Raw genomic sequence first — 57,671 nt, 5'->3', positions numbered from 1 at the left:
TCTCCGGCTTCACGATCGAGGAAATCGAGCCACGGCTGTTCTCCTTCAACGCCCCAATGGGCGCCTGCCCGGTCTGTGACGGTATCGGCACCGAGACGCATTTCGACGCGAACCTGATTGTCCCGGATGACAGCCTGACACTGGCCGAAGGCGCCATCGCCCCGTGGAAGGGTGCGAGCACGGACTGGTACGACCAGACGCTCGCCGCCCTCGCCCGCCATTGCGGCGACAACATGAACACGCCCTGGAGCGAGCTTCAGCCCGCAACGCAGGATCTCATCATCAACGGTTCGAAAGAGCCGATCGACATTCCCTATAGCGATGGCGGGAAAGTCCATATCATCACCAAGCCGTTCGAGGGCGTGCTGAAGAATCTGCGCCGCCGCATGGCCCAGACGGACAGCATGTGGGTGCGCGAAGAACTCTCCCGCTACCAGTCAGAAAAGCCGTGCCATGCCTGCCACGGCGCACGCCTCAAGCCCGAAGCCCTGTGCGTGAAGGTCAAGGACCTCAACATCGCCGAAGCCTCGGACATGCCCATCCGCAAGGCGCTCGACTGGTTTTCCACCGTGGAAGCGACCCTCACGCCCCAGCGCGCCGAGATCGCCCGCCGCATCCTGCGTGAAATCACGGACCGGCTGCACTTCCTCGATGATGTCGGGCTGGACTACCTCACCCTGTCACGCGGTTCCGCGACCCTGTCCGGCGGCGAAAGCCAGCGTATCCGTCTGGCGTCGCAGATCGGTTCGGGCCTGACGGGCGTGCTGTATGTACTGGATGAGCCCTCCATCGGCCTGCACCAGCGCGACAACGAACGCCTGCTCGGCACGCTCGAACGCCTCAAGCGCCTCGGCAACACCGTCATCGTCGTCGAACATGACGAGGACGCCATCCGCGCCGCCGATTACCTGATCGATATGGGACCGGGTGCAGGCAAACTCGGCGGCGAAGTCATCGCCGTTGGCACCCCGGCCGAAGTCGCCAAAAATCCCAACAGCATCACCGGTGCCTATCTGTCAGGCCGCAAGGTCATTCCCGTCCCGACCGAACGTCGCAAGCCCAGCGGGATGCTCACCCTGCACGGCGCACGCGGGAACAACCTCAAGGATCTGACGGTCGATTTCCCGCTCGGCACCTTCATCGCCGTCACGGGTGTTTCGGGTGGTGGTAAATCCACGCTGGTCATCGATACGCTCTACAAGGCGCTGTCCCGCCAGCTCATGAAATCGAGCCAGACGCCGCTTCCCTATGACCGTCTGGAAGGCGTGGACAATCTCGACAAAATCATCGAGATCGACCAGTCCCCGATCGGCCGCACGCCGCGCTCGAACCCTGCGACTTATACGGACCTGTTCGCCCCGATCCGGGACTGGTTTGCCGAGCTGCCCGAGTCCAAAGCGCGCGGCTATAAGCCAGGCCGCTTCTCCTTCAACGTGAAGGGCGGTCGCTGCGAAGCCTGTCAGGGCGACGGCGTTCTCAAGATCGAGATGCACTTCCTGCCGGACGTGTACGTGACCTGCGACACCTGCAAGGGCGCGCGCTACAACCGCGAAACGCTGGACGTGAAGTTCCGCGGCAAGTCCATCGCGGACGTGCTGTCCATGACCGTGGACGAAGCCCTGCCGTTCTTTCAGGCCGCCCCCAAGATCCGCGACCGTCTCGCCATCCTGCAACAGGTCGGACTGGGCTATGTCGCCCTTGGCCAGCAGGCCACCACGCTCTCGGGCGGTGAGGCCCAGCGCGTCAAACTGTCGAAGGAACTGGCCAAACGCGCCACCGGCCGCACGGTTTATATTCTCGACGAGCCCACAACCGGCCTGCACACGGAAGACGTCCGCAAGCTGCTCGAAGTGCTGCACACCCTTGTCGATCAGGGCAACACGGTTCTGGTGATCGAGCACAATCTCGAAGTCATCAAGACGGCCGACTGGCTGATCGATATCGGCCCCGAAGGCGGGGATGGCGGCGGTCAGGTCGTCGCAGCCGGAACACCAGAAGATATCGCCGCCTGCAAAGCCAGCCATACCGGCCGCTTCCTCGCCCCGCTGCTGGACGCACCGGGCGCAAGACAGCCGCGCAAGGTCACGGCCACCAAAATCACACAGGCCATGCTCGCCGCCAGCCTGCCGCCACCAAAAGCCGAACGCACTGCCGCGAAAAAGGCAAAAGCCGACAAAGAAAAAGCAGCGGAAAAGGCCACTGAAAAGAAGCCCAGAGGCCGCCCCGCCGGCTCCCGCAATAAGACCAAAGCCTGAACCCGACCTGGTCCTGAAGTGTCAAATCCTCTTCAGGACCAGAGCCCCAGAACATAAGCCAGCCCGAACACCGCCAGAACCGTAGCGTTGAACAGGGCATGGCACAGCGTCGTCGTCCAGAACGGGCTGACCCCCGCATCTTTCCCGGCGGTCAGAAAACAGAAATAGAAACAGCTTCCGCTCACCAGCCCGGTACAGAGGGCCGTCAGGGCACTCCGTCCCAGATCACCGCTATAATGCTCGTAGCAAATGGCCCCACGCAGGCGAGCCACGCCACAAACGGCGTCCCGGACCGCTGCCCCAGCACCTTCCGCACCACCACGATTGGCAACCAGAAGTGCAGAAACGTTTCCATGATGGGTGCGAACACAACGCCCGCCACGGCCAGCACGACAACACCATGCTTCCACGTTGCGGTGGTTCCCCTGAACCCCTCTGCATCAATCAGAAGATGCAGAGGGATGGCGATCAGGGCATTGATCAGCGCATAGCGCCCCGCAATCCGGAACATCCGCTGGGCCACATCCGGCCGCTGCACAACGTCCTCAGCGACCGGCGAGACCGCCGTTATTTTTGGCGGACGCCCAGATGCCCGGCCCGCCGCGCCTGGGCCAGCGCTTCCTGACGCTCACGCTCGGCATAGCGATGGCGCTGCTCTTCCGTGCGTTCGTTATGGCAATGCGGGCACGACACACCCTGCACGAACAGCGGCGAGGCCTTGTCCTTTTCATTCAGCGGACGACGGCAGGCATGGCAGACATCATGCGTGCCGATCTCCAGCCCATGCTTCACCGACACACGCTGGTCGAACACGAAGCACTCGCCTTCCCACAGGCTTTCTTCTTCCGGCACGGTCTCCAGATATTTCAGAATACCGCCCTTGAGGTGATAGACCTCGTCCACACCTTCCGCCCGCGCAAAGGACGTCGACTTCTCGCAGCGAATGCCACCCGTGCAGAACATGGCAATTTTCGGCAGGCGCCCTTTCGCTTCGAGTTCCTGCCGACGCTTGCGGAACCATTCGGGAAATTCGCGGAATGATTTCGTCTTGGGATCTTCCGCGCCTTTGAACGTCCCGATCGCCACTTCGTAATCATTGCGCGTATCAATCAGGATCGTGTCCGGATCGGAAATCAGCGCGTTCCAGTCCTCCGGCGCCACATACCGCCCCACGCCCTGACGCGGGTCGATATCCGGCTCGCCCATCGTGACGATTTCCTTTTTCAGCCGCACTTTCATGCGACGGAACGGCAACTCCGGAGCCCGGGAGTCCTTGCTCTCCAGATCCGCACAGCCCGGCAGCGCACGGATATGCGCCATCACGCGCTTCATGCCCTCCTCCGTCCCGGCAATCGTGCCGTTGATCCCCTCACGGGCCAGAAGCAGGATCCCCTTGATGCCTTCCTTTTCACACAGCTCCAGCAACGGTTCGCGCAACGCGGCCGGGTCTTCGAACGGCGTGAAATGATACAGCGCGACAATGCGGATCGGTTCTAGGGCATCAGGCGCATCAGACATGGGGCAACCATCCGGGACATGGAGACCGCAGACAGAACCGCGATCAGGTGGAACACTCTGGGCCCTGCAAATATCAGGGCCACGCCTGCCATGCCAGCACAGACGACGTTTCCAGAGGCTTTATCCCACCGCAGGACGCTGGCTGTCTGCCCCTGCAAGTGCTCGATCCGTCATCAGCCGCCTGATGGTATGAATCACCTGCGCCCCGGTAATCAGGCGGGAGCATTCGAACTGCCGGTCCGTGCCCTTATGGCGCGGGCACCAGAAGAAGTCCTTGTGATCGAACTGGAAAGCCGGATCGTTCCAGCAGGAATTGCAGGTATGCCAGTTAATGACCCGATAGGGCGTGGCGAACTCATTATCCGGATGCGTGAACCCTGAAATCATCACCACCGGCGTACCCGCCGCGTGCGCCAGCCAGGCCAGCCCGCTCGACAGGCCAATGAAAAAGCTCGCATGTTTCAGCCAGCGAGCGCGCTCTGTCAGCGGCCGGCTGCCGGTCTGGTCCTCGGCGCCATGCGGGATATGGTTATAGACGTAGCTCGTGCCGTGATACGGCTTCTGGTCAATGCAGATGACGCGATAACCCGCTTTTTTCAGAAACGCGATCACGTCATGCCAGCCGCCGGGATTATTCCAGTATTTGCACTGCGTACTGGCCTGCGTGGCAATCACGACATATGGCTCGGCAACGGGCGGCGTCTCGCCATCGGGAATGGTGATGCCCGGCGGCGTATCATTCCAGGGATCAACGCCCAGAATATAGGCCGCCGTCCTGTGCAGACCGACATGCCGGAAGTCCGTCGGCTGGCGGGTATTGTCCTTATCCGTGAAAAACAGTCCGATATTGTAGGTCGCATAGAACCGAGCCGTGAAATCCGGGTCTGCCTTCATGCGGTCATGCCCGACAAGCGTCAGTTCCGGATTGGCACTGACCACAAGCGGCAGGATCGCTTCGGACACCGAACACGTCACTTTTGCACCGCTATCCTGTGCCAGACGCCGGGCCGCCGGCAGCCAGGCCAGCGTATCGCCGAGCGTTCCCACCGGAAGCTGCACAAGAACCGGCTGCCCCGACAGTGCCAGATCGTGATGAACGACCAGTTCCGGCTCTGATCCCGGCTGCTCCAGCCAGACATCCACCGTGAACGGGACGAAGAATTTCTTGGTAGAGGAGACCATGCCGCCCTTCAGGCGTGCATCAAACAGCACATTCCCGGTCACATGATCCGAAAGCCGCACATGCCACTGCGCTCCGGCGGGAACTTTTTCCCCTTCCAGTGACGGCAACATGACACGCGCGCCATCATTGAAGTCGAACCGGACACCCCGCGTACCCTTGATGACCGGCTGAAGCGACGGCGCGTGATACGGCCCCTCGATGGCTTTGGCCGATGAAGACGCTGAACCGTCATTGCCGCCAATGCCGGAATCCGTCACATCCGCCGTCTCCGGCACAGGCACGGCAACCGTACCACTTGTTGTACCATCCAGGGGAACAGCAAGTCCTTCCGGAACATCCAGTGCAACCGGGGGCGTAACAGAATCACTCGACATCATCGGCGGATACTCCGTGGCTCATACGGAAGAACGCCTGCACGCCGGCTCCCCCTGCAAAGGTTGTAAGACACCCACCCTAGACTGCCAATCCGCAGGCTTCCTCACAAACCCGCTCCCCCCGCCAGAATGCCTGCGATAAGGTGGCTCCATGACCCAGACCAGAGCCATTCGCGGCCCCTACCTGACCTTCCATGCCGATCCGTTCACCGTCGATCCCATGGAGGCCCTCCATCACGAGCCCGACGGCCTAATCCTGATCCAGGACGGTCTCATCACTGCTGCCGGCGCATGGGACAGTCTTCGGGATCAAATTCCCGACGGAACAAGCGTAGACCATTACCCCGACATGCTGATTTCCGCCGGCATGATCGACACGCATGTCCACTACCCACAGCTCCCGGTCATCGCGTCTTACGGCGAACAGCTTCTGGAATGGCTGGAAAACTACGTCTTCCCCGCCGAAGCCCGCTACGCTGACATCACCTATGCTCGCGCTGTCGCCCGGCAGTTCCTGAGCGAACTCCTGCGCGTCGGCACCACAACGGCCGCCGTGTACTGCACCGTCCATCCCCAGTCCGTGGACGCGTTCTTCGAGGAATCCGAGCGCCTCAACACCTGCTTGATCGCCGGCAAGGTCCTGATGGACCGCAACGCCCCCGAGAACCTGCGCGACACCCCCCAAAGCGGCTATGACCAGTCCGCCGAACTCATCGCCCGCTGGCACAACCGCGGGCGGCAGCTCTATGCCGTCACCCCGCGCTTCGCCCCCACCAGCACACCCGAACAGCTTGATCTCGCAGGCGCCCTGCTCGCCACGAAACCCGGCCTGTTCATGCAGACCCATCTGCTCGAAAACCGTTCGGAAATTGCCTGGGTGCGCGAACTCTTCCCCGATCGCGCCTCCTATCTGGACGTGTACGACAAGGCCGGTCTTCTGCGTCCGCGCGCCATTCTCGCCCATGCCGTTCACGCCGAGGAAGCAGACTTCCAGCGCTGCCACGACACCGGCTGTTCCATCGCGCACTGCCCCGGCTCGAACCAGTTCCTCGGCAGCGGCTCGTTCCCGCTCTTCAAGGCTCTCAATCCTGAACGCCGCGTCCATGTCGGGATCGGCAGCGATATCGGCGCCGGGCCTGCCCTGTCGCTGCTTCAGGTTCTGTCAGACGCCTATAAGGTCGCCCAGGGCCTGCAAACCAGACTCCATCCGGCGCAGGGTCTCTGGCTCGCCACGGCTGGCGGCGCACAATCCCTCGGCCTCGAAGACCGGATCGGCAGTATCAGGCCCGGCCTCTATGCCGATCTCTGTATTTTCGATCCTGCCGCCACCCCGCTGGGGCGGATCCGCACCCAGACCGCCGAGACCCTTGCCGACCGTCTCTTCGCCCTCACCATGCTCGGCGACGACCGCAGCATCGTGGCTACTTATGTTGCTGGTCAGTTGCTTCACCAGCGGAAGACGGCATGAAGCCGCTGGAACACACCTCATTCCAAAAATAGGCACTCGGTGTCATTTTTACTTTGACTCTGAAAAAGTTTTGAACTCTAGGGTTGTCTTAACTATTTTTCAGAGTCGCAGCGGTAATACTGGGAGCAGTATTTAATCTGCGAGAATACTCCGGCTCATCCTCGGGCTCGCGACTTAAAAGCAGGCACCATGTACCGTTTTCCGTATTCCGTGCAGTCTTTCCGTTCCCTGATGTCCCTGACAGTGGTTCTGTCCCTCGGTGCCTTCACTGCAAGCCAGACCGCATATGCCGCCGACAGCGCACCGCAGGTCACGCTTGGCAATGATGGGAACAGCAACGGGCAGTCCATGTTCCGCACTCTCTTTGACGGACAGCGCGCTCTTGGAACCAGCGGCCTGTCCTCGCTCGAAGGGGCCAGCGGCGGCGGTATCGCAAGCTGGGCCACCATCGGCGGCTATGGCTCCAACAAGAGCGCTGGCATGGCCTTGCACTACAGCTATGTGAACCTCACCAGCTACTGGGACCAGAATGTCGGCGCCTCGATGGGCTTCTTCGACCGTGTCGAAATCTCCTACACCCACAACTTCTTCCAGACCCGCGGCACCGGCGCAAAACTCGGCATCGGCAACGGCTATCAGTTCGATCTCGACGTCGCAGGTGCTAAGGTTCGCCTCTTCGGTCACGTCGCGGACAACACCCTGATCCCGCAGGTCGCCATCGGCGGCATGTACAAGCATGACAGTGACGGCAAGGTCATCCACGAAGTCGGCTCAATGCATACCGACGGCGGAGACGCCTACCTTGCCGTGACCAAGCTGTTTCCAAAAATCGGCATCCTGATCGACACCACCGTCCGCTTCACCAAGGGCAACCAGTGGGGCATCCTCGGTTTCGGCGGTGACAAGGACAACAACTATCACGCCCAGTTCGAAGGCTCGCTCGGCTATCTGCCGTCCTTCATTCCAGGGCTGGTCGTCGGCGTCGAATACCGCACCAAACCCCGCAACCAGCGCTTCACCGACGAAAGCAACTGGTTCGACGTCTACACCAGCTATTTCGTCAACAAGCACCTGAACGTGACGCTCGCCTATGTGTCACTAGGGACGATTGCGACTTACAGGAACCAAACGGGTTTCTATTTTTCCGCCCAGACCGGCTTCTGAAGGGGCGATCCGGGCTCTGCCCGGACCCGGCAGGGATCTTGATCCCTGCACCCTGATTTCATGAATTGGTTTCCAAAGGCCCCCGGCTTTTGGCGGGTTTCAGGGCAGAGCCCTGAGCCTCACCCCTCCCGGATCCGCTCATCAATCAGCGCCTCGCGCGGCACGTCCATCGCATATGCTGCCTCATGAATTGTCCGCTTCACGTTGAAAATCAGATGCAGCAAAATCGCTGATAGGGACCCAAGCGTAATCCCGCTGCCGAACACGATCTTCGCCCACATCGGAAACGTATCGGAGATATGCGGCTGAGCCGTCGCCAGCATGCTCAATCCAATGCTGGTGCCCACAATAATGACGTTGCTCTGCCGGTTGAAATCCACCCGTGACAGCGTCTGCACACCCACGACCGCCACAGTCGCGAACATTGCCAGCGCCGCCCCACCCAGAACCGGCAGCGGCACCGCAGCGACCAGCGCGCCCAGACGCGGCAGGCAGCCAAGCATCATCATGATGACCGCCGCAGCCGCGACGACCCACCGGCTCTTCACCCCCGTCATGCGCACCAGCCCGACATTTTCGGCAAAGCACGTATAGGGAAAGGAATTGAGCACGCCACCGAGCATGGTCGCGATACCATCGGCGCGCAGGGTGCGGGCAATGTCTTCGGACGTGATCGGCTTGTCGACGATTTCGCCCGTCGCATAGACGTTCCCGATCGTCTCGATCATGGAAATCGTCATGACGATCACCATCGACAGGATCGAGACCGGATGGAATGTCGGCATCCCGAAATAGAACGGATGCGTGATGGACAGGAGCGGCGCGGACGCCACATCCCCGAAATTCGCATCCCCCAGCATCCACGCCACCAGCGTCCCCAGAACCAGTCCGATCAGCACGGCGATCGTGGCAATAAACCCACGGAAGAGCCGCTGGATCACCAGAATGGAGGCCAGTGTCCCCAGCCCGTACCAGATGCTCCGCAGCGGAACATGGTCCTGCATCACCGACGGACTGGCGCCCGAAACAATGTCATTCGCCGCGACCGGCAAAAGCGCCAGACCGATAATGAGAATGATGGAACCCGTCACAACCGGCGGGAAAAACCGCACCAGCCCCGCGAAATGCCGCGCCATCAACAACGTGACGAACCCCGCCACGATGACGGACCCGTAAATGGACAACAGCCCCGGCGTCCCGCCTCCGACGGCAGAGCCAATGGCAATCATCGGCCCCACAGCCGTGAACGTCACGCCCTGCAACAGCGGTAGCCGCACCCCAACCGGACCGAACCCCACCGCCTGAAGCAGCGACGCGATCCCGCAGGTGAACAGATCCGCATCAATTAGATGGATCAGCGTCTCGCGCGGCAGATGCAGCGCACCCGCCACGAGGATCGGAACAATGACCGCCGCCGAATAGAACGCCAGCACATGCTGCAACCCATAGGCCCCAAGCCGCCAGACCGGCAGTTTCTCGTCAACGGGATGCAGACCGGTCGTCGCGGCGTTCTCGGCAGTCATGAAAAGCCCTCAGCTTCCGCGATAGGTGGAATATCCGAACGGCGCCGCCAGCAGCGGCACATGCGCATGAGACTCTGCCGCCAGCCCGAACACGAGCGGCACCACATCCAGGAACGGTGGATCGGACAGAACCTGCCCGCCTTTGCGGAAATAATCGCCAATCCGGAATTCCAGACAATACGTCCCTTTCGAAACAGCAACATCCCGCAACTCCGGGCAACGTCCGTCCGCATTCGTCTGCCCTTCGAACAGAACCCGCTCTCCTTGCAGAAGGCGCAGACTCACCCCCGCGGCAGGCTTGCCGGAAACCGTATCAAGAACATGCGTGGACAGAGAACTCATGACGCAACCAGATCCTTCAGACGGAGCGCTGCAATCGCATCGATCTGCGTCAGCGCCTCGGTCAGTTCCTTTTCGGGAGTGCCAGCCAGACGGCGCTCCATTTCATCCATAATGACGGTCTTCGCAGCTTTTCCCGGTGCGGCCACTTTGCGCACGCAGATCACGAACGGCATGGAAAACCGCGCGCGATACGCGTCATTCAGCCCCCGGAAACGCTCATATTCCGCAGGCGTCAGACGATCCAGCCCGGCGGACGCCTGTTCCGAAGCGGAATGTTCCGTCAGATCCGGATCGATCCCGGCCCGGTGCCCAAGCTCCGGATGCGCCCGCACCAGCGCAAGCTGCGCCTCTGCTCCCGCAGACCGTACAGTCTGCGCAAACGCGGACAGCATCGCGTCCACATCCGCAAAAGGCCGCGTCTTCAGCGCCCCTTCCGCCACCCAGGGCGAATGTTCGTAAAGCCCACCGAACTGCGCGACAAACGCCTTGGCCGACAGTGCATTAACGTCAGAAATCTTCATGCCGGATGCACAGACAGCCAGTGCCGCGCGATATCCAGCCGCGTCGCCACCCAGACATCTTCATGCTTGCGGATATGCTCCAGAAACTTCAGCAGCCCCATCGCCCGTGCCGGTTTGCCTGCCAGACGGCAATGCAGCCCGACCGACATCATCCGCCCGCCCTCGCGATACAGCATGTCGAACGCATCGCGCAGATAGGTGAAAAACTGCTCGCCTTCCGTAAAGCCGTTCAGCGCTGCGAACTTCATGTCATTGGCATCAAGCGTATAGGGCACGATCAGCTGCGGACGGCCATTGGTACGGTCGTAATATGGCAGATCATCCGCATAGGAATCCGCGTCGTAAACAAACCCACCTTCTTCCGCGACCAGACGCGCCGTATTCGGGCTCGTGCGTCCCTGGTACCAACCGAGCGGCCGCTCTCCCGTGACTTCGGTATGCAGCGCAATCGCCTCGCGGATATGCGCCCGCTCCACGTCTTCGGGGAAATCCTGATAATCGATCCAGCGCAGCCCGTGGGACGCAATCTCCCAGCCGCTCTCCTTCATGGCCGCCACAGCATCCGGATTGCGGGCCAGCGCCTTCGCCACACCAAACACCGTTACTGGCATCCCCGCCTCGTCGAACAGACGCCGCAGCCGCCAGAACCCAGCCCGGCTGCCATATTCGTACAGACTCTCCATCTGCGCACAGCGCGCCCCGATGATGGATTTCGTGCCGATCATTTCGGACAGGAACGCTTCGGATCCCGCATCACCATGCAGGACCGAGTTCTCCGCCCCTTCCTCATAATTGATGACGAACTGCACGGCGATGCGCGCGCCATTCGGCCATTTCGGATCAGGCGGCGTGCGGCCATAGCCGATCATGTCCCGCGGATAGCTGTCCTGCGTCATGGGCGTCTTCCTTCTCAAAGCACCGGCGGATCGAGACTGACGAGTTCTTCCGTGTCATAGGCCAGAAGGCTCGCCAGATGCCTGTCGCCATCCTCGACAAACAGATCCCGCGCGATACCCCGCGCCAGCTTTTCCACACCAAAACGCATCCCGCTGATGGAGGCGCCGGAAAGACCCATGCTCGGCATGGCGCCGAACGTGAAATTGTAGATTGCCGCCAGCATCGGCGACTTCGGATCGGCCGCATTCTTCGGCAGGAACTGGAACCGCGCGCCCAGATACGGATGGCTGCCAAGAAGCTCGCTTTCCTCACCGGCAGGCGGCGTGAAGTGATCGCGCCACAGCATGACCGAAGACGCAAAATCCTGCGTCTCCGGCCGCTGGGACAGGTCGATCGAGAACCCCGTCCCGATGATCAGGAAATCGAACCGCATCTCGCCCTGCGGCGTCGTCACCACGACTTCATCCCCGTCCATCCGCGTCGCCGTCCAGGGCGTTCCGGGATGGAAGGCAAAATTCTCATGACGGCGGCAGCGCCAGAACGTGTCCTGCGGCGGCGGCTGGTTCAGGCTGTAGATCTGCCGCATGAAACGCCAGCGCGTCAGATCCGGCAGCTCCGAAAAATGCGCGAGGAAGCCCGCATTTTCCATCCAGCGATACGGATTAATGGCCGGAATCTTCGTCCGGCGCAGGCACAGATCCACACGCCCCGCCCCTTTTTCCAGAGCCGTTGCCGCATTGTCGAACGCCGAAGCGCCCGCGCCCAGAACACCGATCCGCTTGCCCTTGAGAGCGTCGAAATCAATATCCTCATGCGTGTGCGCATAAACGGATTTCGGCAGCGTATCGGAAATGAAGGACGGCACATGCCACGTCCCGCCACCTTCGATGCCCGTCGCCAGCACCATCCGCCGCGCCAGACGTACCGTTTCCTGACCGGCCGCATTACAGAACGTCAGTCGCAGTAGCCCGTTGTCCCAGCCGACATGCACCAGTTCCTGATCGTTGACGACCGGGATGTCGAGCGTCTCCCGCACCCAGTCCAGATAGGCCTGCCAGTCATGGCGGGAAATCTTGTCCAGATCCTCCCAGGCCTTCGCCCCATAACGCGCCTCGAACCAGGACTGCGGCGTGAGATTCGGAATCCCGAGGTCCGGCCCCGTCACATGCTTGGGCGTGCGCAGCGTGATCATGCGCGCAAACGTTACCCACGGGCCTTCGCCGCCTTTGGACGCCTTTTCAAACACTTCCACATTGGTCACACCCTGTCGGCGCAGACCGAAGCACGACGTGATACCGCCCTGCCCCGCACCGATAATGGCCACATCCAGAACCGCCTTCCCGTCCCGCTCCTGCGTCAGGCTCCAGTTGCCGGTCGCATAGCGGATTTTCGCCAGATCCTCCCGCACACGCTCCGAAAGCGCAGCCAGAGCATCGACGGGAGAAACGGTGGATGTCATGTGGTCAAATCCCAAAAAACCGGTACGGACAAAGCAGCATCCGGACGCCGCCAGACCGTCTTTCCGCAACAAAATGACAGGTCACCTGTCGGTCGGGATAGTTTCATACCGTTGTAAGGGCGTATACTCCATAAAAACGCATCTCCCGTTCGCAAAAAGAGAGCAGTTATTTCATGCCTGTCTTCTCACGCTTCCTGCGTTACTTTCTTGCCGTTGCCCAGCACGGATCGATCCGCCGGGCCTCCGAACATCTGCGCATCGCCGCTTCGGCCATCGACCGGCAGATCCTCCAGGGCGAGGAATCCCTCGGCACCCCCTTGTTCGAGCGTCTCCCCACCGGTCTGCGCCTGACGGCGACGGGCGAACTCCTCTACGCCCATGGCAAGCAGTGGTCGCGGGATCTGACCAATATGTGCGTCCAGATCGAGGACATGCGCGGCCTGCGCCGGGGACAGGTGGACATCGCTGTCCCAGACGCCCTGACCCGCGGCTTCCTGCCCCGCCTGCTCCGCGCCATGCGCACGACCCATCCCGGCATCACCATCTGCACCCATGTCCTCGATAACAGCCGCATCCAGAATGCCCTGATCGACGGCTCGGTCGATGTCGCCCTGCTGCTCAATCCGACCCATGCGCGCGGCCTTCTGGTCCGGGCCCACAAGGATTTCCCGCTCGGATTCGTCTGCCTGCCGAACCATCCCGTTGCCGAACGCAAAAGCGCCCGCTTCAGCCTGGCCATGAACTATCCCATGATCATGCCCGAAGCCCCGCTCGCCCTTCAACGCCAGATCGAGATTCTGGAAATTGACAGCAATCTCGATATTCAGGCCGCTGCGACGTCCGACAATATCCAGATGATCAAGTCCCTGGTGCGTGAAGGTATCGGCCTTGGAATCCTGAGTGCGCTCGACGTCATGGACGAAGTTACCCGCGGCGAACTGGCCTTTATTCCCATTTCCAACCACGATCTCTCACCCCTGACACTAGCTTTGTGCGTCGATCACTCCCGCCAACTCTCGGGTGCCGCACGACTGGTGATTTCCGAGCTTGAGAAAGAGTTCCTGTCCCCCGCCGCGCAGTAACCTTGCAGCCCCTCGCATAACGCGGCCAATGGGAGACATAGACTGTCACATTTTTGCACCACCCTAAAAACGGCAATGCCCTGCCCTGCATTTTATCTTTGATGCAGATAGGCCATCCGTTTTACATCCACGTTTCGAATAAATACCGTTCCCAAAGTGAACCTTTCGTTTCGACAGGACAGGAGCCCGGCAGCATGAAAGACAACCGTTGGTCACCGGGCTACCGACGTCAGCTCCTTGCAGTCACCTGCCTTGCCGGCAGCGTCCTCGTCGCTTTCGGCACGAGCGCTCGCGCCGCGCAGGCAACGAAACATTCCGCTCCGCGCCACCATACGCCCGGCCGCAGCACGACGCGTCCTGCCACTACTCCGGTCCGCGCAAAGGCCGCCCCGCGCCCGCATGCGCTTGATGCCTCCGCTGCCGAAACGGTCTCCGTCACGTCGTCGCGCCGCGCCCTGAACGGTGGCGGTGGCATGATGCGCGTCGAGACGGCACCCCATGCTGTCCAGACCGTCAGCAAGCAGTTCATCGACATGCGCGCGCCGACCAGCACCGCGCTCGACCTGATCCAGAACCTGCCGAGCCTCAACGTCACCACCCCGGATTCGTCGGGCATGGAAGGCGGGCAGATCCAGTCCCGCGGCCTGACCGACCTCGACATGGGCCTGATGGTGGATGGAGCCCCTGCCGCAGCTGCCAAGTATCTCAGCGAAAACGTCGATTCCGAGAACCTCGAAAGCGTCAGCGTCACGCCGGGCTCTTCCGCAACCGACCTTCCCGTTATGTCGGCTGCTGGCGGCGTCATGGCCGAAGAAACGCGGACCCCCGCACAGAAGCGCGGCGGCCTGATCGATTTCTCTTACGGTACTAACAACCTGTCGCGCGAGTTCATCCGCCTCGAATCCGGCGAGATCGGCCATAGCGGCGTGCGTGGCTACTTCTCGTTCTCCAACACGCATGCCCGGTCGTGGATGGGTGCTGGCATCAACCAGCGCAAACATATCGATTTCGGCCTGCAGAAAGACTGGCAGAACGGTTCCAACGCCAAGTTCTTCCTGTCCTGGAACTCCGCTGACTTCATCATCGACAACTACCCGACCTCCGACCAGTTCTTCCGCTACAAGCACACCGGACAGGGCTACGGCCGCACGAACGACAAGACGAGCAACAACTACTGGGGCAACAATAACGATCACTGGAACCAGATTTTCATCTCGGCTCCGGTGCATATCGCCCTGCCCTCGCGCCTGTCGCTCGACATCCACCCGTATTTCAGCTTCGGGCAGGGCTGGGACGCCTCACCGGGCGGCACCACGACAGACGAGACCGGTGCCACACGCGGTCTGACCAATTACTTCCTGCAGAACGAATACCGCTCGGTCGGTACGGTCGCGAAACTCAACTGGGAGATCGACCGTCACAACACGTTCTCGGTCGGCTACTGGTATGAGAACACCCAGACGATCCAGTCCTACCCCACCAGCTACCAGATGCCGGATGGCAACGCGCCAAGCCCGAACAACGCAGCCTATCTGATTTCTGCTGGCGACAAGCAGACGGCAGGTTACGAAATCCACTCGCTGTTCGTGCATGACACCGCCAAGTATTTCAACGACCACCTGACGGTGGACGCCGGCTTCAAGTTCGTCATGACGAACATCTGGAACAAGGACTATTACGGCCGTCAGGAAGGCAACCGCACAGCGCCTCTGCCGCAGCTTTCAATCGGCTATCGCATCAACAACCACCATCAGATCTACCTGAATGTGGAAGGTGATTACCGTCAGCCCAGCGCGGTCGATCTCGGCTGGCTGTACACCAGCGTCGCAATTCCCAAGAACCAGTATTCCATCAAGGAAGAACTCGGTTACCGCTATCACGACGATCACATCATCGCCGATATCGCCTTCTTCAACTACAACGTCACGAACCGCATCGTGGACCAGTATATCGGCATGAACAGCTACAAGCCGTTCAATGTCGGAAACCAGCAGATGCGCGGATTTGACGTGATGGTCGCGGGCCGGCCCATCCACGGCTTCAGCCCCTATGCTTCCGTGGAATATCTGCACGCTTCGCAGGACAGCAACGTCTTCGATCCGTATCTGAACACGATGCTGCATTCCAAGGGCACGCAGGCTGTCATGGCCCCGCATGTCATCGCGAACTTCGGCCTGACCTATACCTACAAGGGCTTCTTTGCGAACGGCGCCGTGCACTATACCGGCCCGCAGTCCGTCAGCATCGCCGGCGACCAGCGCATCCCGGGTTATGTCACCGATACGCTCTCGCTGGGCTATCACTTCAAGCCGTTCATGTTCGCGAAGTCCCCGACCTTCCGCCTGAACTTTACCAACCTGACCGGCTCCGTCGTCCGCACCGGCGCCATGGGCGCGGTCTACAGCGCCAAGGACCCAAGCACCGTCTACAGCGGCAACATGGCGTCCTATACCGGCTACGGAAACTCTTTCATGGTCGCCCCGCGCTTCACCATGACCGGAACGGTCTCCACCGCCTTCTGATCCTGCGGGAGAGGGACCAATCCGGCTCCCTGTTCCAAACCCGGTCTCCTCCGCTGCGTTGCCGCAACACGGCCCGCACGAGTCCTCAAAGGACGGAGGAGATCCCCATGCCCCCCAGCAGTTTTCCCAGAAAGCAGTCTGCCTGTTCAGCCCTGCTTCTCGGCACGGTACTCACCCTCACACCACTGGCTCATGCGGCTCCGGTCCCGACCGAACCCGTGCAGAACCAGTCCGGTGTCACGATCATTCCAGGCTCGGACGCCGTGAAATGGCAGCCCGCGCCGCCCATGTTCCCGCATGGAACGAAAATCGCCGTCCTGACGGGCGACACCGGAAAGCCCGGGTCTTTCACTCTGCGCGTCATGATGCCCTCGGGCTCGTTCATTCCACCCCACACCCATAATCTGGACGAGATGCTTACCGTCATCAGCGGCAGTATCCAGCATTTCGTAGGACAGGATTTTTCCGCAGCACAGCAGCGCAATATGGGCCCGGGCGGTTTCGTGCATCTGCCGGTCAACGTGCCCCACGCCATCAAGGCCGGAAGCCAGGGCGCAGTCCTTCAGGTCTCAGGCATGGGACCATTCAGCATGGCCTATGTGAACACGCAGGATGATCCCCGCAACACGGGCCGCTGAAAACCACCGGATATGAAAAAACCTTGCTCCCGGCCCGGGAACAGGGTTTTCAAAACTCAGAAAAGCGGTGCGCTTATTTCCCGATCGTCGAGGTCACGATGCCCGGCGTCAGGATCTGCGGCAGAACGACGCCCTCCTGATGCGGCGCGTAATACATATAGAACGGCACGCCATCGCGCCCGTGGGCCTTGAGGAACGCAGCAATCGCGGCATTGCGGTTCGTCCAGTCCCCCTTGAGGAACACGATCCCGCGGGACCGGAAAGCCTCCTGAACGGACGGCACATCCAGCGCCACACGCTCATTGACCATGCAGGTAATGCACCAGGATGCCGTCATGTCGATGAACACCGGCTTTCCCTGCGCCCGAAGCTCCGCCAGACGCGCTTCGGAGAACGGTTCGACACCCGCTTCCACTGCCCCGGCTGCCACGGGAGCAGGCGCGGCCCGCAATCCCTGCGCCAGCGCCGCACCGCAAACCACGACGCATAGGGCTGCCACAACACGGCAGAACGCCACTGTCCCACGCCCCCCTTCCAGCATCGAACGCCGCTGTCCGACGCCGTAGATCCAGCCCGCAAAGCCGAGCAGCACAACGCCCCCGGCCGTCAGCGCCACGAACGTCACGCCCCGCTGGATCGCCGCGACCCAGAGCAACCACACACAGGTCGCAAACAGCGGAAACGCCAGAACCTGTTTGAGAATCCCCATCCAGGCTCCCGGCTTCGGCATCCGCGACGCCACGCCCGGAACCCCCGCCACCAGAATATACGGAAACGCCAGTCCCAGCCCCATCGCCAGGAACACCAGAACGCCCATCACCGGCGGTCCGCCCAGTGCGCCCGCAATCGCCACACCCATGAACGGCGCCGTGCAGGGCGTCGCCACAATGACCGCCAGCAGGCCCGTCATCATGTCACCACCGCGACCACCTCCGGTCTGCACCTGTCCCAGACGCCCGGCGCTGACTTCAAACACGCCCAGCAGATTCAGGCCCATCAGGAACAGCAGCCAGCAGACCCCGACCACAAATCCCGGCGACTGGAACTGAAAGCCCCATCCGGCCGCAGAGCCGGCCAGACGCAATCCGATCATGACGATGCCCAGAGCCGCAAACGCCCCCATCACCCCGATCGTATAGAACAGCGCACTCTGAAGCTGCATGCCCCGTCCGGCACCGCCCATTTTCGCCAGAGACAGCGCCTTCATCGCCAGAACCGGAAACACGCAGGGCATCAGGTTCAGGATCAGTCCGCCCACAAAGGCAAACAGCAGAACCCGAAGCCATCCCGCTCCCGTCGGTACCTCCGCACCCGATGCCTGATCCGCCTGCACAGGCGCAGGCGCAGAAGCCGCTCCTCCAACCGGACGCGCCTCAATCTGCAAGGGACTTTCCTGCCCCGCCGCATCCTTGAGCACGACAACACCCACAAGCGGCTTATCCCGATGCGCCGATTTCAGGAACTTCAGCCCCAGCGTCAGCTGCCCGTCTGACACATGCAGCTTCTGGTCCGCGACCTGATCGATCACCCCCCCATCCTGCGGCAGGAACCACGCCTGCGACACGGACGCTGCAGACAGCCCCTTACCCGAAAGCGTCAGAACACCATCGGCAGACACACTGGCCGCAAACGGGGATGTCACCGGCATGGCCGCATCTGCCTTGTGGAACAGGGCCGCCTGCGCCCCTTCCGGAGCATCCTGCGCCGAAGCTGGCAGCGTCAGCGTGAAATCACCACTTTCGGGAATGCAGACCTGCGCACAGACAAGCCACTCCCCATGCGCATGAAGCGTCGTGCCACTTGAACCCTTGAGAACCAAATCCTCCGGCAGCGTCGCCTCATTGACATAGGCGTAGGACATGAGGCCGCCCTCACTGATCCGCACCGGCACCGGCCAGTGGATCGGACCGCCCTTGCCCGTCGCCCCGCCATCAGCGGTCACATCCAGCGTCGGCGTATCCCCGGCATCGCCCGGATTGATCCAGTAGGTATGCCAGCCCGGCTTGAGCTGAAGCCGCAGCCCGACACGCAGATGCTGGTCCGGCCCGACCGCATCGCGATCCGTGACAAGCGTCGCGCTATCGTTCGCGGACGTGACAGGCGCACTCTCTGCCGCCAGCGCGGACGCAGACCCCAGACCAAGAAACCCTGCCAGAAGCAGGGCGGACACACTGAATACTCGATGCAAGGCAGGCTCATTCCAACAATCAGGACAGAGCCGCAACCATATCACTGACTGAAGCGGAAAACAGGACCTTTACGGTAGCCAAACCGCAAAAGCCCTGAGAACCGCCCGTTACGGGATCAGTCGTTCCGCCCGCAGACGGGTGAACAGATCGGTGAAAGAGTCCGGCGTGTACTGGTAATCCAAAAACCCGGCGCGGCGGCTCTTGCTCATATCCGTCACACATTCGACCGGCCGCCCCAGATCCGCATCCGTATGCCAGGCCGAGGCCAATCGCCCGATCCGGCTCTCCGTCAGACCATATTTCACGGCAATCTGCTCCCAGAGCTCCGCATCACCAGACAAGCTTTCCTCAAGCGAGGTCTCATGCCCCGGATAGGGTGCCGCCTCGATCCCGAACCATTCCGCCAGGCGCGGCCAGAGCCATTTCCAGCGCACCAGATCACCGTTCACGATATTGAACGCCTCGTTACGCCCCGCCGCAGACGTGGACGCCCAGAGCAGCTGTCGCGCCAGTTGCCGCGCATCCGTCAGATCGGTCAGCCCATCCCACTGCACCGGCGATCCCGGAAACACGAACGGCCGCCCGGTCTCACGGCAGATCGTCGCATAAACCGCCAGCGTGCTGCCCATGTTCATCGCATTACCGACCGCATAACCGATCACCGTATGCGGACGATGCACGCTCCACGAAAAGCCATGGCGCTCGGCTGCTTCGTACAGCGCGTCTTCCTGATCGTAATAGAAGTTCCGCAGATCCAACCGGGGCACTTCTTCCCGGAATGGCGTCACGGGCGGCTCTCCCGACGCATAGGCCTCGAACGGGCCGAGATAATGCTTCATGCCGGTTGTCAACGCTGCGTGAACCAGAAGCCCCGGCTCCGGCAACGCCGCGAACAGATTACGCACCATTGCCGCATTGACGCGGCAGTTCTCCTCCTCGGTCGCCTGACGCATCCAGGAGCAGAAGAAGGCATGGCTCGGTCGCAGATCTTTCAGCGCCTCCGCAAGCGACGACAGATCCAGCAGATCAGCCGCCACCGGCAGCACACCCGCCACATCATGGCGTGGTCGGCGCGCCAGACCATGCACCGTCCAGCCCTCGGCCACGAGACGCGCCGCAAGATTCTGGCCAACAATACCCGTCGCCCCGACCACCAGGGCGGTCCGGCTCGGTGTCACAGCAGGAACAGAAGAGGTCATGGGATTTTTCCTTTGCAGAAAACGGGGTCTGCTCCACATCTGATACGACATCCCCAATTCCACCAGACGGCACCTTTTCGTGTCCTGGTGACCAGAAGGTTCCCACTCCATGACATCGCCGCTGCCCGATCACTACCGTCAGGCACCTTTCGCCGAAGACTGTGCGCCGCGCCGGATTTTGAGGCTTTTCAGCGGCAAATGGACCACCATGATCCTGCACACGCTGCATCTTCTGGGCGGTACGGCCCGCCCCGGAAAGCTCCAGCGCAGCATCCCCGACCTGTCGAAAAAAATGATGACCCAGACGCTTCGTGATCTTGAATCGCAGGGCCTCATCCGCCGCAATGTCCGGCAGATCATGCCACCCCATGTGGATTACAGCCTGACGGAACTCGGGCAGACCTTCGTGGAACCCGTCGAGCTTCTCTATCACTGGGCCATCCGCAACGCCGATGCGCTCGACCGGCTCGCACAGCACGAGGCCTCCACATCCGAATAGGCCGCCCACGTGAAGAGGGCAGGACAGGGCCGCCGCCTTGTGCCATGTTTGCGTCAACAAACTGTGCCCTGTGCATGTCACAAACCCCACTCCAGAACGCGTACTCTGAAGGACTCTCCAGACCGATGCCGTTGATACCCCGTCCCGATCCCGCTTCATTCTCCGCGCCACGGACCGGACGGTCCCTCCCCGGTATCCTTCTCTTTCTGGCCCTCAGTCTTCTGACGTCTCTGGCGCCCGCCATGGCGGCTGACAGCACCACGACCACGACGGACGCTCCCCTCAACAAGCAGGAAGCGCAGCAGCTCCTCAACGTCCTGAACAACCCCAAGGAGCGGGAGTCCTTTACCCATACTCTCTCCCTGATGGCCCGCGGACTTCAGGTCGAGGCACCCGCCACAACACCGGCACCAGCAGCTCCGGTTGCAGCTGCCCCCAAAGCGGCCCCTGCAAAAGCCGTGCCCGCCAAACCGGTCGCCGAAGTCCCGCCCGACATCCATACCGGTCTGAGCAGCATCCGCCTTCAGGCTTTCGGTTACCTGCATAATTTTCTCGGACTGTTCAGCGACCTTGCGATCGTCGGACACTGGGCCCACAGGATGCTCGCCTCGGCGGACAGCCGCACCACGATCCTGCACGCCTTCGGAGGCGGCCTCATCGTCATGCTGTGCGGCATCGCCCTGGAACGGGTTGTCGCTCTCAGCCTCCGCAAGCCGCTCCGGCAACTCACGCAGAATGCCGAGAACCGCGAACAGCGCAGCGCAGTTGCGACCGAAGAAGACACACCGCAGGAACCCATCGTCGATGGCTCCAGCCAGACCCGTGCCGCCGACCAGCGGCGACAGGTCGAAACCCTGCGTTTCCTCGCCCGCGTACCCTACGCGCTGGGACATTTCGCGCTGAAGGCCGTCCCAGTCCTCGCCTTTCTGGCCGTGGCCTATCTCGCCATTCTGGTCTTCCCCTGGAATGAGAAGACCGACAATGTCATCATGACGCTGGCCAACTGCTACGCCGCTGCCCGCTGCCTGTATCTGTTTGTCGAAACCGGCTTCGCGCCACGTTCCCCCACCATCCGTCTCCTGCCCGCCACGGATGCCACAGCCTTCCTGCTGACCCGCTGGTGGAACGTACTCGTCGCCGCTCCCGCCATCATCTTCTGCCTCTCCACACTGGGTGGCCAGTTCAACCTGTCACCGCGCGGCACGGATGCGATGATCCGCGGCGTGGTCCTGATCGAACACATCCTGATCGCCGTCTTCATCTGGCGCATCCGTCATCTCGTCAGCCGCGCCCTGCAACCCCGCGCCGTGCCTGATACCGCGATGTGGACGTTCCTCGTGGCCCTCACCCGGCTGTGGTGGGTCCCGGCCATGTTCCTCGACATATCGCTGTGGATCGTCTGGGCCGCGCACCTGCCCGGCGGCTATCGCTGGATTCTTGATACTACCGGCATCACCATCGGCATTCTGGTCGCTTCCCGGCTCGTGGCGGTTCTGGCCTACGGACTGCAGGACCGTTTCTTCCGGATTAATCCAACCCTGACCGAGCGCTTCCCCGACCTCCAGAAGCGCGCCGACCGCTACTATCCCTTCGCCCGCAGGATCCTGACAGGCGTCCTCCTGTTCCTGACCCTGATCGCCATGACAGAAGCCTGGGGCCTGCCCACATTCGGCTTCTTCGTGCACAACGCCGTCGGCCGTCACCTGATGGACGCCGTCCTGACAATGCTGGTCGCCCTCAGTGTGGCCGTGACGATCTGGGAAATCATCAACGCCTTTCTCGGCCAGCAGCTCACCCGTTTCGAGAAGTCGGACCAGATGTCGCGCGCAACCCGCCTGCGCACGGTCCTGCCCATCATCCGCACCGTCCTGCTGGCGATCATCATCATCATCGTCGCAGTTACGACACTCTCGCAGATCGGCATCAACGTCACCCCGCTGCTCACCGGTGCAGGCATCATGGGTGCCGCCATCGCCTTCGGTTCGCAGAGTCTGGTCAAGGACTTCATCACGGGCTTCTTCATGCTCGTGGAAGATGCCATCCAGGTCGGTGACTGGGTGACAACCGGCGGCGTCTCGGGGACGGTGGAGAACCTTTCGATCCGAACGGTGAAGGTCCGCGACATCAACGGCGATCTTCACATCATCCCGTTCTCGTCCGTCTCCTCGATCGCCAACACCGCTCGGGGCTACAACCAGGTCATCGTCAAGCAGCAGCTCGACCTCTCCGAAGACCTGCCGCGCGTGACGGCCATCATGGCCAAGACGCTCAAAGAGATGCGCGACGACCCGGTTTTCGGTCCCATGATCCTGTCGGACTATAACGATCTGGGCGTAGACAACAGCGACAGCGGCGGCGCCACCCTGCTCGGCAGCTTCCGCACGACTCCGATGATGAAATGGAAGGTCAAACGCGAATTCTACCGCCGCATCACCAATCTTCTCGCGGCCGCGAACATCAAGTTCTACACTGGCACGTCCTACTTCACGACGCCGCCCGGCAATGCCATGCGCATCGCCGCGGACATCAATCTGCCAACCCCGGCCAACGACGCGCCCCCGGCCGCCGCAAAGCCGGAGCAGCCGGTTCAGGACAATGACAAACCTGAAACCAGCACTCCGGAATGACTTTATGACCGGCCTTCAGTGAAGGCCGGTCACCTGTCGCCATGTCCATAATTGTTAATGAATTAAATAAAGTCTTGCATTAACCGGCCCGGGGGCTCATTCTGTCCCCCACATTATCGAGAACCCTCCTCCCGGTTCCCGCAGACGATTTCCCGGCCCGACCTTCCTGCGGCCCCGCATCGCCCGCCAATCGGCGAGGATCATGCCAAGGAATCCAGTGATGTCTCTTGTCCTGGTCTCATCAGATTCGTCCGCCCCCGATCAGAAAACCACCCCTGCGACTGACCCCGGCGCCACGCCAATGGTCCGCCCCGATCCGGCCGCACTGGCCGAGAAGAACCGTCAGGAAGAGCGGGTCCTGAAAAAGCGCTTCATCGGCATGGTCCTCGGCCTCGTGTTCGCGCATGTCTATGTCGCGCTCGCGCTCGCCTATTCCTACATGGACGACCACAACCATCTGCACACATGCTGGCTTCCCCTGCTTGGCGCCTTCATCTGCGGGATGATCTTCGTCTTCCACGTCTCGATCTCGTAACAAGGAGAGGCCCCATGACCCGTACCGTCCGCCACGCATGGCTCCAGCCCTTCCTGTCCACGACATTGTGGACCCTCGTCCTGATCGACATCGCCGTCATGACCTATCTGGAAAATCAGGATTTCTTCAGGGATTACGCCGGCTGGGCCTGGCCCTCCGTCCTGATCACCGGGATCATCGGCTATTTCATCGGCCCCGCGATCGATCGCTTTTTTTCCAGAAAATCCTCCAACGCCAACAGACCGTAAAGCACGCAGGGTCGGAGCAGCTGTTCAGACAGCCGTATCTCTGCCACCGGGAAAGTCACCGATTTCAGGAGGATAAGCATGATTGCTCCAGGAGCAAACGGCATCACACGATATGCTCACCTGATCCGGACCCGGAAGTACGTTGCGGTGATCTCGATGGATAACCGGGGAGGAAGTTTCTTCTCAGTCACCGGATGGTCAACCTTCATTGACCGCAAGGACGCCACGCCGGAATGGATTGGAGAAAATCTTCGGAGAGCCCTCGAGACAAGCCGTGATCTTTTCATGGAATGGGGTGGTTACCCGCTTCCGCAAGACAAGATTGATGCGGAAAAGAAGAAATCCGGCCCGCTCTACATGGAATTCTGGGGCCGGGTTCGGGAAAAATACGGCTTCAAGGACTGGCGCGATGCGCAGACCAAGTCGGCCCTGGTCTTTGTCAAATGGGAGTGCGAACAGACAGATCAGGTGCGGTTTGCCGCTTCCAGAGGAAGAGGGGCAAGTCATTCAGCCTGGTATACGAACGAAAACGAGGGAAAAGTCTTCCACGCCTCGATCACTGCCAGCGATCAGGAGTTCGGAGAGGTCGCCCTACAGACCCTTGACGTCTGCCGTCCCAACTACCTGTAAAGCCGCACCCAATAAAAAAGGGAGACAGAACGCCTGCCTCCCTTTCCTGATCCATCAATCCCACAGACCTTACCGCAGAATCCCCGTATGCCCGACGCTGTAGCGGCCCGGCTGCGGCCAGACCGTCAGGCCATGCGGCTCAGCACCCACCGGGATCTTGCGCATCGCACCCGTATCGGTATCGATCGCATAGACCACATCATCAAACCGTCCCGACAGCCACAGCAGCTTGCCGTCCGCGCTGACATTGCCCATGTCCGGGCTGCCGCCACCAGGGATCATCCAGGTCTTGATGACCTTGTCCGTCGCGAAATCAATGATCGACACGCCACCCGGACCATGCTTCGGACCATGGATGCGATGTGACCCACGATTGGCGACATACATCAGCTTGCCGTCACGGCTCGGATACAGGCCATGCGTGCCGATACCCGTCGGGATGAAGCCGGTCTCCGTGAAGGAGTCCCCGTCCACGACGAACACGCCATCCGCCATCATGTCCGCCACATAGAACTTGTGACCATCCGGCGCCGTCAGAATGTCCTGCGGCATGCCACCCTTGGACAGCTTCAGCATCCCGATCATCTTCAGGTTCACCGTATCGACCTTGGCGACATAACCGCCGAACTCGCAGGTGAAGATCGCGTATTTGCCGTCGATGGAGAAATCGGCGTGATTGACGCCCTTGCATTCCGGCGTCTCGACGGAGCCCTTCAGCTCCATCGTATGCGGGTCGCGGAAGTCCAGACGCTTGTGCGCTTCGGCCACCGTAATCGCGTATTTCCCGTCCGGCGTGAAATACATGTTGTACGGATCATCCACGGCAATGGACGGGCCCGGCTTGGCCGTCGCCGGATTGATCGGCGTGAGCGACCCGTCCGGACGGCCTTCGCTGTTATTCGTCACCCACAGCATCCGCAGATCCCAGGATGGCACCACATGCTGCGGCGAATGTCCCACCCGGAACGTGTCCACAACCTGAAAAGACACCGGATCAATGACAGACACATTGTCCCCGCGCAGGTTCGGCACATAGACGCGCGCCGGGTCCTGAGCAATCGCCGGTGAGATGTGGGACGGCGTCGTCTCACTATAAATATTCTTCGGATCGATCACCGGCGGCATGCCCGGGATGGTCTGGATGCCGGAGGCCGGAACCGGGACTGCAACAGGAGCAGAGGCATCAGCCGGAACCGGCACCATCGGGGCGCTCGGGGAATATTCCTGCGCATGGGCCGCGGCAGCTCCCAGCAGCGTCATCGCCACCAGAAGAGGAGTCTTGAATGTCATGGATGGCTCCTTTGGAAAGACTGGATTGCCGCAACCGCGGTCCGGATCTGCATGTCCGTGCCGATCCGGCCGAGCCCGGCCGATGCGCGCCGCGGATCGCCACCATAGACGCCCTCGGCCGCACCCGGTTTCGGAGCCGTACGCAACGCATCCTGACGCACAAGCGACGGATCAACCGCCAGCATCAGCGACGTATCGCTCAGCTCCGCATGAAGCCCCACCTCTGCCCCATGTCCCTGCGCACGCAGGGCATCGGCATACTGGTGGGGAACAACTTCATAGTAATCGCGCAGGTAAAGCACGGCGGCCTGACCTTTCCAGGCCCGGTTCAGCTCCTGCGCCACCTGCGCCATGAAAGACTGGTATCCGCCGTGGTCGCCCAGCAGCACGATCCGCTTGAAGCCCTGAACGCGGAAACTCTCCGCAGCCCCCTTGAGCAGCCCTTCGAACACAGCCGGCGGCACGGAAATCGTGCCCGGAAACTTCATGTGAGACGTGCGCGGGCTCGTCGAACCCTCCGGCACATAAGCCACAACAGGGGCCACCAGCGTATGCCCGGCCTGAACCGCAATCGCGTCGGCCAGAACCTGCGCCCGCACATTATGCTTGCCGACCGCCATATAGGGGCCGCTCTGCTCGGTCCCGCCCACGGGAATGATGATAGTATCCGTTCCCGCCTTCACATCCCGCGCCACCTCGGTCCAGCTCCGGCAGGCGAACTCGGCTTGAAGTGCTGTTCCGCTGCAATGCGGCGGCGTCTCCAGCACGGCCTGCGCCCGCACAGCCGGGACAGACAGCCCCATCCCCACACAGAGCAGGGCGACACGACAGGACAGGCGACGGAGAAACAGCATCAGGGCCGGGACATCTCTTGTAATGGCTGCCTTTCCCTACTCCATCTGCCCCCCTTTTTGCCAGAGGCGCCTTTTCCGGAACCTGCGTCTTTCCGCAACCGGATCATGCAGTATAAGACACTATGGCTTTTCCGATTTCCTACGATCCCGATCCCGTCGACAGCGCCGCCCACCTGATCCAGGTCGCGCTCACTCCCGTCTTCATGCTCTCGGGCATCGGCACGCTCATCAACGTCTTCAACACACGCCTGGCCCGCGTTGCCGATCATCTCGAAGACGTCCGCAAAAAGCTCAGCACACCCGCTACGGATGATGCTCCGGCCGACCCGCTCAACACGCCCGAACGTCTCCGCAGCCAGCAGACCCGCCTGCACCGCCGCGTCTTCGTGCTCGACGCTGCGATTCTCCTGAACGCCATCGGTGGCGCATCGACCTGCGGCGCGGCCATGGCGCTGTTTGTCGGCTCGATCCGGGACGCTTCGACGTCAGCATGGCTGCTTGCACTTTTTGGCATAGCTCTCGCCTGCACCGTTGGATCGCTCATGTTCTTCCTCGCCGACACTCTTCTGAGCTGGCACGGTCTGCGCCGTGACACGGACCTCAGCCTCGATGCGGAATAGCCTTCCACGCAATTTTATTTCAAAAACCACCCGGATTGGTACTCTTTCCCGAAAGAAATGCTGATCTGCAAGCTTATCCCGCTTTACTTCAACAAAAGCGAAATTGTCTCCTTCCGGAAACAAAAACAGCGTCTCCGCAAAGAAGGCGAAAGTTTAAAATGCATTTATGCACGGAATGCAGGGCTGACCCTGCATCTGTATTTATTGCTTTGGACCCCGATTCTGGAGTTTCTCCCGCTGCACGCCGCAAGACGGCAAACAGAACCACACGGAGATTTTCCAAATGACGTCCATGACCCTGATCCACCTGATCGGCCTTCCCACCAGCCTGCTCGCACAGTTCTCGATGGTTGCCTTCGTTCCGATGATCGGCGCCCTGATGATCGCTACGGTCGCTTCCGACCGCGTTTCCGAGAGCTGATCACAGTCATCTCGGGACAAGCCCGGCCATCGTGCCGGGCGTCCCGCTCCTGATCGTTTCCGGCTGACGCGTCTCGCGTTCAGTGACGGACCGAGAGATAGGAGTCCGGGTCCAGCCGGCGGCGCCACAGATCGCACAGCCAGCAGAAACTGATCCCAACCAACATCCCGACCGATGTCGACCCGACCCAATGCGTCGGCAGAAACGACATCATGACGCCCGCCAGACCGGCGATCGTCCAGTTCATCGTTCCCATCAATGCCGAAGCCGCGCCCGCCTGATGCCCATGATGCGTCAGTGCCAGAATGCCCGCATTCGGTCCGATGAAGCCCAGCGAGAATGTCGTGCACCAGATCAGCGTGCACAGGATCCACGGATCCTTCGGTCCCGCAAAGCCCGCCAGACAGACCAGAACAGCCAGAACACAGAACACCAGCACCGCCAGCATCCCGAACTCCATCACTCGCGTGAACAGGAACCGGTTGGCCAGCCGCGCATTGATCTGCGAGCCAAGAATGAAGCCCACGCCGTTCAGCCCGAAGAAAATGGCGAACAGATGCGGCGAGAAATGCAGGATGCCCTCAAACAGTGCCGGCGCGTTCGACAGATAGGCAAACATCGTGAACGTCCCGAAGCTCACGACCATCACCGCCGAACAGAATAGCGGCTCCCGCAACAGATCCCGGTAACGCGCCACCATCCCGCTGACCGGCAGGGCAAAGCGCCGCTCCATCGGCAGCGTCTCGGGCAGCAGACAGAGCGTCCCAAAGAACATCACAAGCCCGAACGCCACATTCGCCCAGAAAATCAGCCGCCAGTTCCCAAGATCCAGCAGGAAGCTCCCGATCGACGGTGCCAGCAGAGGCCCCAGTCCGAAAATCAGCATCAGCTGCGACATGAGCTTTACACCCGCCGCCCCCGTCGCCACGTCGCGCACCATGGCACGCGGTGCAACCGAGCTGATCGCTCCGCCCAACGCGGCCACGAAACGCAGCACACAGAACATGTGAAAGCTGTTCGTCAGAGCCAGCCCAACGGATGCCGCCGCATATACCACCAGCCCGCATAGCAGCGGCAGCTTGCGCCCATAGCGGTCACAGAGCGGTCCCAAAGTGAACTGTCCGATCGCCAGCCCTGCCAGCCAGGCCGTCAGCGTCAGCTGCGCCGATCCGGCCCCATGCCCCAGATCATGCTCCAGCGCCGGAAATGCCGGCAGATACATATCTGTCGAAACGGGTCCCAGAATGAAGATCACGCCGATCAGCACACGGGTCAGGGCATTCATCCCCGGCGGGGACGTCTGTTCGGAAAGTGACGAAGCGGACACGCAGGCACCATGACTGGACTATCAGAAAACCGAAAACGGGCTTCCCCTGCTGGAGAAGCCCGTTTCCATACTCAACGCCTTTTTGCCCAGACTGACCAGCCCCGAATTCAGGTCTGGCCAGTGACTTCGGACAGGAACGCAGACCTTACTTCGGCCAGTTGGCCAGAATGTCCGTCTTCACGTTCTGCGGAAGACCGACATAGTCGAGGCGGGCATTATCCGCGTCGCCATGCTGGAAACCCCACGTAAAGAAGTCACGAACGGCCTTGCCGGACTCCTTCTGGGCGGCGTCGACCGGCACCAGAACGAACGTCGCCGTCACGATCGGCCAGGAAGACGCGCCATCCGTATCCAGCAGGTTCACTGCATAGTGATCGGCATGGGTCCAGTCAGCGGCCTTTGCAGCTTCTGTGAAGCTGGCCAGAGTCGGCTCGACGAACGCACCGCTGTGGTTCTTCATCTTGGCGATGTTGAGATGGTTCTGCGCGGCATAGGAATACTCGACGTAACCCACGCCACCTTCCGTCTGGCGCACCATGGCGGCGATGCCGTCATTGCCACGCGCGCCCGAACCGCCCGGCCATGCGATGGATGTACCGGCGCCGAGCTTCTGCTTCCAGGTCGGGGAAACCTGCGACAGATAGGACGTGAAGACGAAGCTCGTACCCGAACCATCGGCACGGTGGATCGGTGCGACATCCGTGTCCGGCAGCTTCAGACCCGGGTTCAAGGCCTTGATGCGGTCGTCATCCCAGGTCGTGATCTCGCCGTCATACAGACCGGCCAGCGTCGGGCCATCGAGACGGAGCTGTCCCGGAGCAACTCCCGGCACGTTTGCCACGACCACGATGCCGCTCATGACGGTCGGGAACTGATACAGCTTTTCCTTGGCCAGACGGTCGCCGCTCATCGGCTTGTCGGACGCACCGAAATCAACCGTGCGGGCAATGACCTGATCCTGACCGGCGCTGGAGCCCACGCTCTGGTAGTTCACGGCAATACCGGCCTGACTCTTGGCCGCCGTGCCCCACGCACCATAGATCGGTGCCGCGAAACTGGAGCCTGCGCCAGTGATGTCCGCAGCCTGTGCCGACGACACGAACGGGGTCATGGCAGCAGTGCCAAGGGCCGTGGCAACAAGAAGACCGAATAGCGGAGCTCTGCTCTTGATCATGGGAATCCCTTATGGGGCGTGAAAACTGCGCCCTTAGTAACGCCGACCAGAAAACAGAAACAGTAGGCCATGCGTGATAGTTTCATGACACGGTTCAGACATCGGGCAGTGCCAAAATGTCACACCCCTGCTTTTGCAAAACGCCAGCACACCCGGCTGTCGCAACAAAACTGACATACACAATCTGGAATCCGCAGTTTCCCGCGCCTCCAGCCTGGACTGTCATGGAACTGTCATGTTCCCGTCATGAAACCTTCCCATTATTTCAAAATACGAATCAGATACCTGAACTGCGGAACACACGCCCTCCCCAGAAGGACGCACCGCAGCAATGGTTTTTTCTTTTCGTCGGACCACGGCCCTCTTGGCCACAACGACCCTGGTTTCACTTCTTCCTCTTTGTGGCCATGCCCGCGCCGCCGACCAGATGCAGATCATGGAACGGCAGATCCAGGCCATGCAGGCACAGCTCTCTACAATGAAGAAAGAGCATGCCGAGGAAGTCAAACGCGCCCGCGCCGTTCTGGCCCGTCAGCGGGAAGAAGCCGAAAACAATCCTTACGCCCAGCGCGGCCGCTATATCGGCCAGCCTCGTCAGGCAGCCCAACCCCTGATCAGCGTCCGTCAGGCCAAGCCGGGTGCGGATGATGGCCGTCCGCCGTCAGACCGCGCAGACGTATCCTCCTGGTCCGACTTCCAGCGCGCCACCGCGCAGGACGAGGAAGTCACGGTCGGCGGCATCAAGGTCGGCTTCCCGGGCGGTCGCCCGACGATCCAGTCCTCCGACGGCGCCTACGCCCTGTCGATCGGCCTCGCCTATCATGAAGACTTCGGCGGCTTCTTCAATTCCGGACCGCGCGCCGGTGAGACACGCGGTGCCTTCAACGGCTTCACGTCCAACCAGCGCCGCCTGCGTATTCCGTTCATGTTCCGCTACAAGAACTGGGTCGCAGCCGTCACGCCCGATTTCGGCGCCAACCATAACGACGGTTATGTCGGCCTCTATGAAGGCAACCTGAACTACACCGGTCTGCACAATACGGTCCTGACCGTCGGTTACTTCCAGCCGCGCGTGACCGAGGAAGACTCCGAAAGCTCCAACGACTTCTTCACGCTCGAGCGTCCGAGCATCACCGATATGGTGCGTAACATCGCCGCAGGCGATGCCCGCTTCAGCGTCGGTGGCCTGCATTACGAGAAGCGCTGGTGGGTCGCCGGTTATTTCACGGGTCAGGAATGGGGCCATCGCAACGCCTCTGACATGAGCTCCACCTATTACGGTGGCGGCAGCGGCTCCACGGTCGACAGCCAGACCGGTGCCACCCTGCGTGTCGCCGGCCGTCCGGTCGTCACCAAGGACGTGGACCTGCATATCGGCGCCTCGGCGATCTCCGCCTTCAAGGTCGCATGTAATACAGGCACCGACCCCAATCACTGCACCCGTTCGACGTCCTTCGGACAGCGTCCTGAGTTCGACATCGGTGAAGCCAATCTGGCTGCCACGGGTGGTATCAGCAACGCCGCACAAGTCTGGGCCGCCGGTCCGGAACTGGGACTTCGCTGGCGTCGCCTGATCGTCAAGGGCGAGTACTATCACGTTGGCGTCCAGCGCTCGGCTCCGGGCCTGAAATCCGCCAGCTTCCAGGGCTGGTACGGCTCCGCCGCCTACACCCTGTTCGGCAACCCGCGCATGTACAACATCAAGGAAGGCGCGTTCGGCGCTCCGGGTGTAAAGGCTTCCGAAGAGTTCAACCCGGCCCTCAACCAGTGGGGTGCACTTGAAGTCGTCGGCCATTACAGCGTCATCGACCTCAACAGCAACCTTAACGACGCCAACGCCAAGAACGTCATCCGCGGCGGTCAGCAGACCGTCTGGACCGGCGGCCTGAACTGGTACCCGAACCGTCACTTCCGCCTGATGCTGGACTACAGCCGCTTCATCGTGTCCCGCAGCAACCAGGCCACCAACACGGCCGGCCGCACCGGCAACTCGATTGCAGCCCGTATCCAGGCCGCTTTCTAAACAACACAACCACCCTCTCCTGAACTCCGGTTCAGGAGAGACCTCTCATTTCCAACACCATTGCGTGCGCACCCGCATTCCCGATTGCGGCTCACGCCTCGCAGACAGCATTCTTTCTGTTCCACAACGAAAGAACCGGCTGATGCGTCAAAATCCCCGCTCCTTCCTGTTCGTCGCGATGGCCACAGGTGCCTTTGCGTTCTCCAGCATGACTGCCCGCGCCCAGTCCGTTTCGCAGTCGCACATCATCACCAGCCAGAAACTCGACTGGTCCACCGCCACTGCCCTGGCCTCCGAAGCCGTCCGCATCTGCGCCGCACAGGGCTATTCCGTCACCGCCACCGTCGTGGACACGACCGGCCATGAACAGGCCGTCATCAAGGGCGACACCGTCCCCCTGCAATCGCTCTCTGTCTCCTACCGCAAGGCCTATACGGCCTATTCCTACGGTCTGGCCTTCAACAAGAATACGACCAGCGAACTGATCGCCGCAGGCGTCACAGGCCCCGCAAACGGTGCCCTGAACACAATCCCCGAAGTCCTTTTCGTCCCCGGTGGCGTCACCCTGCGCCGCACAAGCAACCACGCCATCCTTGGCGGACTGGGCGTGTCCGGCGCGCCGGGTGGAGACAAGGACGAAGCCTGCGCCCTGCATGCCGTCGAAAAATTCAGGAATACCTTCCAGTAACAAAGCCTTTCCGACCAAAAACCGGAAGTGACAGAGGCTCTTCTACCAGAAGTCTTTCTGTCGTTCCTTTCACCCGGCTCCAGTCTTTCTGGCGGAGTTTCCTTTTATGAATCATGCCGGTATTGTCCGGCCACACTGAAGGCTTCCTGAAAGACTGTCTCTTGCTGCGCTGGTTTCTGGTTTCCATCCTGTCCCTCACCGTTCTTCTTCTGGCCCTGTTCGGCGCAGGATGGATCTGGATCGACCACAAGGACCTCGCCGCCTTCGCCACCGCGAAGCTGGAAAAGAAGCTCGACCGCCCCGTCCATATCGGCGCCCTGCATGTTCATCCCGGAACCTGGCTGACGATCGAGGCCGATGACGTCTCCATCGCCAATATCGCCAGCGGCACGCGCCCGCAGATGATCACGCTCGGCCATCTCGGCGCGCAGGTCCGCCTGACCTCCCTGATCTGGGGTCCGCCCGAAGCCCGCAATGTCGTCATCTCGAAGTTCTCGGGCCTGTTCGAGCGCACGCCGGCGCATCTGCCCAACTGGCGTTTCGGCCCCCATCAGAACGAACCACGCCCCCCGCTCTCTCCCGAAGAACGCGCCAAAGCCAACGCTGCGCCAGATCTGCACGACGCTCCGGGCCTGCGCAACGCCACAATTCTCGACAGCGACGTCACCTACCGCTCGGCCAATGGGGCGTCCTACACGGCCACGCTCGAAAAAGTTGAACTCGCCTCAATCAGCGACACCAGCCCGTTCACCATGACGCTCGCAGGCGCCTATAATGGCACATCCGTAAACATTTCCGCCGAAATGGAGCCCATCCGCGAGCTCCGCAAAACGCCTCAACGCCCTTACGGCACCAAGGCCCATGTCACGTCCGGCGACATGACCTCGGACTTTACGGGCACTCTGACAGACCCGATGGATTTCGACGGCGTGGAAGGCCATACCACCGTCACCACGCCCACATCCGACACGCTGTTCAGCGTCGCCGGCATGAAGGGTGACCATGCCCCCGTCAAACTGACGCTGTCCGGCGATTTCAGCCATTCCGGCGATGACTGGCATTTCCGAAAGGCGAACGGCACCATCCAGACCAGCACGATGGAAGACGGCGACTTCACGCTTGTCGAAGGCAGTCACGGCAAACCCGATGACGTCACGGCCAAAATCGGTTTTGGTCGCCTCGACATCAACGGCCTGATGCCCATCCTCGCGCCTTCCGGCTCAAAAGGCAGCAAGAAGAGCCCGTCCACGACCCATGCCGACCTGCTGCTCCTGACCCCACCCGATCCGGACCCGCTGGTCCATTTCGATCTTGCCGCCAGACAACTGATCTACAACAAACTCGATTTTGCAAACCTGAAGATCCAGGCCGCCCAGATCCCCAACCGTATCGACGTCCCCGTCCTGCGTCTCGGTTATGTCGGTGCCTCACTGAGCGCCAACGGCCATATCGAAGCCGATGGAAAGTCCTCCCGCATCGCCGCCGAAGTCGCCCTCACCCACGGCGACATCGATCGCCTGCGACGCGTCGCAGGTCTCGCGCCCGTTCCCGTTCAGGGCACGTTGAGCCTGCGCATCACCGCCAGTGCAAACAACGTCCACACACTCAACGAAGCCATGAGCCGTGCCGACCTGACGGCTGCAGTCAGCATGGAAAAGGGTGAGATCGCCCGTGAGATCGTCGAGGCCGCCTCGATGGATCTGCGCCTGCTGTTCCGCCACGCCAAGGGCGTGACCCCGATCACCTGCCTGCTCGGCGTCCTGCAGATGCATCAGGGCATCGGTGTGGTCGTGCCGCTCCGTCTGCGGACCGGTGCCGGCACGATCGCCGCCAAAGCGAATTTTGACCTTAACCGCAGATGGCTTGATATCGTCTTCGCCAGCCGCCCCTTCTCCACCAGCTTCTTCGCCCTGGACGTGCCCGTCCGCGTCAGTGGCCGCTTCGACGCCCCGATCCTTTCCCTGGCCAAATGGTCCAAGGAAGGCCGGACCATGCTCGCGGATTCAAACGAGGTCACGAACCTCCCGCCCGTCCTGCAGGGCTTTGCGGCATCTAATGCCTGTGCACGCCCCACGCGCTGAGGCCGATTTGCACCCCATCCTGCCCCCGGCTATGCACGTCGGACCGTAAAGAAGAGGGTCCCAATATGCGTATTGCAATGGTCGGTGGCGGATATGTCGGTCTCGTCTCGGGTGCGTGCTTCGCCGAGTTCGGCGCCGATGTCGCCATCGTGGAACGGGACCCGAAAAAGCTTGCCGCCCTCACCGCAGGCAGCATTCCCATCTACGAACCCGGACTGGACACCCTCGTTGCCAGCAATGTCGAAGCCGGACGCCTGACGTTCGGAAACGACCTCGATGCGGCCATGAGCGACGCAGACGCGGTCTTCATCGCGGTCGGAACGCCCACGCGACGTGGGGATGGGCATGCGGACCTGACCTATGTCTATGCCGCGGCTGAAGAAATAGCCCGCGCCGCCAGAACGGATCTGCTGGTCGTCACGAAGTCCACAGTGCCGGTGGGCACAGGCCGTGAAGTCGCGCGCATCCTGCGTCAGACCCGCCCGGACCGGACTTTCGATGTGGCCTCCAATCCCGAATTCCTGCGCGAAGGCAATGCCATCGCTGACTTCATGCGTCCGGACCGCGTCATCGTCGGCATTGACCGTTCAGGACCGGACGGTGGCGCACGGGCACAGGGACTGATTGAACAGCTTTATCGCCCGCTGCTGGCCATTCAGGCCCCGATTGTCCTGACGGATCTGGAAACGGCCGAACTGACCAAATACGCCGCCAATGCCTTCCTGGCGATGAAGGTCACCTTCATCAACGAGATGGCCGATCTGTGCGAAAAAGTCGGCGGCAACATCCATGACGTCGCACGCGGCATGGGCCTCGACCAGCGGATCGGCAGCCGCTTCCTCAGCCCCGGCCCGGGCTATGGCGGCTCCTGCTTCCCCAAAGATACCCGCGCCCTGACCGCCATCGCACAGGATGCTGGCGCACCCACAAAGCTCGTGGAAGCTACGGTCGCCATTAATGAAGCCCGCAAAACGGGCATGGCCGAACGCATCATCGCTCAGGCCGGTGGCAGCCTTGAAGGCAAGACCGTCGGCATCCTTGGCCTGACGTTCAAACCCGACACGGACGACATGCGCGAGGCCGCCTCCCTGCCCATTCTAGCCCGTCTGCATGAGGCCGGCGCTACCCTTCAGGTTTTCGATCCCGAAGGCATGGATGCGGCCCGCACCCTCCTGCCGGAAAATGTGCGTTATTGCGACGATGCGCTGGCCGCCGCCCAAGATGCGGACGTTGTGGTCGTTCTGACGGAATGGAACATGTTCCGCGCGCTCGACCCTGCCCGGCTGCGCGGCGCCATGCGTGGCAATGCCATCGCGGATCTGCGCAATATCTGGAGCCCCGACCTCATGCGTGAGGCCGGGTTCGATTACCGCTCGATCGGTCGCCCTTAAGAAGCCGCGTTACTGGGCCCGGGCTTCGGCCCGGGCCGCCGCGCGATCCACCGGCGCGAATGTTCCGTTCCGCAGGCGCCGCTCCAGCTCCTCAAGCGACTGCCCCTTGGTCTCGGGGACGTAACGCAGCACAAACCAGAACGCGAAGGCATTGACGGCCGCAAACAGCCAGAACGTCCAGCCTGCACCCAGCATCTGCACCAGTGACAGCGTGGTCAGGGAAATGATCAGATCCGCGCCCCAGTGACTTCCGGCAACGAGGCTCATGCCCTTGCCACGGCAGGACAGCGGATAAACCTCCGCCCCCACCAGCCAGATCGCAACCGACAGACTGCCCGTGTTGAAAATGGTGTAAGCCATCACAGCCGCGACCGTGATCCACGCCCCGACACCACCGGTCAGGTGCATCGCGAACGCCGTCCCAAGCACGGCGAGCGCCACCACAGCCCCCGGCAGCAGACGCAGAAGCAATGTGCGCCGTCCCCAGATATCAACGGCCCAGCCCCCAAACACGGTCGCAAACACCATCCCGAACCCGACAGCCACAGAGGTCAGCAGGGCGGAATCCTGTCCGAACCCCGCATCGGCAAAGATCGTCGGCGCGTAATACATGACGGCATTGATGCCCGTGAACTGGCACAGAAGCGCAATCCCCACGGACGCCGTCAGCGCAGGACGCACCCAGGGCTTTGCCAGTTCGGACCAGGGCGCCTGCACGTCGTGGTTTTCGACAATCTCGGCCAGTTCACGGTCAGCGGCTTCATCAGACACGCGCACACGCCGCAGGACCACACGGGCTTCTTCCGTCTGCCCGTTCAGGGCCAGCCAGCGCGGACTGTTAGGCAGAAACGCCATGCCAAAGAAAAGAATGAGCGCAGGCAGCATCCCGATGCCAAACATCAGACGCCAGCTGAAATCCCGCAGGAGATAGCCGGTAATGAAAGAAACCGTAATGCCGGAGACCACGGCCAACTGAAACCCGACGACAAGGCGGCCGCGGCGCTCGGGAGGCGAGATTTCCGCGATATAGATCGGCACAATCTGCGAGGCCGCACCGATGGCCAGACCCAGGATCAGCCGGGCAATGATCAGAACCGCCACGCTTTGAGCGGACGCGACGACCACGGTTCCGACCAGGAACAGGGCTGCCGCAATCATTACCGTCCGCCGGCGCCCGATCCGGTCGGAAATACCGCCCGCCCCGAGACAGCCAAGCAATGCGCCCAGAATGATGGCAGATGTGACGACTTCCGCGCCGAGCGTATCCAGATGGAACTGGTTGCGAAGCTGAAGCAGGGCGGAAGAAATGATGCCGGTATCGTACCCGAACAGCAGCCCTCCCGTGGCCGAGATGGTCGCAATGAAATTCGTCAGAGCATGTCCGCTCAGCTTTCTGGACCCGTTCCTGTTCTGCATCGTGAACCCTTCCGCCGCGAAACCGCAGGCCGTTGTTCTGGAGACAATTCGTCTGCTTTAACGCTCCACATTCTAAAAGTAACATCAGAAAAGTGAGGGTTTTCGTTTTTTGCGTGAAATTTTTCGTGTTCTTCCGAAACCCGTCATGGCACGGCGCGCATGAAAAACCCCCTCTCCTTGCGGAAAGGGGGTCAGACAAAAGTCTTGGGAGTAAGAGTATACTTACGGCTGGACAATCCGCAGGATGAACGCCGTCAGGGTGTTGATGGCCTCCTGTTCCGGACGGTCCGCAGGCAGGCGCAGCTCCGGAGAAACCGGCGCTTCGTAAGGCGCGGAAATGCCGGTAAATTCCGGGATCTTTCCAGCGCGCGCTGCGGCGTACAGCCCCTTGGGGTCCCGCTTTTCACAGGTTTCCAGCGGCGTATCGACGAAGACTTCATGGAAGTTCTCGCCCACGATCTGCCGCGCCTGTGCCCGGTCCGCCTGAAGCGGGGAGACCAGCGCCACGATCACGACCTGCCCACTCTCGGCCAGGATCTTCGCGACATGCGCCGCACGACGGATATTCTCGTGACGGTCTTCCGGCGAGAACCCAAGATCGCTGCACAGTCCGGCCCGCAGGGTGTCCCCGTCCAGAACAGTGGCATTGATCGCCTGTTCGGACAGCGCCAGTTCGGCCGCGCGCGCCACCGTGCTTTTGCCCGAACCCGGCAGACCCGTCAGCCAGAACACACCGCTCTTGTGACCGCGCGTCTGAACCTGACGGGCGGCGGAAACACGGCTGGCCGTCGGATGGATGGCATGTTCGCCATCCGCCAGTTCAGCCGGACCGATCAGCGGCGCACCACCAACGATGCGCTGGTAACGATCCACCAGAACACCACGCCCGTCGCCAAATCCCGGCGAGAACGGATCGAACAGCACGGCATGGGACGCCGCCAGCGTGATCTCCGCAAACCCGTCCGGCGGGACGCTGTCGCCTTCACGCAGGGTCAGATCTTCCAGATCCACCACGGCGTCGATGGAGGCCACCGTCACGTCATGCTCGGCCGTGGCCAGACGCAGCGTAAAGCTCTCGCCCACGCGCAGAGGCTCGCCACGCAGCCAGAACAGGCGCGTGCGGATCCGGGCCGAACGCTCCGGAGCGGCAGCCCTGTCATCGGCGGGGAACAGCAGATCGCCACGATCCGGCACCAGATCCGGTTCCAGACGCAGGGCAATAGACTCGCCCGCACCTGCGACTGGCAGTTCCGGCGCATGCCAGCGGCAGACTTCCGCCACAGTCGCGATCTGTCCCTGCGCGCCGATGCTCAGACGATCGCCCGCACGAACCGTGCCACGCTCGATCCGGCCCGCCACATAGCGGATACCGTCAAAACGATAGACATCCTGCACCGGCATCCGGAACGGCAGCGCAGCGCGCGAAGCCGGCGGCGGGACATTAGCGAGCGCCTCGACCAGCGTCGGGCCCTTATACCAGAGCGAACGCTCGGAACGGCTGGCAATGTTGTCACCATCACGGGCGGAGGCCGGCACCACGGCCTCGACTTCGATTTCCAGACGGCCCAGAAGCTGGCGCACATCGGACTCAACCTTGACGATCTGGGCCTCGTCAAAGCCCAGAATGTCGGACTTGTTGAGCAGCACGATCACATGGCGAATGCCGATCAGACGCAGCAGCATAGCATGACGCCGCGTCTGCTCCTGCGCGCCTTCCTTGGCATCCACGACCAGCACGGCGGCTTCTGCATCAGCCGCACCCGTAATCATGTTGCGCAGGAACTGACGATGGCCCGGCGCATCAACGATCACGAACTCACGCGAGCCCAGACGGAACGGAATCCGCGTGGAATCGACTGTCACGCCCTGATCGCGTTCAATCTGAAGGGAGTCGAGCAGGAAGCTCCACTCCACCGCCAGACCACGCTTGCGGCTGCTCTCAACAATCTGTGCCAGCTTGCCATCCTGCAGGCTGTCGGTATCGTACAGAAGACGCCCGATCAGCGTGGACTTGCCGTGATCGACATGCCCGACGATGACGATGGGCGTCGCTGCGGCGCGGGGGGTTTCCGAAAAGCTCTCGGTCACGATGTTGTCACCCATTTTCACAGATATCCCGCTACACGCAGACGCTCGAACACGTCCTCGGACTCATGATCCATCGCACGCCCCGCGCGCTCGGATGTCCGGCTGGTTTCCAGTTCGGCAATCACTTCCGCCACGGTGGAGGCATTGCTCTCGATCGGATTGGTGATGTCCTGATCGCCCAGCGAGCGGTAACGCTTGCCGTTTTTGGCAAAATACAGGTCCACCAGCGGAATGCCCTCGCGCTCGATATAGCGCCAGATGTCGATTTCCCGCCACGCCAGCAGCGGATGAACGCGGATATGCATGCCGTCTTCATACGGCGTCGCATACTGGTCCCAGAACTCCGGCGGCTGGTTGCGCACGTCCCAGCGATGCCCGGCACCACGCGGGCTGAACACGCGCTCCTTTGCACGGGTCGCCTGCTCGTCACGGCGGATGCCGGCAATAACGCCACGGAACTTGTGCTTGTCGATCATCGCGGCCAGACCGGCCGTCTTGCGCGCAGCGGAGCGCGCAGCAGGCGGCAGGGACGGGTCGATTTCCTCAACCGGCGGGCAGTAGCCCAGCAGCAGGTCCAGATTCCACTTCTTCGTATATTCATCGCGGAAGGCATACATTTCCGGGAATTTCTTCTCGGTATCGACATGCATGACCGGGAACGGGACATGCCCCATGAACGCCTTGCGCGCCAGCCAGACCATCACGTTGCTGTCCTTGCCCAGCGACCACAGCAGGGACAGGGGCTTCAGCTTGCGATAGGCCTCGCGCAGAATGAAAATGCTCTGGGCCTCGAGCTGGTCCAGATCATCCATGATACGCGGCTGTGCCAAACCGGTGATGGACTGATCCCGGGACAGGATCCGTGTTTGCGTCATTATCCGCTCCGTAGTCATGCCGGCCTGTGAATGCCGCATTCCGTCTTGGCCAGACCGGCCCAGCGGCCCGCCCGTCCATCTTCACCATCCTTGACCGCCCTTGTGCATGGAGCACAACCGATCGAGGTGTAACCTTTTGCAACCAGGGGGTGCCGTGGCAGGTCCCGGCGCTGCATCTGCGCCTCGATTTTCTCCGGGCCCCAGCCCGCCAGCGGGTTGAGCTTCACGCTGCCATCAGGCTGCGGATCAACCAGCGGAAGCGCCGCCCGCGTCGCGGACTGGCTCCGCTTGCGTCCCGTAATCCAGACATCGAAATCCGGCAGCATCAGATCCAGCGGCTCGACCTTGCGCAGCGCACAACAGGCGTCCGGATCGAAATCCGCGAGCTGATCCTGTGGATCACGGTCCTGCAGCGCCTTTGGCGTGGGCGCCAGACTCCTCACGTCCGAAAGGCCAAGCCTGCGAGAGAGCCTGTCGCGATAGTCCAGCGTTTCCGGGAAGTGCCGCTTCGTATCCAGAAAGAAGACCGGAACCGAAGGATCAATCTGCGCCACAAGATCCAGCAGAACAGCCGACTCCGCCCCGAAAGACGAAATGACGGCCACACGTCCCCGCAGCAGACCCAGAGTCTCCTTCAGGACCCGCTCTTCCGGGATCTGGCGAAGGTGATCCAATTCCGTCTGTAAGAGAGGCATGTACTGCACCTAACCGTGTCCAGATCAGTCATGCCACCTGCGTGGCACGCCCCGAGACATAGGCGCATCATCCGTAAAAATAAACTATTTTATTTGATATAACTTTTTTGTTTGGTGATTAAATCACTTTTGGCCAGCGTTTTTTAGCGCAGGGGACCATCTCACCTTCTGCGCAATTGGCGTCCCAACACACAAAATGGTCTGAAACACCATTTCTACTTTTAGGCGAAGTTATTGCCTTAACATAAAAAGCGTATCCAACATCATGTGGCACGGTTCATGCATCAGCGATGGTCATGGATATGTTGTCACCCCTTCGTGCCCAGCGCTTTGCGGGCCTCCTTGTCCGCCAGACCATGCAGCCGCAGGTGATGGCGGAACTGGTAGTAGGTCAAGCCAAGCAGTTCGGCGGCGCGCCTCTGGCTGAACTGCGCTTCTCGCAGGGCAGCTTCCAGCAGGCTGCGTTCATGCGCGCTGATATCCGCACCAAAATCGCGCGGGAATGTCAGGGGACCGGTATCCGCCGTGGGCAAAACCGGCTTTTCGGCCGGAGAAACCGCAGCTTGCCAGTCCGGCGTCACGAACGGATCCAGCACGATGTCGTCCAGAGCCTTTTCCGGGCGGTCCATCCGATAGACACTGCGCTCGACCACGTTGCGCAGTTCGCGCACATTGCCGGGCCAGTCATACGCCAGCAGACGCGCCAGCGCCCGGTCCGTAAAGCCCGCGAAAACCTTCCGCCCCAGTTCCGCGCTCATGCGGGTGGCGAAGTGCCCGGCCAGCAGCGGAATATCTTCCGGACGGGCGCGCAGCGGCGGAATATTCACGACGTCGAAGGCCAGCCGGTCCAGCAGATCCGCCCGGAAGCGCCCCTCCCGCGCCATGGCCGGCAGATCGGCATTGGTGGCCCCGATCAGCCGCACATCCACACGAATGGTCTCGCTGCCGCCCACGCGCTCGAAACTGCCGTATTCGATCACCCGCAGCAGCTTTTCCTGCACGGCCTGCGACGCAGTGCCGATCTCGTCAAGAAACATCGTGCCGCCATCCGCCCGCTCGAAACGGGACAGGCGGCGCTTCTGCGCACCCGTAAAGGCACCCGCCTCATGACCGAACAGTTCGCTGTCCAACAGCGCTTCGGGCAGGGCCGCGCAGTTGAGCTTCACCAGCGGCCGGTCCCAACGGTCCGACAGCAGCGCCAGACGCGCGGCCACCAGTTCCTTACCCGTTCCGCGCTCGCCGATCACGAGAACCGGGCGCTTCAGGGGCGCAAGCCGGGAGACCTGATCCAGCATCTCCAGAAATGCCGGAGCCCGCCCGATCGGGGTCGGCACCTCGTCCATATCGGTGCTTCTCGCCATTTTCTGGTCTCTCACGCCCCTGTTTCGGTCTTCAGTTCATAACACCCTCAAAACAGCATCGCTGACAAGGGCAGGCATTCTGTCCTAAGTCTCTCCAACAGGAAGGAAAGCATCATGGGTATTTTCTCTCGCCTCGCCGATATCGTGAACTCCAATCTCAATGCGATTCTCGCCACCGCCGAGGACCCGCAGAAGATGATCCGCCTGGTCATCCAGGAAATGGAAGACACGCTGGTCGAGGTCCGCAGTCAGGCTGTCCGGACGATCGCCGAGCGCAAACAGCTTGAACGCCGCGTCCGCACCATGATGCACGAAGAAGACGAGTGGCACCGCAAGGCTGGCCTCGCCATCGAACGCGGTCGTGACGATCTCGCTAAGGCAGCCCTCGCCGCCCGCCACAGCGTCGAACAGTCCCGCGAGGCGCTGGAGCAGCAGATCGCCCAGATCTCCGATGGGCTGGACCAGCAGAACGACGACATCTCCAAGCTTCAGGCCAAGATCGCCGATGCCAAATCCCGTGAAAAAGCGCTCTCCATCCGCGCCCGCACCGCGCAGGGCCGCCTGAAGACCCGCGAGAAGCTCTATGACACCCGCATCGACGACACGCTGAACCGCTTCGATCAGGTGGAACGCGCTCTTGATGAACTGGAAGGCAAGGCCGAGGCGTATGATCTGGGACGCAGCACCGGCCGGCCGTCACTTCAGGAGGAACTTGCGGCCCTCGAAACCGATGCGGTCGTAGAAAGCGAGTTCGAGGCCCTCAAACGTCATGTCTCCGAAAAGAAAAGCGCAGGCTGAAAGACGGCTGACCAGAAAAGGCCCAAGGCATGAATTCGTCCATCTTCCCCTTCCTTGTCCCGATCACGGCCATCATTGCCTGGTCAGTAACAAGCATGGTCAAGCACATGACGCGCCAGCCTGACCGCGCTGCGTCAGCAGACCCCATGCTTCAGGCCGCCCTGACACAGGCCGAAGCCCATGCTACGCGTCTGGAAGAAAGGATCGACCAGCTCGAACGCATCCTCGATGAGGATATCCCGGGCTGGAGAGCAAGGAACGCACGATGACACGCCGCCCGTCCCCTTTTATGGTCGCCGCCCGGCGCTACTGGCGCTGCTGGCGGGCACGATCCTGCTGGCGCCCGCAGCCCATGCGGCACGGATGACCCTCTCCGGAGAAGACCTGGACCTGTCCATTCCCTGCACGGGACAGGTTAAAGTCGTGGTTGATCCCGGCATGAAGGACGGGGCGACCCTTGATTCGAGCAGCATGGCGCAGGTCGCGATGCATACCGGCAAGGAAGAAGCGGAAAGCCGCATTTCCATCGCCACAAAAGCCTGTGCACCCAACGGGAAGCTGACGATCAGCATTTCCCCAAGCACCGGCCTGACTATCCATGACAGCCACGACACGCATTTCATTATCACCGGCAAGCTCGCCTCGCTCGATGCCAGCCTTGATTCCACAACCATGGAGATCGAGGACACACAGTCGCTCGACCTGAACATGCAGGGCGCTTCCAGCGTCCACATCAAGGCGCTGGAGCGTGCGGCTCAGATCGTGGCGTCAGGAACCTCGACCCTGACCGCCGATACCGCACAACTCGCCGCCCTTTCGGCGCAGCTGACGCAGAATGCGGGCATGACGCTCTCGGGCGGCAGCATTGATGCCCTCACGCTGATCACAGCTGATCAGGCCAGCGCCACCATTCTGGGACATGCAACCGTGGCTACGGTGGCGGCGAATGGAACGGGCGATATCAATATCGAAGCGGTCTCCGGGCCAATGGTACGCTCGGGCAAAGGCACCGTGCGTGTCGGCGCGCAGAACGGTGTGATCTATCGTCCGACCACGCCGCCACCCACTGCGGCAGCCGCTCCTTCGGCATCAGATCCGCTAGTGCCCGCTCCAGCCCAGCCCCCTGCGACCGGCGCGACTTCGACCATTCCTGCGCCCGCTGTGCCGACACCTGCTCCGGTTGCTGCACCTGCCGCGCCCATCGCGCCACAGGCACCGGTTCTGCCGACGCCCCCGACAAATACGCCGCCGGACAACCAGCAGGGCAGCAACCTGCCGACGCAACCTTCCGCATCGCCTCCATTGCCGACCGCTTCGTCTTCCACAGCGCAAAAGACACCTACGGCTGAAGCAGCTTCCCCCGCAGCCCCTTCGACACCATCACAACAGGCAGGAAACGCCACCCCTGCGACAACGCCGGATGCGGCGTCTGTGCCCACGCCACAAAGCCTGCCACAGAACAGTGCCGCAGCTCCCCAGCTGGGCAGCACGTCAGGCAGCGCAACATCCGCCCCGAACATTTCTACAACGCCGGCACCTTCAGGAAACACGGCGTCTTCTCCGGCCACTCCGCCTGCCACAGGCAAAGGCTCGCAGGGAGAATAGGCATGCGCCTCCGTCTGTCAGCCCCTCTTGCCCTGATTGCGCTGCTGGGCAGTCATGCCATGGCCGCTCCGGCAGTCATGCCACCGCCTGCACCAGCTCCTCCGGCACCGCCATCCTTTGAATCGTCGGCAGCCAGCTCCAAGACGCTCGTCATCCCGGCCACCTGCCTTGAGCATCTCACCATCACAGGCGGAGCGGAGTCCCGCGTCGTTACAGGCAACGGTAACCTGATTCAGCACGGGGACCAGCTCACCTTCACCACATCCGCAACAGACTGCGCAAAAGAACCAGATGCGGTCGTCATGGTTCCCATCCGGACCGGTGTCGAAATCCGCGCACCCCACAACCACGCAACGGATTACCGCATCACCGGCATCAACGGGGAACTCACCGCCACCACAGAACGGGGCAATCTGGATGTCGATCAGGTCAGCGGCCTGACGCTCATCATGGGTGGCACTGGTGATGTATCGGTCGGACATGCAAGTGGCCGGGTCTCCGTAAAGGATTTTGCCAGCGGGGACCTGCATATCCAGAGCATCGCAGCCTCTGACGCCGATCTCACAACCATGTCTTCCGGCAACATCCGCATCGACCAGGGCAATGCCGATGTCCTGACCGTGCGGAGTTACGGTTCGGCAGATACCGCACTGAACGGCACCGTTCGCGATGCGGACCTGACCCTGATGGGTAGTGGTGACATCGTCCTTGGCCGGGTCGCGGAGACCCTGAAAAAGCGCGCGCTCGGTTCCGGCTCCATCACGATTGGCGAGACGTCCGGCGCCCGGATCACGACAGTGACCACGCCCGACACCTCCGCCGTCCTGTCAGATACGCTGAAGAATGTCCTGAACCGCTCCAACATCGATTTCCATTTCGGCAACGCGGATTCCGCCTCTCATACTCGCCAGCATTCCAGTGGCCATGGCGTCATTAGCCTCCTGCTAAAGATTTTCCTGATCGTCTGGCTCGTCCGTCTCTTCCGCCGCTATCGGAAAACTGGCGTAATCCCGTTCAGGAAAACGGTGGACAAGGCTGCTGCGGGCTATGCTGCCGGTGTACGAAGCTGGTCCCAGCGTGATCCGGAATGGCGTGAGGCTCCGGCAGCCAGCATGACAGCGGTCATGAAAAATGCCGTGCAGGCCTTCCGGAACCATCACCCCGAGCCTGTTGAAGACTTTTCGCATTCCGTCCCGCCCGGACACCCGCTGGCCCGGCTTCAGGATCGCCTGCTGCGGATGGAACGCCGGATTGGCCTAATGGAACAGTTCGTAACCTCACCTGATTTCAGCCTGGAACGGCAGTTCCGTGAGCTGGAACGCACCGACGGACGCCGTGCCTGAGCCAAACTCCATCCTCGCAGGTCGGACGGAAACTTTGACGTCCGGATGCGGGCAGGGTAGGGGCTGAAGGGTGAATGCCGTTCTTAACCCTATAGCGGCCCTTGGCCGTGCCGCTCTCGGCCTTATCAAGCAGGCAGGTGCTCTCGCCCTGTTCGCGCTGGAGGCCCTGTCGCATCTGGTGCGACCGCCTTTCTACTGGCGGATCTTCTTTTCCAGCCTGATCGAGACGGGGTTTTTCTCCCTGCCCGTCGTGGCCCTGACTGCCCTGTTCTCCGGTGCCGTCATCGCGCTCCAGTCCTATGTGGGCTTCGGACAGTACCATGTGCAGAGCGCCATTGCGGGAATCGTCGTCCTCGCCGTGACCCGCGAACTCGGGCCGGTTCTGGCCGGACTGATGGTCGCCGGGCGTGTGGGCGCGGCCATGTCGGCCCAGATTGGCACCATGCGCGTGACCGACCAGATCGACGCGCTCACCACGCTGTCCACCAACCCGATGAAATATCTCGTGACGCCGCGCCTGCTGGCCGGGACGCTCGCGCTGCCCTGCCTCGTGCTGGTGGCCGACATTCTGGGCGTGATGGGCGGCTTCACGGTTTCGGTCGCCAAGCTCGGCTTCTCGCCCTCGACCTACATCACGGCCACGCTGGACTCGCTCAAGACGATGGATGTTGTCGTCGGGCTGGTGAAGGCGGCGGTGTTCGGATTCCTGATCGCGCTGCTGGGCTGCTACAACGGCTATAACAGCCGGGGCGGCGCAGAAGGCGTGGGCTCGGCCACGACGGCCGCCGTTGTGGGCGCCTCTATCCTGCTGCTGCTGTTCGACTACCTCCTGACGGACCTGTTCTTCTCACAATGAGCACTCCTCAAAGCACTCCGAAGATCCGCATCCGCGGCCTGCATAAGGCTTTCGGTTCCAAGATCGTGCTCGATGGCGTGGACCTCGATGTCGAGACAGGCACGTCCATGGTCATCATCGGCGGCTCCGGCTCGGGCAAGTCCGTCCTGCTGCGCTGCATTCTTGGCTTGATCGAACCCGATGCCGGGACGATCGAGATCGACGGTGAAAACCTGCTGACGGCTTCGCGCTCCCGGCAGGACGCTCTGCGTCGGCAGATCGGGATGCTGTTCCAGAACGCCGCCCTGTTCGACAGCATGAGCGTCGGCGAGAACGTCGCTTTTGGCATCCGCGCCAAGCATTCCGACCGCAATGGCGCCACTCCGTCCCGCGCCCAAGCCCTACAAATGGCCGGGGATCTGCTCAAACAGGTCGGGCTGGACCCATCCGTCGGCGATCTGAGCCCGTCCGAACTCTCGGGCGGCATGCAAAAGCGCGTTGGTCTGGCCCGCGCCATTGCCGGCAATCCCAACATCATGTTCTTCGACGAACCCACGACCGGGCTGGACCCAATCATGGGTGCGGTGATCGACGGGCTGATCGTGGACTGCGTGCAAAAGCTCGGCTCCACGGCCATTGCCATCACTCACGACATGGCCTCGGCCCAGCGGATCGGAAACCGCGCGGCCATGCTCTATCATGGTCGCCTGATCTGGCAGGGTGAAGCCTCCGAATTGATGAACTCCGGCAATGCCATGGTCGATCAGTTTACTCACGGCCGGCGCGAAGGCCCCATCACCATGGAGCTGCGCAAATGAGCATTCTCCCCCGTTTTCCCAAAACCGATCCTGTCATCTGGAAGCGCATCGGGCTGAGCTATCTGATCGCCCTGCCGCTTCTGTACATCATGTTCCGACACCAGCCGGCGCACCCGAACATGCTGATCCAGCTTCTGGGCTTTCTGCTGATCATCATGGTGTCCCGCCTTCTGGCACGCCTGATCCTGCGAACTGACAAGTAAGCATCCGGGCTCTGCCCGGGCCCGGCAGGGATCGTGATCCCTGCACCCTGATTCCAATGGTTTCCAAAGGTCGAGACCTTTGGTGGGGTGCGGGGCAAAGCCCCGTCTGGATCAGCACCGGGGCACTCCCTATATACTGGCTTTGCTTCCCTCAAACCGAAGAGATCCGCCTTGGCCAAAAAGCCGACCACGCGATATGTCTGCCAGAACTGTGGCGCCACCTATCCGAAATGGAATGGTAAGTGCGAAGCCTGCGGCGAGTGGAACACGCTGGTCGAAGAAAAGATCGAGCCCACAGCCCGCAAGACCGGCAAACTGAGCGCTGGACGCCTTCAAACGGTCCGGCTGGATGGCGAAACGCGCCCGCCCCCGCGCATCACGACCAGCATTGCCGAACTGGACCGTGTTCTGGGCGGTGGCCTCGTCCCGGCTTCTGTCGTTCTGGTCGGCGGTGATCCGGGTATCGGCAAATCCACGCTCATGCTCCAGACCACCTGCGCGCTGGCGCGGTCCGGGCATCGCGTCCTGTATGTCTCGGGCGAAGAATCGGTGGACCAGATCCGCATCCGTGCCCAGCGGCTGGGCCTGGATCGCGACACCAAGATGCTGGACTCGCTGGATCTCGCATCCTCCATCAATGTGGGCGAGATCGTCGGATCGCTGGAGCAGGACCGGGCCCATACGGTCGTGGTCATCGATTCCATCCAGACGATGTGGCTGGAAAGCGTGGAAAGCTCACCGGGGTCTGTCTCACAGGTCCGGGCAAGTGCGTTTGAGCTGATCCGTCTGGCCAAGACGCTTGGCTTTGCGCTGATTCTGATCGGACATGTCACGAAGGAAGGGTCTCTCGCCGGACCGCGCGTTCTGGAACACATGGTCGATGCCGTCATGTATTTCGAAGGCGATCGCGGGCACCAGTTCCGCATTCTGCGTGCAGCCAAGAACCGCTTTGGCGCGACGGACGAGATCGGCGTCTTTGCCATGACCGATATCGGCCTGACCGAAGTCCCCAACCCGTCTGCGCTGTTCCTCGCGGAGCGACGCGGCAATATTGCCGGGTCAGCCGTATTTGCCGGGCTGGAAGGCACACGCCCTGTCCTGCTGGAAATCCAGGCCCTGCTGTCCCCCAAAGCCGGAGATGGCGCACCACGCCGTGCGGTCGTGGGCTGGGATACGTCACGACTGAACATGCTGCTGGCCGTTCTGGACTCCCGCTGCGGCCTCAAGCTCGCCAATATGGACGTCTATCTGAACATCGCTGGCGGTCTGCGCGTGAATGAACCGGCCGCCGATCTGGCTGTGGCAGCCGCACTGGTGTCTGCGGCGACGGGCACCCCCACATCTCCCAATGCCGCCTATTTCGGTGAAGTCGGGCTGTCGGGTGAAATCCGGCAGGTCAATCAGTCCGATCTGCGCCTGAAGGAAGTAGCCAAGCTGGGCTTCGGCGAGGCGATCCTGCCCCGGCGCGTTTCGGCAGCATCCGCGCGGGTCAAGCCGCCCGCTGGACTGAAACTACGCGAAATCGGCCATCTGACGGATCTGGTCGGACTGTTCACCGAACAGGAAACTTCCGAATAACTCGCGCTTATTCAGTTTGCAGTTGCGAGGCCATTCTGACCTGAACCAGAGGACAATTTTCGTCTTGATGCCCCTCCTGCCGACATCGCCATTAACGAAACCGATATGGCCGGCATAACGCAGGACGGCAGACGACATCCTGTTGCGCTGTTTATTGACGACTTTGCTCCCGACCCCACTCAGGATGCCGGTTCGGTCGCGCTCCTGTCTCACATCCATACTGCGCAGAGCCTCGGCTATCGGTGCTGCTTCATGGCATCCCGGTCTGCACCCAGCGAAAAGGATCGCCTGCATCTGAAGGCACAGGGGATCGACTGTCTGGTTCCACCTGTCTTTACCTGCCCGGAAGACGCGCTCAGGCAACTGGGAGACAGGCTCGACGTGGTCTATCTCCACCGCCTCAACAATGCAGAGCGCTATTCAGCACTGACGCGGGCCCTTGCGCCCACCGCCACACTGATCTGGAGCGTCGCCGAACTGACGTCTCTGCGCCTCCATCGTCAGGCGGCCATGGAATCCCGTCCCGAACTTGAACGGTTCGCCAGCCGTCTCGAGGTCCGGGAAAACATGTGCGCTTGGCTGGCGGATTTCGTACTGACACATTCTCCCGTCGAAGCCGGGCGCCTGTCACGCACCGTCCCTACAGCCAACGTGCATGTCGTCCCCTGGGCCGTGCCGGTATCTCCCCGCAAAGAACGCTCCCCGGAGGCTCCCGTCATCGCCTTCGTGGGGCATTTCGCCCATGACCCCAATCTCGATGCGGCGAAATGGCTCGTTCTGGCCATCATGCCGCTTCTGCGCAAGGCCATACCGGGCATCCGGTGCCGCCTGATCGGAAGCGCCATGCCCCATGCCGTCCATATGCTGGCGGCGGAAGACGTGGAAATTATGGAGGCCGTGCCGGATCTGGAAGAGGCTCTGGCAGACGTCTCTCTGTGTGTGGCACCACTTCGCTTCGGGGCCGGGATCAAGGGCAAGGTGCTCGAAGCCTGGGCGATCGGTCTGCCGATCGTCATGACCCCGATCGCCGCCGAAGGTCTGGTAGACCCTGCCGACCCGATATGGCGAAACTCCATCGCCGATACACCTTCCGGGTTTGTGGAAAGGATCATCGCACTCCTGAAACCCACCACAGCCAGAAAACAGGTTGCGGCAGGACAGAAACTTCTGAAGGCCCGTTTCTCGGAACAGGCTGTTTTCAAAGCCCTCGCTCCGCTTTTCCCACCGGTTCCCGACGACTTGGACGATGCAGACCCCACGCTCCTGAACTGATGCATTTCAGAAGCGGAACACGACATTGGACTGGGCATAGCTTCCACTTTTGCCACCCGCCGCATGCAGGCCGTTCGAAGCCATGAACCGCGCGCCGTAGATCTGCCAGGTCAGGTGCCGGTTGAGCTGAAGCTTGAGGGACGCCTGCGGCACCACACCGATATAGCCGCCATGATAGGTTTTCGAGAATGTGTACGGGCCAGACGAGTTCCAGATCGCGCCATCCGCATTTTCCCGCCACATGAACGGCACCTTGAATTGGATGCTCGCAAAACCTTTCCAGGGTGTGACGCTGAAGACCGGCGAGAGGCTGACGAGGTTGGATGGCTGGATATATGTCGTGGTGTCCAGATAGTTCGTCTGTGGGTTGAAGGGTGCCATATAGGTCCGGACCGGTCCGTTCGTTCCATCGGCCCCGCCGGAATACAGATCCGCCTGCACGCCGATGAACGGATGGAGCGGCGAGGGCGTATGGCGGTATCCCACGATCGTATTGACCGAATAGGCCTGCACGTCGCTCTTCTTCGCGCTGCCGGATTTTTGGAAGGTCCCGTCCTGATAGAGGCCCCCGAACGAATATTCAAAGGACGCGGCGGTGCCGTACCAGCGGAAACCCACATTCCCGCGTGAGGACGTCCCCTTCAGAGAGCCCGATGCGAGCGGCACGACCGACAGGCTGCCACCATAGCGGTACCCGTAATAGAAGATGTCCAGAAATGAATGGACCGTTTCCCCGCCAATGGAGAACTGAGGCACGAGAGCCGTGATGTCCCCGCCATACAGGCGCGTGCCGTAATCTTCCGTGTCGTGGAACATCAGGGTCGCGTCCGTCTTGGTCTGGACGAAATCAAACGCATCGACCCGGATATTGGGCCAGATCGCATAGATGCGACCACCATTCCACGACAGCGGCACATTGGGCGTCTCGCGGTTATACAGAACATAGGACGGCGCATCGAGGAACTGCTGACGCCCGAACATGAAGCCGGTCTGGGCTCCGGCCAGCTTGCCTTTGAACTCGATGAAAGCCTGCTGAAGATCCAGCCGCTTGCGGTAGGTCGTGTTGTAGCCAAACCCCTTCCAGCCCGCCGCATCAGCATTGATGAGCTGACCGAAGAGCCGGACATGCTCACCGAGATGCAGATCCGCGCCATACAGGTTCCGCACGCCGAACCGGCCGGAATTGCTGCCGCCTTTCTTTCCCAGAAAAGGCGTCTCCTCATACCAATTGCGCAACCGCGTCTCGCCGGAAAAGGACAGCCAGATCGTCTTTGCATCATTCAGGGCAATGAACTTGAGCGGATCGAACGGATCGTCGCGCCGGCTTTTATCCCGCAGAAAGCTCCAGTCCTCCGCCCAGGGTGCCACGCCATAACGGCCAACCGGCCCAAACCCGGCGGATTCACCGTTGCCGTAACTGAACGCGCCCCATGGCCCCTGACGCCCCTGCGGCGCATGGTTCTGACTGGCCACGACGCGGCGCGGCTGGCCCACGACACCGGCATGGGGATAGTTCTGGATGGGCGGGCGTTCCGTGGACGGGACATGGATCCATTCTTCCGTCTGGGTATTCGACGTAGCCGATGTCGGCGTTTCAGCTGCCACGGACAGCCGGGGCATGCAGATATCCAGCGCCATCAGGGCAAGGAGAGAGCGGTTCCTGTACAAATGATGACGCGACATAGCCTGAGAACTCCAGACGGGGTTCGCAGAACATTATGCAGAGCTGCAAAAACATCAATCATCATAGTTTTAAATAATAAGAACTATTCTATTTAGTTTTAATCCAGCCGCGTGATCTCCATCTGCCCCCGCGTCAGATCCCGCAGCCAGTCCATGATGACATCGGCCTCTTCCACGGGTACGGCGAGCGTCATCCAGGCCCCTTCCCCATCGAAATCACATTCCGTCCGGCTTGCCCGCCAGCCCTCGATCTTCGATTCCACCATGGCGTAGCTGGAAAACGGACAGTGAAACCGTAATGGCACGGTCTCGATCCGCTTAATCCGTTCCGCTTCGCGCAGACAGGCTGACGCCGCGCCGCCATAAGCCCGCACGAGCCCCCCGGCCCCGAGCTGCACACCGCCATACCAGCGTGTGACGACGATCATCACATTGTCGAAATCCTGCCCTTCGATGGCGGACAGAATCGGCCGTCCTGCGGTGCCGCCCGGCTCTCCGTCATCGCTGGAACGGAAGCGCTGGCCTGTCTTGAAGGCCCAGCAGTTATGGGTCGCATCCAGAACGGCGATCTCGCGGAAGAAAGCCATGGCAGCGGCTTCGTCTTCCACAGGGGCCGCGGAGGCCCGAAAAACACTGTTCCGAATCACACTTTCATATGAGGCCGGGCCGGCAAGAGTCCATGTCATGGCTTTCCTTCTGCCTCAGGATCGCTGAAATGTCAGGATGGGGTAGGGAAACGCTGCCCGTTCTGTTAAGGGTAGGCCCCATGTTTTCGGATCTGACCGGTCGGCTGAATGCCGTCTGCGCGCGTCGTGCGCCCCTCGTTCTGGCCCTGTTCGCACTGCTCTGTGCCGGCTGCGTTGCGTTAAGTATCACGCGGATCAGCGTGACTACCGACACGAGCAAGATGTTTGCCAACAGCCTGCCGTGGAAAAAGCGGAGCATGGAGCTGACGCGCCTGTTCCCGCAGGACAGCAACCAGCTCGTCGCCATTATCGACAGCCGCATCCCCGAACAGGGACGCATGGCCGCACGACAGCTTGCCGCGACGCTTTCGCAGGATCACACCCATTTCAAGACGGTCAGCCTGCCCGGCGACAATGCCTTCTATAACAGTCACGGCTTCCTGTTCCTTGATACGAAGGATCTGGAGCCGCTGCTGGATTCGATCGTCTCCGCGCAGCCCTTCCTCGGCACGCTGGCGGCTGATCCGTCCGCCCGTGGCCTGTTTGGCGCGCTGGGCCTGATCGGCGAGGGCATCAAGGCCGGACAGGGCATCCCGAGCGGCTTCAACGGTGCGCTGGACGGTTTTGCCAACTCCCTGACAGCGGCGGCAAACGGCCACCCGCAGGACATGTCCTGGCAGAATCTGCTGATCGGCAAGCTTGCGGAGCTGGGCTCGCAGTACGAATTCGTCGTCACGCAGCCCAAACTCGACTACAGCTCCTTCCAGCCGGGCGAAGGCGCCACGACCGCCATGCGTCAGGCGATCAACAACCTTGAATTTGTGAAGACGAAGCAGGCCTCAAGCATCATCACCGGTGAAGTGAAGCTGTCGGACGAGGAGTTCTCCACCGTCGCACACGGCATGGTGCTCGGCCTCATCATTTCGCTCGTTCTTGTGGCAGTCTGGCTGATCCTCGCGGTCCATTCCCCGCGCGTTATCATCCCTATTCTGCTGACCCTGATCAGCGGTCTGCTCCTGACGACGGGCTTTGCAGCTCTGGCGGTCGGTGAGCTGAACCTGATCTCGGTGGCCTTCGCGATCCTTTTCGTCGGCATCGCGGTTGATTTCGCCATCCAGTACAGCGTGCGTCTGCGTGGACAGCGCAATCCGGACGGCTCACATCCGTCCCTGCATGACGCCATCGTCCTGACGGGACAGGAAAGCGGCGCACAGATCCTTGTCGCGGCACTCGCGACGGCCGCGGGCTTCCTGGCCTTCTATCCCACGAGCTTCATCGGCGTGGCGCAGCTCGGGCTGATTGCAGGCTTCGGCATGCTGATCGCCTTCTTCTGCACCATGACGCTGCTGCCGGCCCTGCTGTCGGTCTTCCGGGCAAAGCTGGGAAGCGGAACGCCGGGCTTTGCCTTCATGGCGCCCGCCGATGCATTTCTGAGACACAAGCGCCGCAAGATTGTTGGCGTCTTTGCACTCCTGGGGGTCGTGGGACTGGCTCTCATGCCGCTTCTGAAGTTCGACGCCGATCCGCTGCATACCAAGGACCCCAATACCGAGGGTATGCGTGCGCTGCACCTGCTGGAAGCCAACCCGCTCACTACGCCTTACAGCGCGCAGGTCCTGACTCCGAACCTGACGGAAGCTGCCCGACAGGCCGCAGCCTTCTCGAAGCTGCCAAGCGTGCATGACGTGCTCTGGCTCGGCGCTCTGGTCCCGGATGACCAGAAGACCAAGCTGGCCATGATCGAGGACACGGCCTCCATCCTGCTTCCGACTATCACAGTCGCCAATCCGGCACCGGCACCGGACGCCGCGGCCATCCGCGCCGCTGCCATCACAGCCGCGCAGAAGCTGGATGCCGTGAAGGATCAGCTCCCCGCACCGCTGGAAAAGATCCGTCAGGCCCTGCATACGCTCTCGACGGCGCAGGACAACACGCTGCTTCAGGCGAGCACCTCCCTGACGCGCTTCCTGCCGGACGAACTGTCGATGCTGCGCACGGCACTCCAGCCCACGCCGGTCACGATGGAGAGCATCCCGCAGGATGTGCGTCAGGACTATGTCCTGCCTGACGGCCGCGCCCGGTTGACCATCCATCCCAAGGGCCAGATGTCCGAAACGCCGGTGCTGCATCGCTTCGTCAGGGAGCTGCGTTCCGTCAACCCGGATGTGGCGGGCCCTGCGATGGAAATCACGGAGAGCGCCAACACGATCGTCCATGCCTTCACGGTTGCGGCGATCTGCGCGCTCATCATGATCGCCATCATCCTGCTGGTCGTCCTGCGCCGCCTGCTGGATGCGGCCCTCGTCATGGCACCACTGCTAATGTCCGCGCTTCTGACAGTTATTCTGGTCGTCACGGTGCCGGAGACGCTGAACTACGCCAACATCATCGCCCTGCCGCTGCTGCTGGGTGTGGGTGTGTCGTTCAACATCTATTTCGTCATGAACTGGCGCGAAGGCGTAAAGGGTCCGCTGACGTCCCCCACAGCGCGCGCGGTGCTGTTCTCGGCCCTGACAACGGCCACGGCCTTCGGCTCGCTGGCACGCTCCGGCCATCCGGGCACGGCCAGCATGGGCCGTCTGCTGCTGATGTCGCTCGGCTGCACGCTGCTGTGCACGATGGTCTTCGTCCCGGCCCTGCTGCCCAAGCGCCCGATTGACGAAGCCTGATCCGCTACAGGCAGGTTACTGACATGGTTTGCAGCAATGTGACCCATATTCTGGCAACCGTGCGTTTCCTCAAGGGTTGAGATCTCCACAAAGGAGGATCTCCCCTTGAGCACAGATCATTCAGGACTGCCGCGTGGCATCGACCATGTCGGCGTTACCGTTCCGGACATCGAAGCCGCCATCCGCTTTCTGGAAGAAGCATTTGGCGCCGTCGCCCTCTATCGCAACGTCACGCGGACCGAGCCGCAGAAAGGCCCGCAGACAGAAAAGATCCTTGGCCTGCCGCAGGGCACCGTCGTCATCGAGATGTGCATGATGGCGCTGGGACATGGACCAGGAATCGAACTCTTCGAAATGAAAGGCCCCGACCAACGCGAAGCCGCCCGCCCCTGCGACTGGGGCCTTCAGCATTTCGCAGTCTATGTTGATGATATCCATGCTTCCTGCCACCGTTTCCAGGAAGCCGGCGGCACGCTTCTAACCGAACCACAGGGACAGCCCTCCCTCGAAGCCGCGCCGGGCAACATGTTCTGCTATGGCCGCACGCCCTGGGGCATGATCGTGGAACTGATCAGCACTCCCCATCAGGAACGCTTCAACGACATCGCCCCCATGGACCGTTACCAGCCACCACCACGTGCCACCCCGGATAAAGGATCAGACGCATGACCCGTATTCTTCCTCTGGCCGTGGCCCTGCTGGCCGCTTCCGTTTTCGGGACCGCCCATGCGGCTGATCCCACTCCGCCAACAGCCTGGTACTGGCACAACTGGACGGACCATGACGGCATCAGCCACATGACCCGCTGCCCGTTTCACAACTACGACCTGAAATCGATGTCCAAGCCGGCAGGACCGCAATGGCAGGACCATGTGCACGAAGGCAACGCACAGATCATCTCCACCGTGCAGCCAGCACACTGGGATGGCAGCTGGCATCCGGACCCGAAAGTGCAGTGGATTATCCCGCTGCAGGGCTCATGGTATGTGACCGCCATGGACGGA

General features: G+C 61.5%; 51 protein-coding genes (2 of these 51 running past the window's edge). 29 read left to right on the top strand and 22 right to left on the bottom strand.

The genetic code is table 11. The features are described from left to right. Nucleotides 1–2,255 carry the 3' portion of an excinuclease ABC subunit UvrA gene (gene uvrA / locus GRO01_RS08750; RefSeq protein ID WP_062511003.1) on the top strand. Its footprint begins 790 nt before the window's first position, so the window shows 2,255 of its 3,045 coding nt (coding positions 791–3,045); its start codon lies beyond the left edge, outside the window; its stop codon occupies nt 2,253–2,255. A 32-nt stretch (nt 2,256–2,287) separates the two neighbouring features. Here the strand turns inward: uvrA and GRO01_RS13325 are convergent, their stop codons facing one another. From GRO01_RS13325 to GRO01_RS08735, 4 genes are all read right to left on the bottom strand, one after another. After that, the gene (locus GRO01_RS13325) at nt 2,288–2,440 is read right to left on the bottom strand and encodes a hypothetical protein (protein WP_156053224.1); all 153 of its coding nucleotides are present in this window, start codon (nt 2,438–2,440) and stop codon (nt 2,288–2,290) included. Nucleotides 2,441–2,460: 20 nt separating this feature from the next. Continuing rightward, on the bottom strand, nt 2,461–2,793 hold the full coding sequence (locus GRO01_RS08745) for a hypothetical protein (protein WP_141306953.1): 333 nt from the start codon (nt 2,791–2,793) through the stop codon (nt 2,461–2,463). Nucleotides 2,794–2,822: 29 nt separating this feature from the next. Beyond that, nucleotides 2,823–3,773, bottom strand: coding sequence for an oxygen-dependent tRNA uridine(34) hydroxylase TrhO (gene trhO / locus GRO01_RS08740; protein WP_062510999.1), 951 nt, complete (start codon nt 3,771–3,773; stop codon nt 2,823–2,825). A 120-nt stretch (nt 3,774–3,893) separates the two neighbouring features. Beyond that, nucleotides 3,894–5,333, bottom strand: a complete 1,440-nt coding sequence (locus tag GRO01_RS08735) for an autotransporter strand-loop-strand O-heptosyltransferase (RefSeq protein ID WP_231490424.1) — start codon at nt 5,331–5,333, stop codon at nt 3,894–3,896. Nucleotides 5,334–5,481: 148 nt separating this feature from the next. On the opposite strand from GRO01_RS08735, the gene guaD reads away from it, so the two are divergent. Together guaD and GRO01_RS08725 are read left to right on the top strand one after the other, a co-directional pair. Continuing rightward, nucleotides 5,482–6,798: a guanine deaminase gene (gene guaD / locus GRO01_RS08730; protein ID WP_083541419.1), complete on the top strand. Its 1,317-nt coding sequence runs from the start codon at nt 5,482–5,484 to the stop codon at nt 6,796–6,798. Nucleotides 6,799–6,987: 189 nt separating this feature from the next. After that, nucleotides 6,988–7,962, top strand: a complete 975-nt coding sequence (locus tag GRO01_RS08725; RefSeq protein ID WP_062510997.1) for a DUF3034 family protein — start codon at nt 6,988–6,990, stop codon at nt 7,960–7,962. Nucleotides 7,963–8,081: 119 nt separating this feature from the next. Here GRO01_RS08725 and GRO01_RS08720 read toward each other — a convergent pair whose 3' ends face one another. The 5 genes from GRO01_RS08720 to GRO01_RS08700 are packed head-to-tail and all read right to left on the bottom strand — an operon-like array spanning nt 8,082 to nt 12,704. Next, entirely contained in the window at nt 8,082–9,485 is a 1,404-nt protein-coding gene (locus GRO01_RS08720) for a nucleobase:cation symporter-2 family protein (RefSeq protein WP_062510995.1), read from the bottom strand. Nucleotides 9,486–9,494: 9 nt separating this feature from the next. Further along, nucleotides 9,495–9,827: a hydroxyisourate hydrolase gene (gene uraH / locus GRO01_RS08715; protein WP_062510993.1), complete on the bottom strand. Its 333-nt coding sequence runs from the start codon at nt 9,825–9,827 to the stop codon at nt 9,495–9,497. Then, the gene (gene uraD / locus GRO01_RS08710) at nt 9,824–10,348 is read right to left on the bottom strand and encodes a 2-oxo-4-hydroxy-4-carboxy-5-ureidoimidazoline decarboxylase (protein WP_062510991.1); all 525 of its coding nucleotides are present in this window, start codon (nt 10,346–10,348) and stop codon (nt 9,824–9,826) included. The genes uraH and uraD overlap by 4 nt, the downstream gene beginning before the upstream one ends. Continuing rightward, on the bottom strand, nt 10,345–11,244 hold the full coding sequence (puuE, locus tag GRO01_RS08705; protein ID WP_062510989.1) for an allantoinase PuuE: 900 nt from the start codon (nt 11,242–11,244) through the stop codon (nt 10,345–10,347). Before puuE ends, uraD begins: the two co-directional genes overlap by 4 nt. A 14-nt stretch (nt 11,245–11,258) precedes the next feature. Continuing rightward, nucleotides 11,259–12,704: a SidA/IucD/PvdA family monooxygenase gene (locus GRO01_RS08700; RefSeq protein WP_062511456.1), complete on the bottom strand. Its 1,446-nt coding sequence runs from the start codon at nt 12,702–12,704 to the stop codon at nt 11,259–11,261. Between the two features lie 173 nt (nt 12,705–12,877). Between GRO01_RS08700 and GRO01_RS08695 the strand changes: the two genes are divergently transcribed. The 3 genes from GRO01_RS08695 (at nt 12,878) to GRO01_RS08685 (ending at nt 16,946) form a co-directional block, all read left to right on the top strand. Then, a complete protein-coding gene (locus GRO01_RS08695) occupies nt 12,878–13,786 on the top strand; it encodes a LysR family transcriptional regulator (RefSeq protein ID WP_062510987.1) in 909 nt (302 codons plus the stop codon). A 194-nt stretch (nt 13,787–13,980) separates the two neighbouring features. Then, nucleotides 13,981–16,308 (top strand): TonB-dependent receptor, encoded by a 2,328-nt coding sequence (locus GRO01_RS08690; RefSeq protein WP_062510985.1) that lies wholly within the window; start codon nt 13,981–13,983, stop codon nt 16,306–16,308. Between the two features lie 107 nt (nt 16,309–16,415). Beyond that, nucleotides 16,416–16,946: a cupin domain-containing protein gene (locus GRO01_RS08685; protein ID WP_062510983.1), complete on the top strand. Its 531-nt coding sequence runs from the start codon at nt 16,416–16,418 to the stop codon at nt 16,944–16,946. A gap of 73 nt (nt 16,947–17,019) precedes the next feature. Here the strand turns inward: GRO01_RS08685 and GRO01_RS08680 are convergent, their stop codons facing one another. Continuing rightward, nucleotides 17,020–19,134: a protein-disulfide reductase DsbD family protein gene (locus tag GRO01_RS08680; RefSeq protein WP_371857394.1), complete on the bottom strand. Its 2,115-nt coding sequence runs from the start codon at nt 19,132–19,134 to the stop codon at nt 17,020–17,022. Nucleotides 19,135–19,242: 108 nt separating this feature from the next. Beyond that, a complete protein-coding gene (locus GRO01_RS08675) occupies nt 19,243–20,334 on the bottom strand; it encodes an SDR family oxidoreductase (RefSeq protein ID WP_062510980.1) in 1,092 nt (363 codons plus the stop codon). Between the two features lie 109 nt (nt 20,335–20,443). On the opposite strand from GRO01_RS08675, the gene GRO01_RS08670 reads away from it, so the two are divergent. From GRO01_RS08670 to GRO01_RS08650, 5 genes are all read left to right on the top strand, one after another. Continuing rightward, the gene (locus GRO01_RS08670) at nt 20,444–20,833 is read left to right on the top strand and encodes a winged helix-turn-helix transcriptional regulator (protein WP_041111452.1); all 390 of its coding nucleotides are present in this window, start codon (nt 20,444–20,446) and stop codon (nt 20,831–20,833) included. A gap of 125 nt (nt 20,834–20,958) precedes the next feature. After that, entirely contained in the window at nt 20,959–23,460 is a 2,502-nt protein-coding gene (locus GRO01_RS08665; protein WP_062510978.1) for a mechanosensitive ion channel family protein, read from the top strand. Between the two features lie 220 nt (nt 23,461–23,680). After that, complete coding sequence (locus GRO01_RS08660) at nt 23,681–23,995, top strand: hypothetical protein (RefSeq protein WP_062510976.1); 315 nt, start codon at nt 23,681–23,683, stop codon at nt 23,993–23,995. A 14-nt stretch (nt 23,996–24,009) separates the two neighbouring features. Further along, the gene (locus tag GRO01_RS08655; protein ID WP_062510974.1) at nt 24,010–24,243 is read left to right on the top strand and encodes a hypothetical protein; all 234 of its coding nucleotides are present in this window, start codon (nt 24,010–24,012) and stop codon (nt 24,241–24,243) included. 78 nt (nt 24,244–24,321) lie between these two features. Further along, nucleotides 24,322–24,873 carry a hypothetical protein gene (locus tag GRO01_RS08650; RefSeq protein ID WP_062510972.1) on the top strand — a complete coding sequence of 184 codons (552 nt, stop codon included), beginning with the start codon at nt 24,322–24,324 and terminating at the stop codon, nt 24,871–24,873. A 69-nt stretch (nt 24,874–24,942) separates the two neighbouring features. Here the strand turns inward: GRO01_RS08650 and GRO01_RS08645 are convergent, their stop codons facing one another. Continuing rightward, nucleotides 24,943–26,163, bottom strand: coding sequence for a YncE family protein (locus tag GRO01_RS08645; protein WP_062510970.1), 1,221 nt, complete (start codon nt 26,161–26,163; stop codon nt 24,943–24,945). After that, the gene (locus GRO01_RS08640) at nt 26,160–26,966 is read right to left on the bottom strand and encodes a creatininase family protein (RefSeq protein WP_371857406.1); all 807 of its coding nucleotides are present in this window, start codon (nt 26,964–26,966) and stop codon (nt 26,160–26,162) included. Before GRO01_RS08640 ends, GRO01_RS08645 begins: the two co-directional genes overlap by 4 nt. Before the next feature lie 173 nt (nt 26,967–27,139). On the opposite strand from GRO01_RS08640, the gene GRO01_RS08635 reads away from it, so the two are divergent. Together GRO01_RS08635 and GRO01_RS13320 are read left to right on the top strand one after the other, a co-directional pair. Further along, on the top strand, nt 27,140–27,637 hold the full coding sequence (locus GRO01_RS08635; RefSeq protein WP_062510965.1) for a DUF2721 domain-containing protein: 498 nt from the start codon (nt 27,140–27,142) through the stop codon (nt 27,635–27,637). A gap of 283 nt (nt 27,638–27,920) precedes the next feature. Beyond that, a complete protein-coding gene (locus GRO01_RS13320) occupies nt 27,921–28,058 on the top strand; it encodes a hypothetical protein (protein WP_153429664.1) in 138 nt (45 codons plus the stop codon). Between the two features lie 79 nt (nt 28,059–28,137). Here the strand turns inward: GRO01_RS13320 and GRO01_RS08630 are convergent, their stop codons facing one another. Both GRO01_RS08630 and pstS read right to left on the bottom strand, forming a co-directional pair. Next, nucleotides 28,138–29,385 carry a multidrug effflux MFS transporter gene (locus GRO01_RS08630; RefSeq protein ID WP_062510963.1) on the bottom strand — a complete coding sequence of 416 codons (1,248 nt, stop codon included), beginning with the start codon at nt 29,383–29,385 and terminating at the stop codon, nt 28,138–28,140. Nucleotides 29,386–29,530: 145 nt separating this feature from the next. Then, the gene (pstS, locus tag GRO01_RS08625) at nt 29,531–30,559 is read right to left on the bottom strand and encodes a phosphate ABC transporter substrate-binding protein PstS (protein ID WP_062510961.1); all 1,029 of its coding nucleotides are present in this window, start codon (nt 30,557–30,559) and stop codon (nt 29,531–29,533) included. A 331-nt stretch (nt 30,560–30,890) separates the two neighbouring features. On the opposite strand from pstS, the gene GRO01_RS08620 reads away from it, so the two are divergent. The 4 genes from GRO01_RS08620 to GRO01_RS08605 all read left to right on the top strand — a co-directional run bounded on the left by GRO01_RS08620 (nt 30,891) and on the right by GRO01_RS08605 (nt 36,742). Continuing rightward, on the top strand, nt 30,891–32,582 hold the full coding sequence (locus GRO01_RS08620) for a porin (RefSeq protein WP_062510959.1): 1,692 nt from the start codon (nt 30,891–30,893) through the stop codon (nt 32,580–32,582). 208 nt (nt 32,583–32,790) lie between these two features. Further along, entirely contained in the window at nt 32,791–33,270 is a 480-nt protein-coding gene (locus GRO01_RS08615; RefSeq protein WP_371857405.1) for a GlcG/HbpS family heme-binding protein, read from the top strand. 113 nt (nt 33,271–33,383) lie between these two features. Then, nucleotides 33,384–35,351 carry an AsmA family protein gene (locus tag GRO01_RS08610; RefSeq protein WP_174787424.1) on the top strand — a complete coding sequence of 656 codons (1,968 nt, stop codon included), beginning with the start codon at nt 33,384–33,386 and terminating at the stop codon, nt 35,349–35,351. 65 nt (nt 35,352–35,416) lie between these two features. After that, the gene (locus GRO01_RS08605; protein WP_174787423.1) at nt 35,417–36,742 is read left to right on the top strand and encodes a UDP-glucose dehydrogenase family protein; all 1,326 of its coding nucleotides are present in this window, start codon (nt 35,417–35,419) and stop codon (nt 36,740–36,742) included. A 9-nt stretch (nt 36,743–36,751) separates the two neighbouring features. Here the strand turns inward: GRO01_RS08605 and GRO01_RS08600 are convergent, their stop codons facing one another. The 5 genes from GRO01_RS08600 to pspF form a co-directional block, all read right to left on the bottom strand. Next, complete coding sequence (locus tag GRO01_RS08600) at nt 36,752–38,158, bottom strand: sugar porter family MFS transporter (protein ID WP_062510956.1); 1,407 nt, start codon at nt 38,156–38,158, stop codon at nt 36,752–36,754. A gap of 222 nt (nt 38,159–38,380) precedes the next feature. Continuing rightward, complete coding sequence (gene cysC / locus GRO01_RS08595; protein WP_062510954.1) at nt 38,381–40,261, bottom strand: adenylyl-sulfate kinase; 1,881 nt, start codon at nt 40,259–40,261, stop codon at nt 38,381–38,383. 2 nt (nt 40,262–40,263) lie between these two features. Then, nucleotides 40,264–41,058, bottom strand: coding sequence for a sulfate adenylyltransferase subunit CysD (cysD, locus tag GRO01_RS08590; RefSeq protein ID WP_062511444.1), 795 nt, complete (start codon nt 41,056–41,058; stop codon nt 40,264–40,266). A 77-nt stretch (nt 41,059–41,135) separates the two neighbouring features. Further along, nucleotides 41,136–41,816, bottom strand: a complete 681-nt coding sequence (locus tag GRO01_RS08585; protein WP_062510952.1) for a phosphoadenylyl-sulfate reductase — start codon at nt 41,814–41,816, stop codon at nt 41,136–41,138. 308 nt (nt 41,817–42,124) lie between these two features. Next, nucleotides 42,125–43,177 (bottom strand): phage shock protein operon transcriptional activator, encoded by a 1,053-nt coding sequence (pspF, locus tag GRO01_RS08580; RefSeq protein WP_062510950.1) that lies wholly within the window; start codon nt 43,175–43,177, stop codon nt 42,125–42,127. A gap of 114 nt (nt 43,178–43,291) precedes the next feature. Here pspF and pspA point away from each other — a divergent pair, with 114 nt between their 5' ends. The 9 genes from pspA (at nt 43,292) to GRO01_RS08535 (ending at nt 51,629) form a co-directional block, all read left to right on the top strand. After that, nucleotides 43,292–43,975: a phage shock protein PspA gene (gene pspA, locus GRO01_RS08575; protein WP_062510948.1), complete on the top strand. Its 684-nt coding sequence runs from the start codon at nt 43,292–43,294 to the stop codon at nt 43,973–43,975. A gap of 29 nt (nt 43,976–44,004) precedes the next feature. After that, complete coding sequence (gene pspB, locus GRO01_RS08570; protein ID WP_062510946.1) at nt 44,005–44,244, top strand: envelope stress response membrane protein PspB; 240 nt, start codon at nt 44,005–44,007, stop codon at nt 44,242–44,244. After that, nucleotides 44,204–45,580, top strand: a complete 1,377-nt coding sequence (locus GRO01_RS13745) for a head GIN domain-containing protein (RefSeq protein ID WP_062510944.1) — start codon at nt 44,204–44,206, stop codon at nt 45,578–45,580. Before pspB ends, GRO01_RS13745 begins: the two co-directional genes overlap by 41 nt. A 2-nt stretch (nt 45,581–45,582) precedes the next feature. Continuing rightward, nucleotides 45,583–46,923, top strand: a complete 1,341-nt coding sequence (locus GRO01_RS08560) for a GIN domain-containing protein (protein ID WP_062510941.1) — start codon at nt 45,583–45,585, stop codon at nt 46,921–46,923. A 70-nt stretch (nt 46,924–46,993) separates the two neighbouring features. Beyond that, nucleotides 46,994–47,779, top strand: coding sequence for an MlaE family ABC transporter permease (locus tag GRO01_RS08555; RefSeq protein ID WP_062510939.1), 786 nt, complete (start codon nt 46,994–46,996; stop codon nt 47,777–47,779). Next, nucleotides 47,776–48,576 (top strand): ABC transporter ATP-binding protein, encoded by an 801-nt coding sequence (locus GRO01_RS08550; RefSeq protein WP_062510937.1) that lies wholly within the window; start codon nt 47,776–47,778, stop codon nt 48,574–48,576. Before GRO01_RS08555 ends, GRO01_RS08550 begins: the two co-directional genes overlap by 4 nt. Further along, a complete protein-coding gene (locus GRO01_RS08545) occupies nt 48,573–48,779 on the top strand; it encodes a hypothetical protein (RefSeq protein WP_062510935.1) in 207 nt (68 codons plus the stop codon). Before GRO01_RS08550 ends, GRO01_RS08545 begins: the two co-directional genes overlap by 4 nt. A 171-nt stretch (nt 48,780–48,950) precedes the next feature. Beyond that, nucleotides 48,951–50,357 (top strand): DNA repair protein RadA, encoded by a 1,407-nt coding sequence (gene radA, locus GRO01_RS08540; protein WP_062510932.1) that lies wholly within the window; start codon nt 48,951–48,953, stop codon nt 50,355–50,357. Nucleotides 50,358–50,462: 105 nt separating this feature from the next. Beyond that, nucleotides 50,463–51,629 (top strand): glycosyltransferase family 4 protein, encoded by a 1,167-nt coding sequence (locus tag GRO01_RS08535; protein ID WP_083541415.1) that lies wholly within the window; start codon nt 50,463–50,465, stop codon nt 51,627–51,629. 6 nt (nt 51,630–51,635) lie between these two features. Here the strand turns inward: GRO01_RS08535 and GRO01_RS08530 are convergent, their stop codons facing one another. Together GRO01_RS08530 and GRO01_RS08525 are read right to left on the bottom strand one after the other, a co-directional pair. Then, complete coding sequence (locus GRO01_RS08530; RefSeq protein ID WP_231490422.1) at nt 51,636–53,249, bottom strand: alginate export family protein; 1,614 nt, start codon at nt 53,247–53,249, stop codon at nt 51,636–51,638. A 161-nt stretch (nt 53,250–53,410) separates the two neighbouring features. After that, nucleotides 53,411–53,998, bottom strand: a complete 588-nt coding sequence (locus tag GRO01_RS08525; protein ID WP_062510928.1) for an IMPACT family protein — start codon at nt 53,996–53,998, stop codon at nt 53,411–53,413. 80 nt (nt 53,999–54,078) lie between these two features. Between GRO01_RS08525 and GRO01_RS08520 the strand changes: the two genes are divergently transcribed. The 3 genes from GRO01_RS08520 to GRO01_RS08510 form a co-directional block, all read left to right on the top strand. Further along, on the top strand, nt 54,079–56,667 hold the full coding sequence (locus tag GRO01_RS08520) for an MMPL family transporter (protein WP_062510926.1): 2,589 nt from the start codon (nt 54,079–54,081) through the stop codon (nt 56,665–56,667). Between the two features lie 105 nt (nt 56,668–56,772). After that, nucleotides 56,773–57,336, top strand: coding sequence for a VOC family protein (locus tag GRO01_RS08515; RefSeq protein ID WP_174787422.1), 564 nt, complete (start codon nt 56,773–56,775; stop codon nt 57,334–57,336). After that, nucleotides 57,333–57,671, top strand: the 5' portion of a protein-coding gene (locus GRO01_RS08510) for a cupin domain-containing protein (protein WP_062510925.1). Its footprint extends 177 nt past the window's final position; the window shows 339 of its 516 coding nt (coding positions 1–339); its start codon is at nt 57,333–57,335; the stop codon falls past the right edge of the window. The genes GRO01_RS08515 and GRO01_RS08510 overlap by 4 nt, the downstream gene beginning before the upstream one ends.

It is taken from the genome of Gluconobacter roseus NBRC 3990 (assembly GCF_006538885.1).
GTDB lineage: Bacteria > Pseudomonadota > Alphaproteobacteria > Acetobacterales > Acetobacteraceae > Gluconobacter > Gluconobacter roseus.
The sequence above is the reverse complement of the archived record's forward strand: the minus strand, read 5'-3'. Positions and strand labels throughout refer to the sequence as shown.

What these genes read in the sequence shown, in the direction of transcription:
- GRO01_RS08720 (WP_062510995.1), bottom strand. Translation starts at nt 9,485, where the DNA reads ATGACTGCCGAGAACGCCGCGACGACCGGTCTGCATCCCGTTGACGAG.
- GRO01_RS08635 (WP_062510965.1), top strand. Translation starts at nt 27,140, where the DNA reads ATGGCTTTTCCGATTTCCTACGATCCCGATCCCGTCGACAGCGCCGCC.
- GRO01_RS08695 (WP_062510987.1), top strand. Translation starts at nt 12,878, where the DNA reads ATGCCTGTCTTCTCACGCTTCCTGCGTTACTTTCTTGCCGTTGCCCAG.
- GRO01_RS08670 (WP_041111452.1), top strand. Translation starts at nt 20,444, where the DNA reads ATGACATCGCCGCTGCCCGATCACTACCGTCAGGCACCTTTCGCCGAA.
- GRO01_RS08615 (WP_371857405.1), top strand. Translation starts at nt 32,791, where the DNA reads ATGACTGCCCGCGCCCAGTCCGTTTCGCAGTCGCACATCATCACCAGC.
- GRO01_RS08620 (WP_062510959.1), top strand. Translation starts at nt 30,891, where the DNA reads ATGGTTTTTTCTTTTCGTCGGACCACGGCCCTCTTGGCCACAACGACC.
- trhO (WP_062510999.1), bottom strand. Translation starts at nt 3,773, where the DNA reads ATGTCTGATGCGCCTGATGCCCTAGAACCGATCCGCATTGTCGCGCTG.
- GRO01_RS08665 (WP_062510978.1), top strand. Translation starts at nt 20,959, where the DNA reads ATGCCGTTGATACCCCGTCCCGATCCCGCTTCATTCTCCGCGCCACGG.
- GRO01_RS08685 (WP_062510983.1), top strand. Translation starts at nt 16,416, where the DNA reads ATGCCCCCCAGCAGTTTTCCCAGAAAGCAGTCTGCCTGTTCAGCCCTG.
- pstS (WP_062510961.1), bottom strand. Translation starts at nt 30,559, where the DNA reads ATGATCAAGAGCAGAGCTCCGCTATTCGGTCTTCTTGTTGCCACGGCC.
- uraD (WP_062510991.1), bottom strand. Translation starts at nt 10,348, where the DNA reads ATGAAGATTTCTGACGTTAATGCACTGTCGGCCAAGGCGTTTGTCGCG.
- puuE (WP_062510989.1), bottom strand. Translation starts at nt 11,244, where the DNA reads ATGACGCAGGACAGCTATCCGCGGGACATGATCGGCTATGGCCGCACG.
- GRO01_RS08735 (WP_231490424.1), bottom strand. Translation starts at nt 5,333, where the DNA reads ATGATGTCGAGTGATTCTGTTACGCCCCCGGTTGCACTGGATGTTCCG.
- pspA (WP_062510948.1), top strand. Translation starts at nt 43,292, where the DNA reads ATGGGTATTTTCTCTCGCCTCGCCGATATCGTGAACTCCAATCTCAAT.
- GRO01_RS08655 (WP_062510974.1), top strand. Translation starts at nt 24,010, where the DNA reads ATGACCCGTACCGTCCGCCACGCATGGCTCCAGCCCTTCCTGTCCACG.
- guaD (WP_083541419.1), top strand. Translation starts at nt 5,482, where the DNA reads ATGACCCAGACCAGAGCCATTCGCGGCCCCTACCTGACCTTCCATGCC.
- GRO01_RS08650 (WP_062510972.1), top strand. Translation starts at nt 24,322, where the DNA reads ATGATTGCTCCAGGAGCAAACGGCATCACACGATATGCTCACCTGATC.
- GRO01_RS08660 (WP_062510976.1), top strand. Translation starts at nt 23,681, where the DNA reads ATGTCTCTTGTCCTGGTCTCATCAGATTCGTCCGCCCCCGATCAGAAA.
- pspB (WP_062510946.1), top strand. Translation starts at nt 44,005, where the DNA reads ATGAATTCGTCCATCTTCCCCTTCCTTGTCCCGATCACGGCCATCATT.
- GRO01_RS13320 (WP_153429664.1), top strand. Translation starts at nt 27,921, where the DNA reads ATGACGTCCATGACCCTGATCCACCTGATCGGCCTTCCCACCAGCCTG.
- cysD (WP_062511444.1), bottom strand. Translation starts at nt 41,058, where the DNA reads ATGGATGATCTGGACCAGCTCGAGGCCCAGAGCATTTTCATTCTGCGC.
- cysC (WP_062510954.1), bottom strand. Translation starts at nt 40,261, where the DNA reads ATGGGTGACAACATCGTGACCGAGAGCTTTTCGGAAACCCCCCGCGCC.
- GRO01_RS08535 (WP_083541415.1), top strand. Translation starts at nt 50,463, where the DNA reads ATGGCCGGCATAACGCAGGACGGCAGACGACATCCTGTTGCGCTGTTT.
- GRO01_RS08545 (WP_062510935.1), top strand. Translation starts at nt 48,573, where the DNA reads ATGAGCATTCTCCCCCGTTTTCCCAAAACCGATCCTGTCATCTGGAAG.
- GRO01_RS08725 (WP_062510997.1), top strand. Translation starts at nt 6,988, where the DNA reads ATGTACCGTTTTCCGTATTCCGTGCAGTCTTTCCGTTCCCTGATGTCC.
- GRO01_RS08645 (WP_062510970.1), bottom strand. Translation starts at nt 26,163, where the DNA reads ATGACATTCAAGACTCCTCTTCTGGTGGCGATGACGCTGCTGGGAGCT.
- GRO01_RS08525 (WP_062510928.1), bottom strand. Translation starts at nt 53,998, where the DNA reads ATGACATGGACTCTTGCCGGCCCGGCCTCATATGAAAGTGTGATTCGG.
- GRO01_RS08610 (WP_174787424.1), top strand. Translation starts at nt 33,384, where the DNA reads ATGCCGGTATTGTCCGGCCACACTGAAGGCTTCCTGAAAGACTGTCTC.
- GRO01_RS08560 (WP_062510941.1), top strand. Translation starts at nt 45,583, where the DNA reads ATGCGCCTCCGTCTGTCAGCCCCTCTTGCCCTGATTGCGCTGCTGGGC.
- GRO01_RS13745 (WP_062510944.1), top strand. Translation starts at nt 44,204, where the DNA reads ATGAGGATATCCCGGGCTGGAGAGCAAGGAACGCACGATGACACGCCG.
- GRO01_RS08530 (WP_231490422.1), bottom strand. Translation starts at nt 53,249, where the DNA reads ATGCCCCGGCTGTCCGTGGCAGCTGAAACGCCGACATCGGCTACGTCG.
- GRO01_RS08520 (WP_062510926.1), top strand. Translation starts at nt 54,079, where the DNA reads ATGTTTTCGGATCTGACCGGTCGGCTGAATGCCGTCTGCGCGCGTCGT.
- GRO01_RS08690 (WP_062510985.1), top strand. Translation starts at nt 13,981, where the DNA reads ATGAAAGACAACCGTTGGTCACCGGGCTACCGACGTCAGCTCCTTGCA.
- GRO01_RS08600 (WP_062510956.1), bottom strand. Translation starts at nt 38,158, where the DNA reads ATGCAGAACAGGAACGGGTCCAGAAAGCTGAGCGGACATGCTCTGACG.
- GRO01_RS08640 (WP_371857406.1), bottom strand. Translation starts at nt 26,966, where the DNA reads ATGGGGCTGTCTGTCCCGGCTGTGCGGGCGCAGGCCGTGCTGGAGACG.
- GRO01_RS08550 (WP_062510937.1), top strand. Translation starts at nt 47,776, where the DNA reads ATGAGCACTCCTCAAAGCACTCCGAAGATCCGCATCCGCGGCCTGCAT.
- GRO01_RS08675 (WP_062510980.1), bottom strand. Translation starts at nt 20,334, where the DNA reads ATGACCTCTTCTGTTCCTGCTGTGACACCGAGCCGGACCGCCCTGGTG.
- GRO01_RS08605 (WP_174787423.1), top strand. Translation starts at nt 35,417, where the DNA reads ATGCGTATTGCAATGGTCGGTGGCGGATATGTCGGTCTCGTCTCGGGT.
- pspF (WP_062510950.1), bottom strand. Translation starts at nt 43,177, where the DNA reads ATGGCGAGAAGCACCGATATGGACGAGGTGCCGACCCCGATCGGGCGG.
- GRO01_RS08700 (WP_062511456.1), bottom strand. Translation starts at nt 12,704, where the DNA reads ATGACATCCACCGTTTCTCCCGTCGATGCTCTGGCTGCGCTTTCGGAG.
- uraH (WP_062510993.1), bottom strand. Translation starts at nt 9,827, where the DNA reads ATGAGTTCTCTGTCCACGCATGTTCTTGATACGGTTTCCGGCAAGCCT.
- GRO01_RS08585 (WP_062510952.1), bottom strand. Translation starts at nt 41,816, where the DNA reads ATGCCTCTCTTACAGACGGAATTGGATCACCTTCGCCAGATCCCGGAA.